Genomic DNA, 57,671 nt, shown 5'->3' with positions numbered 1-57,671 from the left:
TCTAAGACAAAATGACCAGGTCCGTTTCTGTAGTAGAGATGTGTTTCAGAAGCTGGTTAAAAATAGCCGTTCGCATGATCACCTGAAAGAGGTTCAAATGCGGCTTTCCAATACATATCGTCGTAATTTCTTTTTCATCTGCCATCCTCGTGATCGTGCCGGTCACATCATCACTTTTCACCTTAATCACCTCTGCTCCCAGTTCCGTTGCCAGTTTGAAATTATTGATCAGATGGCGTTGCAAATCTAATTTAATTCTGTCACCACTTTCCTTACTATTCTGCACATATAAAACGATCCATGGAGAACGGTAATAAGAAGCCAGTCTGGCCGTTTTCCGGATTACAATTTTAGCGGTTTTATTGTTGGTGGAGATGCAGGCCATAAACCGTTCCTGGCGCAATTTAATCTGTTTCGGGATTTCAATACTGATCTTTCTTTCCACATGATGGGCCACTTCCTTTAAAGCCATTTCCCGCAATTGCAGGATCTTTTCCGATTGAAAAAAGTTATCCAGAGCCCTGGAGATTTTGCTCTCATCATAGATCTTTCCGGCTTTTAAGCGGTCGATCAGTTCATCGGCAGTTAAATCGATGTTCACGATCTCGTCTGCCAGTTCTAATATCTTATCCGGAATCCTTTCCGTGATGGGAATTCCGGTGATCTTTTCGATCTCTTCATTCATGCTTTCCAGGTGCTGAATATTGACGGCCGAGATCACGCTGATCCCTGCTTCCAGAATATCCACTACATCCTGCCAGCGCTTTGTATTTTTACTTCCTTCTATATTGGTATGGGCCAGCTCATCCACAATCACCACTTCGGGGTGGATATTGATGATGCCCTGAACATCCATTTCTTCGAGTTCTTTTCCCTTATAAAAGATTTTTCTGCGGGGAATGACCGGAACTCCGGTTAATAAAGCATGGGTCTCTACCCTGTTGTGTGTTTCAATATAGCCGATCTGCAGGTCTATTCCATTTTTCAAAAGCGCATGAGACTCCTGCAGCATTCTATAGGTTTTTCCTACACCTGCACTCATGCCGATATACACCTTAAATTTCCCTCTTCTTGACCGTTTTACCAGATCCAGGAAATCTTTTACAGAACCTGACTTATTCTCTTCCATTTCTGTTTATCATTTTTGAATTCTGTTTACCATTTAAGAATCACATAGTCCTTACTTACCAAATACCACAATGCCATCAACAGCACTAAACCAACACTTAAAAGGGGGATAAGTTTAATTGTACGTGTATTATAGTTTCTCTTTTCCATGAGGATGATCATTACATTTTTTGATAGATACCTGTCATTCCGGGCTGTTCCTGATTGCGTTGTGATTTCATGATTCCCTGATCGCTTTCAGGTTCAGCACACCGGTCCGGAATGACAGGTAAATCCTTATTTATTCTTAGAACGATACAGCAATACTTGCAGTCATTGCCGCATTATAATTTACCGGACTTTGCTCACGAACAAAAATCTTATCCTTGCTATCGTAAACTTTACCTTCCAGTCTGACTACCGCATTCGGGAATGGGGCGTAATCCACATTGAGCGAATATCCTGTAGTTTTAAATCCGTTAAGCGTTCCTGTGGTAATAAAAACACCGTTTTTATCCTGGTAATGTTCTACCCTTCCTGCCAACGCCCAATTGCTGTTGAAACGGTACTGGGCAATCGCCACTGGTGAAAACACTTCATTTTTCGAGGAACTTCCTTTTTCTTTTTGCTGTGTTCCATAATCAATTCCAAGGGTCACACCAAAATGATCGGTCAGCTGGAAAATCCCATATACGTTATGATAAAAACGACGGACACGAACAGAATCAGCGCCTTCAGTTCCTAAGAAATTGCTATAGTTCACTGTAATTTTATCAGTAGGTTTCCAGGTTAACTGTACCCCTCCTGCTGGCTGGCTGTTGGCATTCTGGCGGTTGATGCGTTGCCATCCGTTAAGGTAAAGCGCTGTTGCCGTAAATTTACCATCATTGGTACCGTAGGTGATTTTAGCTCCGGATTCATAATACGGTGTATTTTCAGAAGAGATGTTACGGGTCAGTACCCAGCAATCTTTTGATACTGCGCTTTCAAAACCGATATGAGAAGAGAAAATCCCTGCATCAATCCAAAGATTTGCTGTTTTCGAAAGTTTAATCCCTGCATTGGCTTCCAGCACATTTTTCAAAACACCTGGTTCGGCTGCTAGATTTGCGTTGGAATACGTTCCCGCCATCAGTGCCACATTTGCCCTGATGTTCCCGTTATCGTAACTCCCTTTAATAAAACCAAGGTTTAAGTTCACTTCATTATGGCGGTTATGGGAATAGATAAATCCCGGTCTGTTGTTATCTGATGGTTTATTAAAATCGTATCCGTAATAAGTTTCCAGGTAACCTGAGACTTTAATCTTGGATTCTTCCTGTCCGTATGTGCATAGTGCAGTACCTAATACTGCGGATAATGTAAGTAGTTTCTTCATTTTAATTCTTGTTCTTTTTTATCTTTTTGAAGCGATCATCAGCCTCTCTTTTTTTTTACCGGCCAGATGATCGTTTTCTTTTCATCAGGATCTCCTGATGATGGTTTTATTTCCCGTTTAGCTGCCTTTTCCATATCCGGCAAACGCTATGGAATCGGCAGCACCATTCGGGCGGGGGAAATTATTTCTTTAATTCGTCAAGGGCAACATTGAGTTTCAGGACGTTTACTTTAGAAGGGCCAAATAAGCCAAACAAAGGACCTTCGGTGTTTTTAACTACCGCTTCAGCTACCAATCGCTCATCCAGCTTACGATATGCAGCTACTCTTTTGATCTGCATGATCGCTGCTGTTTCCGAAATGTCCGGATCCAAACCACTACCAGAGGCAGTCACCATATCCGCAGGGATATCTGATTTTTTCAGGTAAGGGTGGTATTTTAACAGCGTATCAATCCTTCCGGCCACATCTTTCAGGTAATCTGGATTTGATGGTCCTTTATTAGAGCCTCCTGAACCTGCAGCATTGTAAGCTACCGCAGAAGGTCTGCCCCAGAAATATTCCGGTTTGGTAAAGGACTGACCAATCAAAGCATAACCTACTACTTTACCATTTTTGGTTACTTTTTCACCACCTCCTTCACCCGGGCTGAATTTTCCAACATAGGCAATAGTTAATGGATAGATGACACATAACAGTACCATTAGTACTCCTGTTAATCTCAGCGATTGTATGATGTATTTTTTCATGACAATATTTTTTTCTTTTTCTATTTATTTCAATGATCTCTTTCCGTGAATCCGGCAATTAAGCCATCAGAGAAATCAGCATATCAATTAGTTTTATTCCGATAAATGGAGCAATTACCCCTCCTATCCCATAAATCAGCAGGTTTCTGCGCAACAAAGCGCTCGCACCAATTGGTTTATAAGATACCCCGCGTAAAGCAACCGGGATCAGCAATGGGATCACCAACGCATTGAAGATCACTGCCGAAAGGATGGCTGTTTCCGGGCTGTGCAGGTTCATGATGTTCAGGCTGCGCAGTGCCGGGATAGAGACGATAAACAAGGCCGGAACGATGGCAAAATATTTGGCCACATCATTGGCAATAGAGAAGGTGGTCAGTGTTCCTCTGGTGATCAGCAACTGTTTTCCGATCTCTACGATCTCAATCAGTTTAGTCGGATCATTGTCCAGATCCACCATATTACCAGCCTCTTTAGCCGCTTGTGTACCACTGTTCATCGCTACACCCACATCTGCCTGTGCAAGTGCCGGCGCATCATTCGTACCATCACCCATCATCGCTACCAGTTTGCCTTGTGCCTGCTCTTCTTTGATGTAGTTCATTTTATCCTCAGGCTTAGCCTCCGCAATAAAATCATCCACACCCGCTTTTTGAGCGATAAACTTAGCGGTCAAAGGATTATCTCCAGTTACCATCACTGTTTTCACACCCATTTTGCGCAGACGTTCGAAACGTTCGCTGATGCCTGGTTTGATGATATCCTGTAACTCAATCACGCCCAGTGCTTTTTCATTTTCAGCGACAACCAGAGGTGTACCACCATTGCTGGCAATTCTTTTCACCTGCTCTTCGATGTCCATTGGAAAAGGATTTCCTGCGGTCAGTACAATGTTGCGGATGGAATCAAAAGCACCTTTTCTGATCCTTCTGCCATCGGCAGTATCCAGACCACTGGATCTGGTTTCGGCAGTGAATTTGATAAATTTAGATCCTTCAGGAGCAGTCGTCATCAACCTGTCGTCTTGCGAAGCAGCAAGCTCGATGATCGATTTTCCTTCAGGAGTTTCATCCGCCAGGGAGCTCAATACGCAGGCATCGGTAAAGCTTTTGATGATGATTCCGGCAGTAGGGTAAAAATTCGTTGCCTTACGGTTACCAATGGTGATTGTTCCTGTTTTATCCAGCAACAATACATCAATATCTCCGGCAGTTTCCACTGCTTTACCGGATTTAGTGATCACATTTGCTCTTAAAGCCCTGTCCATTCCGGCGATACCGATGGCGGAAAGTAAACCTCCGATGGTAGTTGGGATCAGGCAAACAAATAAAGAGATGAATGCAGCGATGGTAATTGGCGTATTTGAATAATCTGCAAAAGGTTTTAAGGTGATACATACAATGATGAAAACCAAAGTAAAACCGGCAAGAAGAATCGTCAAAGCGATCTCATTTGGTGTTTTCTGACGGGAAGCACCTTCTACCAAAGCGATCATTTTGTCCAGGAAGCTTTCACCCGGTTGGGTCGTCACCTGTACTTTTATCTGATCTGAAAGCACCTTTGTACCTCCTGTTACTGAAGATTTATCACCACCGGATTCGCGGATCACAGGAGCCGATTCTCCGGTAATGGCCGATTCGTCTATGGTTGCAATTCCTTCAATGATCTCTCCGTCTGTAGGAATGGTATCTCCGGTTTCACAGATGAACACATCTCCTTTTTTCAATTGGTTGGAAGAGCGGACTTCAATTGTTCCGTTGCTCAACACTACTTTTGCAGGTGTTTCTTCCCTGGTTTTGCGCAGGCTGTCTGCCTGTGCTTTACCCCTTGCCTCGGCAATTGCTTCCGCGAAGTTAGCAAACAATACAGTCAGCAACAGTACGATAAACACAATGAGGTTATATCCGAACGAACCCTGACTGCTGTTACTTAAAGAGTAAATCGTAACGAACAGCATCACAAATGTTCCTATCTCTACGGTAAACATGACCGGATTGCGGATCATCAAACGCGGATCAAGTTTGATAAATGATTGCTTTAATGCAGTATTTACTAAAGCGGGTTCAAATAATATATTAGATTTATTTTTCATGTTTTTTGATTCTAATGATTTTGCATCTTTTGATACACGGCAACTATTGCTGCGTTGTTTCTTTTGATGCAGCGCTCCATTCCGTTATTTAATCAGGGTAAAATATTCAGCTACCGGACCCAAAGTCAATGCAGGGAAAAACGCAAGTGCAGCAATGATCACAATGACTACGAACGTCATCATTCCAAAGGTTAACGTATCTGTTTTCAGGGTTCCTGCTGATTCCGGAATGTATTTTTTCGAAGCCAGTAATCCGGCGATGGCCACAGGGCCGATGATCGGAAGGAAACGTCCAAGGATCAGTATAAAGCCTGTAACTACGTTCCAGAAGGTGTTATTATCGCCAAGACCTTCAAAACCCGAACCGTTATTCGCAGCTGCTGAAGTGTTTTCATATAACATTTCAGAGAAGCCGTGGAAACCTGGATTATTTAACCAGTTGGCTGGCTTAACTGCCCAGTTTGCATCCGGAAAATAAGTAATGGTATAAGCAGCCAATGCCGTTCCTACCAGGATGATAAAGGGATGCAGCAAGGCGATGATGGAAGCAATTTTCACTTCTCTGGCCTCCACTTTATGTCCGAGGAATTCCGGTGTCCGTCCTACCATGAGTCCGGAAATGAAAACCGCGATGATGATAAAGATAAAGTAGTTCAGAATCCCTACCCCACAACCTCCGTAGAAGCAGTTCATCATCATGGCAATCAATTGATACATTCCTGTTAATGGCATTCCACTATCGTGCATCGAGTTAACAGAACCTGTGGAAATGATCGTAGTGACCGTGCTCCAATAGGCGGTAGCAGTAGGCCCAAACCTGACCTCTTTACCTTCCATGGCCCCTGTTAACTGGGAAACACCCATTTTAGCGATTGCAGGACTGCCCCCGGTTTCGCTGATGACGGTAGGAATCAGTAAGAGCATCATTCCAAGGGTCATGATCCCAAAGATCACCCAGGCCATTTTCTTCCTGCGAATGAAATATCCGAAGGCAAAGATCATCGCCACAGGAATGATCACCTGAGAGATGGCTTCTGTCATATTGGTCAGGTAATTTGGATTTTCTATTGGATGTGAACTGTTCACGCCAAACCATCCACCACCATTGGTACCAAGGTGTTTAATCGCTACAAATCCAGCAGCAGGACCTCTGGAAACACCTACTGTATCTCCCTGAAGAGAAATGTACTGGTCTTTACCTTCGTAGCTTGTTGTTGTTCCGTTAAAGGCCAGAATAATGGCAACCACTACAGATAGTGGCAATAATAAACGGGTAATAGAACGGGTAAAGAACACCCAGAAGTTACCTAAACTGGTGGTTGTTTTATCCCTGAAAGCTTTAAACAGGACTACTGCAGCAGCGATTCCCGTAGCTGCACTTACAAACTGTAAGAACATGAATACGAAATGTTGTGTGAAGTAAGTCGCTCCGCTTTCCCCTGAATAATGTTGTAAATTACAGTTGACCACAAAGCTGATGATACTGTTAAAGGCAAGATCCGGCGACTGACCAAGGTTTCCGTCCGGGTTCAGGGGAAGTTTATCCTGATAGATCAGGGCAAAAAATCCGTATACCAACCAAACCATGTTGATGGTCAACAGCGCTTTCATATGCTGTTTCCAGTTCATCGACTCCTCCGGATTAATTCCGGATAATTTATAAATACCCTTTTCAAGGGGTTTTAGAAAGTCTGTCCAGACTTTCTCACCTGCAAACATCTTTGCCAGATAAATACCTAGTGGTATTCCAATCAGCAAGGTCAGTCCGTAGGTGGCAATAATGCCAAGTAATTCAGTGTTCATAATAAATTAATTAAAATTTTTCAGGTTTAATCAGCACGTATACCATGTAGATAAATACTGCGATTGCGATAAGAAATAATGCGATCATAATTGTTAGATTTTTTCGAACCAGTCGATTGATTTGTAGAATACCCAGCACATCAGTAGCAGGGCGAGAAGTAGTGCGATTGTTAACATAAATTGTCTATTTTAGATAGCCATAGCCAATTGGCATACCAGAGTCGGGGCCAAACTCCTAAAACACTGATTACAAGGCGAAAAATCAACATTCGGTGCAAATACCAAAAATCATAAACGAAAAAACCCTTCCAAAATGGAAGGGTTTTTTATCATAATGAACCGTTATGGGTTTTCGCGTTAGCTGATCTTATATTCTTCCATTTTTCGGTATAGAGTGGTCAGACCAATCCCCAATAGCCTGGCGGTTTCCGTTTTATTACCTCTGGTATGTTTCAATACCTTATTGATGTGTTGCTTCTCGATGACCTGCATTTTCATAGAATCTTCTTCCTGAGTATCGGCATGGAACTCATAAGGCAGGAGATTAGCAGTTACCGTATTTCCATCGGCAAGGATCACCACCCTTTCCATGACGTTTTTTAGTTCCCGGATATTTCCCTTCCAGACATGCCTCATCAGCAAATCGGAAAAGCCCTCGTCCATCACAAAATCAGGCTTATTGACTTTCAGACCAAATTCCTTGAGGTAATGTTTTGCGATCATGAGGATATCCGATTTACGCTGGGACAGGTTGGGCAGCTCAATAGAAAATACGGAGAGCCTGAAATAAAGGTCCAGTCTGAACTTACCTGCTTCGGCCTCATCTTTAAGGTTCCTGTTCGTGGCTGCAATGATCCGGACGTTCACTTTGCTCGTATGGGTATCCCCTACCTTAATAAAGGTCTGGTTTTCCAATACCCGTAAGAGCTTCGCCTGAAGGTCCAGGTTCATCTCTCCGATCTCGTCCAGGAACAATGTTCCTTCATTTGCTTCTTCCAGTAATCCTCTTTTATCTTTCATCGCTCCGGTAAAAGCACCTTGTTTGTAACCAAACAATTCACTTTCCAGAAGTTCCGGATTAAAGCCGCTACAGTTCAGGGCCACAAAAGGCTTCATTTTCCTTGGGCTTTCATAATGGATGGCCTGGGCAAAGACTTCTTTTCCTGTTCCCGTTTCTCCGAGTAACAGCACCGTAGTATCTGTTGCCGCAACTTTTTGTGCCAGGTCCAGCGCCTCTTTCATCGCTTTTGATTGCCCCAGAATGCCGCTAAAACTATGTTTTTTGATGATTTTATTCTCCAGGTCGTAGACCCTGCGCTGCAGTTTTACCTTATCCATTGCTTTGTAGACCAATGGGATAATTTTATCGTTGTCATCACCTTTGGTGATGTAATCAAAAGCACCGTTCCTCATCGCCATGACCCCATCTGAGATGGTCCCAAAAGCAGTCAGGTTGATCACTTCCACATAAGGTTTGATCTTTTTAATCTCTTTTACCAGCTCCACGCCATTGATATCCGGTAGCTTCACATCACTGATCACTACGTCTACCTCCTGCATGGTCAGGGTCTTCAGTCCTTCCTTTCCGGTATTTGCCTGAAACACCTTAAATCCCTCCAGTTCTATAATCCTCGCAAGGAGGCTACAGATTTTCTTTTCGTCGTCTATAATGAGGACCGTATCTTGCATAGCTGATAATTTAGACAATATTAATAATTATCTGAGACAAGTAAGTTCTTCTTCTTTCCATGGTTGCTAAATAATGACTCCAGCAGCCAGATATAAGTCGCAATTCCTTCCCTGATTTCGTCTACAAAGATGAACTCATCCGCCATATGTGAACGGGCAGAATCCCCAGGCCCCATTTTCATGGACGGAACATCCAGCCAGCCCTGATCTGAACTTGTAGGTGAGCAATAAGTAGTCTTTCCGATTTCTTTTCCAGCCATTACCAAAGGATGATGCCCATCAATAAAGGAAGGATTCATGATGTTTGGCCGCACATTGATTTTACAGGTGGTATGGTTATAAATGGTGGTCAATATTTCTTTTGGTGTCCAGGAATGGGTAAAACGGATGTCGACCGTAAAATTACACTCTCCGGGAACAATGTTGTGCTGGATTCCTGCATTCACTTCTGTGACCGTCATTTTTACCGGACTCTGTAAATCTCCTTCAATAGGAAAGATAAAATCTGCAAACCATTGCATATCTGCAAAGGCTTTATAGATTGCATTATCGCCTTCTTCTCTTGCCGCATGCCCAGGTTTACCATAGCTGATGCAATCCAGTACCATTGATCCTTTCTCCGCAACAGCCATTTCCATCTGTGTAGGTTCCCCAACAATGGCAAAAGCGATATTCTGAAGTTCCGGCAGAATACATTTCAGTCCTTTCTCTCCGGAAGTTTCTTCCTCGGCAGTTGCAGCGAAGCAAAGGTTGTAAGGCAGGCCTGTAAATTCGTGGAAATGAAGGAAAGCCGCCATTAAAGAAACCAGACATCCTCCGGCATCATTGCTTCCCAGCCCATGCAGCTTTCCATCTTTGATGAAGGGATGAAAAGGGTCATTCTGATACGCTTTTGATGGCCTTACGGTATCGTGATGAGAATTGAGTAACAGGGTTGGTTTTGAGGGGTCGAAATTCCGGTTGTAAGCCCAGATGTTATTGAATTTTCTAAAGGTAAACACATCGTGATGGTTCAGAAAGGATTCAATCTGATCAGCAGTGTTGACTTCTTCTCCGCTGAATGAGGGAGTAGAGATTAATTTTCTAAGCAACTGGAGAGGGTCTTCAGTTAAAGTATATAAGTCGGGCAGACTGCCAGCGCTTTTTGTGGAATTGGGATTCATATGCTTTTTGATTTGATGAATTGAGTTGATGATTTAATTGGTTTTAGAAAGATATCGCTGATAAGCTTCAACCGGCATTGCCACCTGTTGTTCTGCCTGTACTTTTTCCGGATCGAATAACATGGCCGTACATAAGCAATTGCATTTTTTCTTGCCTTCCAGGATGTCGTAATTCACACAGCTTTTGCAACCTTCCCAGAATGAAGGGTCTTTTGTGATCTCTGCAAAGGTGACAGGTTCAAAACCCAATTGTGTATTCATTTTCATAATGGCGATTCCTGAGGTAATACTAAAAACCTTTGCATTGGGATATCGTCTCCTGGACATTCTGAAGATCCTGTCCTTAATGGCCCTGGCCACTCCTGTTTTACGGAATTTCGGGGAAACAATCAATCCTGAATTGGAGATGAAGTTACCGTTCTCCCAGACTTCAAAATAAGCGAAACCTACCCATTCCCCGGCGGTAGTGACTGCGATCACCGCTTTCTCATCTCTGATTTTCTGAGCCAGAGATTCCGGGCTTCGTTTTGAAATTCCTGATCCCCTGGCAATGGCAGAGGATTCCGTTTCCTGAATTATTTCATCGACGTATTTTATATCATTTATGGTAGCAATACGCACAAAGATCATTGGATTTTCCATTTCTTAATTTATTTTACCCCAACCGCTTTCAAACGGGATGCCCAAACGTGCCAGAATTCAAAAAGGCGCTTTGAAGATTAATTAAGGCTTGAATAATAATTTCATGACGCTATTGTGGCAATAGTGAACCTTATCAAAATGGCAGGGTTAATTTCATTTTAGCTACCTTTGGCGGATTCAATAATAATAAAATTATGAAGCTGAACTTTTCCTTCCCATTACCCTTTTTATTTGCGCTCGCAATCTTTATCTCATCTTGTCAGGATAGTCAGAAATTACCCATCCTGGGGCCCAGAGAGGCAGTGTCTGTTAAAAATGAAGATGGTTCTATGGGCGTAGACACCCTTTACCAGACCATTCCTGCCTTTCGCTTCTTAAACCAGGATAGTGTTTACATTACCAATGATCAGTTCAAAGACAAAATCTATATCGCAGATTTCTTTTTCACTTCCTGTACAACGATTTGCCCGACCATGCACCGGAACATGAAAAGCATATTTGAAAAATATAAAGACAATCCTGAGGTCATGTACCTTTCTCATACCATAGATTTCAAATACGATAAGCCTTCAGTATTAAAAAAATACGCACAGAAACTAGGTGTTGATGGCAACAAATGGCAGTTTGTATACGGATCAAAAGATAGCGTGTATAAACTTGCAGAACGCAATTACCTGGTTGCAGTGATGGAAGACACCACCGCCAGAGATGGTTATATCCACCAGGGCTGGTTGGTTTTAATCGACAAGCAGAAACGCATTCGTGGTGCTTACGATGGAACAGATCCTAAACAGGTCGAACAACTGACTAAAGATATTCCTGTATTACTTGCTGAGGACAAAAAATAACCATGCGCAAATTACTGATCAGTACCATCGTTTTCTGTACCCTGCTTACCATGATTTACTCTTGTCAGAGTGCAGATCAGGTAAAACAAGACATCTATTATACCAATGGCCGCGATTATTACATCAAATATTGCCAGAACTGCCATGGTGCCAAAGGTGAAGGATTGGGTGCCTTAGCTCCCCCGCTTACCGATACCGTATTTTTGAAAGAGAACAAGCAAAAGCTGGCCTGCTATATTAAAAACGGAATGAGCGAAGCCATCACCATACACGGGCAGAAATATGAAGGTAAAATGCCGGACTTTCAAACTCTGGCTTCTATAGACATCGCCCAGATTATCGTTTACATCACCAACTCTTTTGGCAACAAACAAGGGATGTATACTTTAGAACAGACTTCTACCGACCTGAAGAACTGTAAATAACCTCTTGCCTTAGCCGGCACAACACCCGTCCAACAGGACCAAATACCCCCTTTCAGCGCTCCCAGCCTGAATTTGCATAAAAATATTACAAATGATTCCCTTAGAAAAAACAGAGTTTTTCTGAGGGAATATCGTTTTAGCATTTCCCCAATCAAGTAAACAACAATAAAAAATTCCATAGTCTTTAATTATTTCATAATAATTTAAAAGATTCTACATAATATTGTTTACACACACAAATGAAATCATTATGAGTTCCACCTCCATCAACATTGGATTAAAGACACATTGATGATTTTTTAAAAATCTATCAAATGAAAAAATCATTGTTACTATTTGTAGCGATGGTGACTGGTATGGTCGCCAATGCTCAGTACGAGAATGCCAAACAGGTATTCAGTAGTCCAAAACTGCAGGAAGCAGTAAAAACCCACAAATTGGTCGCGATTTTACCTTTCGAGGTAAAGATGACCTATAAAAAGCAACCCCGGGATTTCGATATAGAAACCAACCGGGAGAAGGAAAGAGAAAAGGCCTATTCTATTCAGTCCAGCATCTACACCTTTCTGCTTCGTAAAGCCTCAAAGTATACGGTAGAATTTCAGGACGTGGAAAAAACCAATGTGCTGTTAAAGAAAGCAGGAATGACCGATAAACTCGGGGATTTCACCAAAGATGAAATTGCTAAAGCCCTGAATGTAGATGCAGTAATTGCTGGCAAATTTGAAGCTGAACAGTCAAAATCTGAAGCAGGAGCCATTGTAACTACCGTATTATTCGGAGGAATGGGCAGCAAAACCGGATCAGGAGCATTGACGATGATGGTAAATGATGGCCCTACAGGAGATTTATTGTGGCGGTTTTTCAAAAGCATGAACGACGATGTATTCAGCTCAAGCGATGAGCTCATAGACCGCATGATGAGAAAAGTTTCCAGAAACTTCCCTTACAGCAAATAATTTTTTTAACCCCTGAATTGGCCTGGTGGTTCCGTTTCCCCCCCCCTGAACGAATCACCAGCCAATTCTCATCTTCTTATCAGATGATAAAGCAGGTCTGTTTATGATTGCTTCATCATCATTAAAATATATTCCAATGAAAAGGAGCTTTTTATTATTAGCAGCAATGACCATCGGTATGATGGCCCATGCACAATTCGGTTTTCCCGCCAGGACAAAACAGGTATACACCAGTCCTGATCTGAAAAAAGCAATGAAGGACTATAAAGTAATTGCAATTTTGCCAATAGGAACACAACTCAGCTTTAAAAGCCAGGTTCCATACCTCAACGAAAGAAATCAGGCGATTGAACATACCGGATTGGCCAATCAGTCCAGACTATATAGTTATATCTTACCCAAATCCCACCGGATGAAAGTAGAAATTCAGGACATTGAAAAAACCAATCTATTGTTGTTGAAGTCAGAAATGAGCAGCAGGCTGGATCAGTATACAAAAGAAGAAATTGCAAAAATTCTAGGTGTAGATGCCATCATATCCGGACTGTATGAAAGTAATGCTTTTCTTAAACAGGGCGAGATGAAGATCGATACTGCTTCACTCTCTGTAAAGATGCCAGGAACTTCAACCATAGTTAAGAATACACTTACACTTGTACTTTATGACGGGCAAACCGGAAAACAAATGTGGAGGTTTTACGATCACGATCAACAATACAGCTATATATCCGAATATCTGATAGAAACAGCGGTAAAAAGCATGCCTTTCATCCGATAAACGTTGTTTTTCATATCTTTAATAAATTCAGGGTAATCGCGCATTGTCCCGCTTACAAATGGCAATGGGTATGCTGATGAAACGACCATAAGCATACCCCTTACCACTGAACATCAATAAAATATATTCCTATGAAAAAATACCTTTTATTATTCATTGCAATGACCATTGGAATGATCGCCAATGCACAGCTATTCAGTAACAAACAGATATTCAACAGCCCGGACTTAAAAAAAGTAACGGAAAAACATCAGATCATCGCCATTTTACCTATCGGAACAAAACTGAGTTACCGGAGCCAGATCCCTTACCGGATTGAAGGTGATGAAAATACGGACAGAATAAATACAGGTCTCGCTACTCAATCCAGGTTCTTTAGTTATCTCCTGCCTAAATCAGGTAAGATGAAAATCGAAATCCAGGACATTGAAAAAACCAATCTTTTATTGACGAGAGCGGGAATGGACAACCGGTTGGATCAGTATACGAAAGAGGAAATTGCAAAAGCCCTGGGTGTTGATGCCATTGTTTCCGGCTTATTCGAAAAAGACACTTTTATTTCAGAAGACAGAAGTGCTACCGATTCTGCAGCTGTCATCAGGCACTTATCCAAGACCTCCATTTCTGTCAGGACCGCCGTAACCTTTACGCTTTACGACGGACAATCGGGAAAACAACTGTGGAGATACTATAATTTTATCTCGGGCACCGCTGATCAGGCAGATTATTTGATAGATGCGGCAGTAAGAAACTTCCCTTATATCAAATAAGCGCCGTTTTTTTATATCTTTGCAACACAAAAATGCAAGCCGTTCTATCGCTGCGATTTATCGGAGAGGAAAGTCCGGGCAACACAGAGCATCCCGCTTCCTAACGGGAAGAGGCTTAGGATTGAAAACCTGAGTTATGGAAAGTGCCGCAGAAAACATACCGCCGATGGCTGTAAAGCACAGGTAAGGTTGAAAACGTGAGGTAAGAGCTCACGAGTATTCCGGGCAACCGGATTGCTGGTAAACCCCGGGAGTTGAAAGACCAAATAGGCTAACGCATGTAGGGCTGCTCGTCCGATGTTAGCGGGTAGGTCGTTAGAGATAAATGGCAACATTTATAGTGGATTAATGGTAGAAATTCTGAGCAATCAGTTTACAGAACCCGGCTTACAGGCTTGCATTTTTTATTTTATCACTCCTTGTGATAAAAGTAATATATTCGTATCTAATAAAAATGATGAGCACTACCTATGGCAAAATTGTTAATAATTGATGATGAACGAGCAATAAGAAGCACTTTACGTGAAATCTTAGAGTATGAGAACTATGATGTTGAAGATATTGATAATGGTATAGATGGCTTAGAACTGATTAAGAAAAAGAAATTCGACCTGGTATTATGTGATATCAAAATGAATAAAATGGACGGAATGGAGGTGCTGGAACAGGCACTTGCTTACAGTCCGGATCTTCCCTTTATCATGATCTCCGGCCATGGAACTGTAGAAACCGCAATTGAAGCCAGCAAAAAAGGAGCCTTTGACTTCATCTCTAAACCACCTGATTTAAACAGGTTGCTGATCACGGTAAGAAATGCGCTGGACAGAGGCACATTGGTTACAGAAACCAAAGTCCTTAAAAGAAGAGCCAGCAAAACAAGAGATATATTAGGTAGTTCCGAAAGTATCGGAAAAATAAAAGAAACCATTGAGCGTGTTGCCCCTACTGATGCCCGTGTATTGATTACCGGAGCAAATGGAAGTGGTAAAGAACTGGTGGCAAGATGGCTGCATGAGAAATCAAACCGTGCAGATAGTCCTTTAATTGAGGTCAACTGTGCTGCCATCCCTTCAGAACTAATTGAAAGTGAATTATTTGGTCATGAAAAAGGATCTTTTACCTCTGCGGTAAAACAAAGGATCGGTAAGTTTGAACTGGCCAATGGAGGAACCCTTTTCCTGGATGAGATTGGCGACATGAGCCTTTCTGCACAGGCAAAAGTATTACGTGCCCTTCAGGAACATAAAATCAGCCGTGTAGGTGGTGAAAAAGAACTGGAAGTCAATGTAAGGGTCCTTGCTGCGACCAATAAAGACCTGTTAAAAGAAATTGAAGACGGTAACTTCCGTATGGATTTGTACCACCGTCTGAACGTGATCAATATCCACGTTCCTCATTTAACGGAACGTGTGGAAGACATTCCTGAAATTGCACAAAACTTTCTGGAAGAGATCTGTAAAGATTATGGCATGCCAGCTAAAAAGATCAGCGACGCAGGAATGTCCGCGCTTCAGGCCCTGCCATGGACAGGTAACGTCCGCGAGCTGCACAACATGATCGAACGTTTAATCATCTTAAGTGACAAGTCTATCACAGAACATGATGTTGCTGCATTTGCAAATCCCGGAGGAGGAACAAATATTGGCGCTGCACACAGTTCATCTGCAACTGCACAAGTGGTAAAACCTGCCACGCCAAACTATGATAACTTCAATAATTTCCAGGATTACAAAGACTATGCAGAGAAAGAGTTTATCAAATTCAAGCTGGAAAAGAACAACTGGAACGTCTCCAAAACTGCTGATGACATCGACATTCAACGCAGTCACCTTTACAGCAAGATTGAAAAGTTTGGATTAAAAAGATCCACAGAATAGTATAAAAACAAATACAAAAAAGGCCAGCTTCCAAATACAGATGCTGGCCTTTTTTGTATCATCAAAATTCTTATTCCATATAATCCGCTTGTCTGCTCAGCAGTGCGCGGTATTTATTAAAGATGGCCGTTTTAGAGACAAAACCAATATACTTGTCCTGTTCGTTTAAAACAGGCAATAACCAGGCATTTTCCTTTTCCATTTTTTGCAGGACCAGCTTCATAGGATCGTCCATCCTGAGGGTATCCGGTGCCACCACCATGAGGTCATGGGCAGTCATCTCCTGATGATCCGTATTGTTAATTGCCTTTTTCAAGACATCCTCTACATAGATCAAACCTTTAAAACAAAGGTCCTCCCCTCCGATCACCGGAAAAAGATTTCTTTTAGATTGCAGGATCTCATTTAACCTTTCAGAAATCACATCATCCTCATTCAGCACCAGATAATCTCGCTCCACCAGGTATTTCAGCTTCATCATGTTCAATACTGTAGTATCCTTATCCTCATGAGAAGACAACTCCCCTTTTTCGGCCAGTGGTTTGGTATAAATAGAGTACTTATTCGCACTGCGGTTGATCAGGTAAGAAATGGCCGAAGTGATCATCAAAGGAACCATTAACACATAACCACCTGTAATTTCCGCGATCAGAAAGATCCCGGTAAGAGGTGCATGCATGATGGCACTCAGCGAAGCTGCCATTCCGGCAACAATGAAGTTGGCTACATTCAGGTGGGCAATCCCAAGGGTATTGACGGTATAAGCCACCATGAATCCCATCAGGCCTCCCATGATTAAACTTGGCGCAAAAATCCCTCCGTTTCCACCGGCACCTAAAGTGATCAGTGTGGCTGCAGATTTAGCAAATAGCGTGATCAATGTAAACAATAACACTACCCATGGTAAGTTACTGTAAGATGAAAAGATGCTGTTATTGATTACCGCAAAGTAATTTCCTCCTAACAGGTTCTTAATCGTAATGTAACCTTCACCGTATAAAGTAGGGAATAAAAACACCAGTAAGCCCAGCATCAAACCGCCCAATACTACCTTTTTATAAGGATGATTGATCTTGTAAAAGAAGCCCTTTATAAAGCTGTTCGCTTTGGTGAAATAGATCGAAAAGAAACCGATTAAAGCAGCCAGGATCACATAATAGATCAGGGCATCCATTTTCCATCCTTCAGTTACGAGGAAGAACAATTGCTCATTATAAAACAACCTCGCCACCACTGCCGCAGTTGCGGAAGCCAGCAACAAAGGAATAAAGGCCGGAATAGTGAACTCAGGCAACAGAATTTCAATCGCGAACACAATCCCTGCAATCGGACTGTTAAATGCGCCAGCGATCCCCGCAGCAGCACCACAAGCCAATAACATCGTCGTCTCCCTGTAAGACAAGCCCAGGAAACGGCCAACCACAGAGCCAATCCCTGCGCCACTCGTTACAATAGGTGCTTCCAGACCCGTTGAACCCCCAAAACCTACGGTCATGGCAGCAGTAATGATCTGAGAGTAAATGTTATGGGGTTCTACCTTACTCGACTTCCTGGAGATGGTGTATAACAAGGGAGTTAGACCTGTTTCAAATTTTCCTTTTCTAATGAACCTGCGGACATACATGACCGACAATAAGATCCCTATGAAAGGAAAAAAGAAAAAGAGATAATACTTGTACTCCCAATGAAATCCTGTCTGCAGGAAGTCTTCAATATGATGCGTAATTGTTTTCAGCAAGGAAGCGGCAAGTCCGGCAAGGACACCTACAATCAATGCGGCAATCACCAAAAAGTTTCTGTTTGAGATTTTCGTCCTCCGGTATTGGTTAATTGCGTCTACATAATTTACCAGCCGTACATACATATCTTTTACTTAAGCGTCAAATTTATCGAGTAGTTTGATGAGCGTTGCAAAGTCTTTTGGATAAGGGGCCTCAATTACGATATCTGCTCCATCCAGCCCTTTAAACACCAGATGTCTGGCATGTAAGGCAAAACGTTTCATAATCGGCAACTCTTCGTCGTCCTTCGCGATACGGTACCCTTTCTTCATGCTGGAAAGAAAGACCGGTTTTCCACGGTACATGTCATCTCCGGCAATTGCTGCCCTTTGAGTGGCCAGGTGAATCCTGATCTGGTGCATACGGCCGGTAATCGGCTTACATTCTACCAGGGTATAATGACGGTAATTTTTTATGGAATTAAATATGGTTTCTGCGCGTTTACCCTCTTTTCTGTCGATGGTCACACTCTTATTCCCATCATTGAGGATGGGAAGGTCGATAAAAAGCTCGTTAAAAGTAAACTGCCCGTCTACCACAGCGTGGTACACTTTATTCACTTTACGTTTTTCAAATTGCATCGCTACAGAGCGATAAGCTTCAGGTGTTTTTGCTATAATAATCGCACCTGAAGTTTCTTTGTCTAAACGATGACATACCTGTGCGTCAGCAGAATACTGCTTTGCCAAACGTAATATATTGACCTCGCCTGATCCGCCACGCTCATCCAGCGAGGCGACAAATGGAGGTTTATTTACAACGATATAATCATCGTTTTCGAATAGGATAAGATCTTTAAAAGAAGGATATTTCAATACAGTAAATTTAATACTGTACAAAAATACTAAGAAAGTTCGAATTTATAGCCTACACCCTTCACTGTTGCCACATATCGTTCGCCTAATTTCTCACGAAGTTTACGGATATGGACGTCAATTGTACGGTTGGTTACCACTACTGAGTCTTCCCAGATGTTTTTCAAAATCGATTCCCTGGTGTATACTTTTCCCGGTTTAGAAGCCAGCAAGTACAATAATTCAAATTCTTTCTTGGCTAAAACCACTTTCTGTCCGCCTTGAAAAACCAGGTATGCTTCTCTGTCGATCACCAGATCACCAATTTCTACTTTATTATCAGAAACTTCATCAGCGCTGGAATTTCTTCTTAATATGGCATTAATCCTACTTACCAATGCTCTTGGTTTAATTGGCTTGGCAATGTAATCATCAGCTCCAACATTAAAACCGGCAATCTCTGAATACTCTTCACTTCTGGCGGTTAAAAATACCATAAAGGTGTTTTTAAACTCAGGAATGGCGCGCATTAACCTGCAGGCTTCTATCCCATCCATTTTAGGCATCATGATGTCGAGAATGATCAGATCGGGATGAACTTTCTTAGCAACCGTAATCCCTTCCTGGCCGTTATTGGCCAAAAAAACCTGATAACCTTCTTTTTTCAAGTTATATTCAATTAACTCTAAAATATCTGGTTCATCATCTACAATTAGTATCTTCTGTTTTACGGTGCTCATAGCTTTAATTATTTGTTACGAAAATAGGTAATCAATTATAATATAGCGTTAGCGCAAAGTTAACAAATTGTTAAGAACCTCCTGTATATTAACATGAATTTAGGGTTATCGTAAAGTTTTATTTAAGAATGCATCCAGCTCTTCGCCACGCAGGTTTTTAGCAAGGATTTTCCCGTTAGGATCTAATAGAAAGGAACTTGGGATGGCTTCGATCTGGTACAACCTTACTGTTGGCCCTTCAAAATCTTTCAATTCTCCTACGTGCGACCAGGCTAAATGATCCGCAGCAATGGCATTTTTCCAGGCACCGGGATCTTTATCTAAAGAGATTCCGAGCACGGTAAAGTTCTTATCTTTATAAGTATTGTAAGCTTTTACCAGGTTTGGATTCTCCTGGCGACAAGGCATACACCAGGAAGCCCAGAAGTCCAGCAACACATATTTACCCTTAAAATCAGTCAGCTTTACCGGTTTTCCGTCTAAGCCATTGATCGTAAAATCAGGTGCCTGCTGTCCGATCTGCAAAGCTTTCAATTTGGCCATCTTCACCAAAAACTCCGTTACCGCAGCATTGTCATTGAAACTGCTTTTGATTTTATCAGAATAGTCCACCATCTCTTTCTCATATTCAGACGGGTTCAGTAAGTTAATCGCATAGAAACCCGCCAATGAACTGGAATTGTCCTGCGCAAACTTCAATACCGCTTTATTCAAACCTTCAATTTCCTCAGTATACTTAGGCCTCATCTGCTCCATGATCATGTCCCGGTTATGAGGTTGTGCAGCAACAGTTTCATCAAACTGAGCCTGAATGGCTGCAATTTTGGTCATGTACTGATGTTTGGTTACGTTCAGTTCTTCCAGTTTATCTGCTTCCGCAGCTCCAGATAATTTGTAGGCTAAATTCTTGTCAGATAAATCCGCAGAGATCTTAATGTCGTCCCCGTTTTTTGCAATGATCATGTATTCACTGTTTCCGGCAGAGATCCTGAAAAAATCTACACCAGGCGTGCTGTGCGAAAATTTAAACTCTCCTTTTTCAGAGAACACAGTAGAATCCAGAGGCAGGACATTGTCTTTTTGTAAACCGAATAAATAGACTTTACTTTTTGGAGTGGCATTTTTAAATTCCCCACTGATCATAAATTTACTCTTGTCTTTACATGCAGCAAATGCTACACATACCAATAATAGATAAGCGACTCTTTTCATCTGTTTACTTTAATTTATCCTGTAACAATTCATTTATTTTCTGAGCATCTGCTTTTCCTTTGGCAAGTTTCATCACTTCCCCAACAAAAAGCCCCAATACTCCCTTTTTACCTTTTTTATAGGCTTCCACCTGAGGCTGGTATTTCGACAATACCTCATCCACAAAACCTGCCAGTTCATCCCCGTTGTCGGCGATCAGCAGGTTCAGTTCAGCGGCCAGCGTTGCAGGTACTGCATCTGGTTTGCTGATCAATTCAGGAAGCAGTTGTTGTAATGCGATCTGCTGTGTGATTTTTTTATCATCTACCAGGTTGATCAGGCCTGCGAGTTGTGCTGGTGCCAGTTTAAAATCAGCAATGCTGATGCCTTGTTCATTCAACAAAGCCCTGATGGCACCTGTCAGCCAGTTGACCAGGCTTTTCTTATGGTTTACATCCGGTAAAGCCAGATTAAAGTAGCTGAGCAACTCCTGGTCTTCAGAAAGCATCGCTGCTTCGGAGGCATTGACCCCAAACTCTGCGACCAGACGTTTAGAAATCTCAGCCGGTAATGCCGGCATATCGGCTTTGATCTGTGCCAGCCATTCATCTGAAATGTGTATGGGCGGAAGATCCGGATCCGGGAAATAACGGTAATCATTGGCCTCTTCTTTGGTCCGCATCGGAGAAGTAGTCCCCTGATCTGCATCAAAGTTCAATGTGCTTTGAATGATTTTCCCTCCTTCAGTAATCACTTGCTTCTGACGGTTAAATTCAAATTCCATCGCCCTGCGTACATTACGGATAGAGTTCAGGTTTTTCACTTCACAACGGGTGCCAAATTCAGTGGTTCCGGCTTCTCGGATAGAAATGTTTGCATCGCAACGCAAACTGCCTTCCTCCATATTGCCATCACTCACATTCAGGTGGCGCACCAGCTTCCTCATTTCTGTTAATAAAGCCGAAGCTTCTTCTGCAGAGCGGATATCCGGTTCTGTAACGATTTCAATCAATGGAACCCCTGCCCTGTTCAGGTCAACAAAAGAATACTGATCGTCCTGGTCATGCATACTTTTCCCGGCATCTTCTTCCAGGTGAATGCGGTTGATCCCAATTCTCTTTTCTTCTCCGTTGGCTAAGGTGACCATCAGGAATCCATTCTGACAAATAGGTCTGTTGTCCTGAGTGATCTGATATCCTTTAGGCAAATCGGCATAGAAATAGTTCTTCCGGTCGAAATAATTCAACTGGTTGATCGTACAGTTGAGGGCAAGGCCCATTCTTACCGCTTTGGCCACCACTTCTCTGTTGAGTTTTGGTAAAGCACCCGGCAAGGCAAGGGAAACTGCGGAAATGTGTTCATTGGCTTTAGCACCAAAAGAAGCACTATCTGAAGAGAAGATCTTTGTTTGTGTATTCAGCTGTACGTGGATTTCCAAACCAGACACCAATTCAAATTCTGATGAAGAAACTAGGGTATTCGTACTCATGTATCGGCAATAAATTAACTTAAATTTCTACGTGTTAGATAGACAAATATAGTAAACTTACCGATACTAAATCCGATCAGGAGTCCTGCCCGAGATGAACCTCGCTGGGCAAAATTCCAAAATACCGTTTGAAGGCATCTGTGAGATGACTCTGATGGTTGAAACCTACTGCCGCAGCCACCTGCCCAATGCTCATTTTATCCTCCAGGATGAGGCTTTTAGCCTGCTCCATCCTCAACCTTGTTACGTATCCATAAATCGTGGTGCCATAGTATTCTTTAAAGCCACGTTTCAGTTTAAACTCATTTAAAGCCACTAATTTTGACAGCTCTATGATCGTTGGCGGGTAGCGGTAACCTTCATCCAGCAGCTCCCTGGCATGTTCAATCTTCTTCAGGTCATCCTGCTTGATCAGGTATTTTTCTACTTCTGCGCCCGACTGCATCTGCTCCAGCTGTAACATCAACAGCTCCAGTATTTTTGATTCCGTATGCAAACGTTTCAGCTCCCCGCTCCGTTTACATTCGCAAATGTCATTGATGACACGTCTCATTTCGCTGGTTACCGAAAGGTCTTTGGCAGCAAAGGAGGTATATTTTCCCTTTAAAATTTCCCTAACAAAATCAGTATGCAGCAAAGAATGCTGATCGATCAAATGAAAATAATAGGACTTGGAAAGTACCAGTAGAAAGTACTTATATTCTATATCCGGCAGCATCGGATATTTACCTTTCAGAGAAGGAATATAACGGATGTTATGTCTGCTACCTGTCCTCCTGCTATTTTTTGTGGCCGTTTTATCACCTGCAGCATTTGATCCATAAAAGATAAACTGAGAAGTAATCGTTTCCCCTTCCACTTCCGAAAGCACTTTCACCGGCTCATTAAACTGCATGGTGGAATGCACCAGGAAAAGTCCGCCGGCACTTAACTGATAATTGACCAGCTTTTGTACAGAAGGAATCCTGATGTTGATGTTCTTTTCAGAAAGCGGTGTATTGGGCGCATACAACTCAGGAATTTCTTCGATAAAAAACCAGTCTTCCGTCCCCTCTATTTTCGATTTAATCTTCATGGTTTGGTTTATTTACTCATCAGCACATACACTTCATTCATATATATGGCCTCATCTATAGCCTGCTTAAAGGTTTCAAATTCATCATAACAAAAGGCAAAGCAGATGTCATCATTTGGTGTATGTAAAATGATCCGCTCCACATCATCCGGAAAAGGGAGACTGTTCTTATGAAAAGGCAGACTGTTGACCACCTCCCTGAACGATTCAAAAGCTTCTTTTGTGAAATTCAGCAACATGTTGTTGTGCCATAAATAATACATTTTACATCCCTGGCAGCTACTCACTACCGTATCTCCTTTTGTACTTAATACTCTTGTTTTACACATCTCTCCTCTGTTTTAATTTTCAATATATTTTAGTTTTAGTCGCTCTTCTATCATTCCCGGGATTCCTTTCCCCGCCGAAATGTGTTTTACCTGGCCGGGTAAGGAAACTACAGGAGCTGATTCCCTTACCGACATTGTTTTACCCTGCCCCTTACCCACATTCACATTTAGGCGTTTAAATACGGCATTCAGCGCCGCTTCGTTTTCATCACCAAAGTCATGGGTAACATCATCTTCTACAGCAATATCTACTGGCATCCCATCAAAATAATCCCCGATTCCTGCTGAATTCCGGATCAGAAAACTGGACAAATACAGCTGGAAACGGTCTATTTTTATTCCAAAGAAACCCACCGGCTTGCCATAGGTCGGTTGCCCGATCAGGCTTACCTTAAAATAAGGTTTCAGACTGTTGATGAGCATTTCACTGGCAGAAGCAGTCTGATTGCCTACTATAAAATAGAGATTTTTAACCGTCTCCAGTCCGCCGGCTTTTTCAAAATTATAGGTGTTCCCCTTTACCGTAAAATCGACATCAGCATAGGTCGCCCTTCGTCCATTCAGGTAAACAGGCTGGTTATTCTCATCAAAATAAAGCTGGTTCTTTAAGATACCCGCTTTTCCTTCCTGCATCTGTGCATTAAAATGCTCGGTAAACATCACCTTCCCGTTTAAATTTCGGGGAGCGATTAAATTCGCGAGGTATTTCGCGGTCCCAACATATCCTCCCCCATTGTAGCGGAGATCAACCACCAGATCGGTAATCCCTGAACTGGCAAATTGCGCAAATACCTGGTCCAATACAGTTTTTGAATTGTTCAGGTGACTGAACTGAGCAATGGCCAGATAACCGAGTTTTGTCCCGCCCGAAAGGTATTCGGCAGTCTTTAATACAGCACTGCTTTGATAGGTCGATTTGTTCAGCGAAACCTCCTGAGGTGTTCCATCTTTTTTCAGCAGGGTCAGGTTCAGGTTTTGCCCTTGCAAAGCAGATAAAATCATTCCCGCTGTCGCATGCTGTCCGTTTACCTGCATCACTTTATCACCTCTCAGCAATCCTGAACGGGCGGCAGCCGAGCCGGGGTAAACCATTCTCAGGTATAAATCACTACCGGAGCTGCTCACTTCTATTCCAAAATCATCCCCTACACCTTCTGCATTAACTGCTGCCAGTGTACCTGAAGCTCCGTTTAACAACTGTATATAAGAATACTTAGGATGTCCCGGAGCACCTGTTTGCTCGAAAGGCTTAGACGTAACCGGGTTTATTTTAGCCTGGCTGATGGCAAAGACAATTTGCTTAAAATTTAACAGATCTGAACCCGAAGCGGTATAACTCCTTGGGTTAAAGTGCTGGTAATCGGGCAATGCCTCATTCCAGAGATAGGTCTGCCGGGCATATAAAAAGATAGAGTCAGCGGTAAACTGGCTCCTTGTGCCTGTAGTAGGAGAAACATCAGACTCCTCCTTTGGGAGCTCCGTTTTCTTACACGCAACAAAGCTGCTGACCAGCAAAGCCAGCAGCAGCAATAAACAGGGATGATTGCTTACCTTTTCAATAGGATTCAAAATTGGGGTATGTTTTTAGGTCCTGATTCTCTTTAGTTTAATTGGTTTTCAAATCCTTGCTACCTGCTTTTCCGATGAAATAACGGAAGCTCAAATAACCCGGTACCGACTTGATGTTGTTTTCCTCCGGTGCATTATTATAGACATTGATCAGCTCGAATTTCACCACACGTCCATCGTCCAGTTTCCAGAGAAAGGTTTTTCCCTTCCAGACACCAAAATGGGAGAAACCACCATCTACGTCAAGAGTGGTATATCCCCAGTAAATAGGATTTGTCCTGGCAATTTCAGTATTCGACTCCGCTGTACTTAAATTGGTCTTTCCTGTAGGAAAAACAAAATTGTCAGGCAGGGCAGTTACTTCATCAAATGGCTTTACAATTCCACTGAAGATCACTTTAGCAGCGTTTCCAAACCAGGGAAAATCTTCTTCTGTATTTCCATTATTAGGAAAGACGGTGCCTGCATACAAACCTTCGAAAACGATATCCCATTCCTTTGTTTTCAATTTTCCTGCATCAACAAAGGCCATTTTATCAAAATTGAAGTATCCTCTGGTGCTGATGTCTTTGAGGTCCGGCATTGGGAGCCTGTTCACTACAACAGTTCCGTTTTTATATTTCTTGACATGAGCGGATACTTCCACAAACTCTGGTTCCGGAACCGGATCAGGTGTCTTATCCTTCTTACAGGCCACTAAACAGCCCATAGAAAGGGTCAGCATAAACAATATGCTTTTTATTTTATTCATCTTCATCCCTGTATTTTTAGAAATTATTATTGTTTTAGGTATTATTATTGGTCAAAGCAATGCATGAGGGCCGCTCATACATTGCTGGCATTGATAATTGTTATGGTAATTTTTTGTACTCCAGTTTTAACCATGAGTAGTTTGTAGGAGGAGTCCCTACCGGGGTAGCATTTTCATAAGTACTGAAGATGTGCACTGCGTAAACGCTTCCTGCAGCATCCTTAACCAAAAGGGTCAGATCAGTAGTACCAAACAAAGTATGGGTTCCGAAATAGTAGTTGTACCATCCTTTGATCACATGCCCAGGTGCAGCAGCCAGGTAATCCGCAGGATTGGCTGCAGCAACAGTCCTGTTATGTCCGAAAGGTACAGATGGAGGAGTTGTTCCGGCGGTCCATGCAGTAGCAGCAGAACCAGCAGCAGTGTAAGTACCAATTACTGTTGCAAAAGATTGGTTGATGTACCTGATCTGAGCAGCCACAGTTGGAGTAGTATTTACTCTGATGTCAGCATTACCAGTTCCTGAGAAAGAAAGATCCCAGATTTTAGAGCTAGGCTCTGTAGTACTCGAAGCACCTTTTTTATTATCATTCTGACTGAAGTCAAAGTAATAATTCCCATTTGGTCTGTGGTTCGCTGTTCCGGAATAAATTCCCTGATCTACAAAATAGTTTTTCACTGTGTACACACCGTCTGTACCCAGTTCTACGGTACCGGTAGCATCAGTCAGGTTCAGGGCTGGTCCACCCGCAACCGGAGCCAGTGCTTGTTCCGTATTTAACTTTAATGAAGGAGATCCGGGCTCATTGCCCTCTTTTTTACATGAAGTTAACACAGATGCAGCTGCGATTCCGGCCATTAGTCCGAACATGGTTATTTTTTTGCTTAAATTGCGGACTGTTAGCAGACCGGTGTTTTGGCTTTGTACGCCTGATTGGTAATTTTTCATTTTAAAAGAATGATTTTAGGATTAAAAAATTATGAGTTAAAGCGATATCAAAAGCCGTTCTGATATCACAGGCCCGGAGGTTAGGGTATGGTCAATTCCACGAAAACTGACTGTCCCTCCTGCCTGGCATTCCGGCTTATTCAAAGCCTCTTCTAAACCTTCCATCTGTAAATACAGGTATAGAGCCGAATATTCCTTTCCATCAGAGGGAAAGCATTGCGCAATGAGCTGTCTACGTTGTACCATGGGGTTTGGGTTTAAAATATTTTACTTATCTCGTTTTTAAATTTCTATCGTTTGGTGTCTGCTGGATATGGTATCGGAAATTATAAAAGGGGGCCTGAAACTCGTACTTGTCGCTCACCACTTTAGGATTGGTCCGGTAGAGGTTCACCAGCTGGTATTTTACGTAACGTCCATCCTTCAACTGGAAAATAATCGTCCGGTCTTTGTATGGCCTGAGGATATGGTCGCTTAAGCGATAAGTTCCCCATCCGTCTGTAGTTACAAAATCGTCCATTTCTATCTCCACCGTATTTCTGATCATTGGTGTTGCCAATGCTTCATCCAGTTCATCGAAAGGGGTACGGACCACGCGGATCTTACCTAAACCAGGTTGTCCGGCAGGAGTAACCGCATCTGTAAACATGTAGGCATTATAGATGTCATAATGTTTCACATGCCATGGTTTGGTTCCCGCGATGGCATCCGCTACTGCTACGGTATCCCTGGTGTCAAAGTTGAAATAGAATGGCCTGTGTCCTCCCTGAGAGGCCGTTGTAGCCTGATCACCTGGCCAGTCTACCACATACACCACTTTATATTTTTCATCATAATAGATGTATCCTTTTCCGTTCCTTTTCTCTGATTTGGCTTTATCGTAGATCAGTTTTCCATCAGCACCTTTGTAAGGGATCACCTGATCATAGGTATAACTCGTTTCTTTCACCTTTAAGGCCCTTGCAGGCACCCAATTGGTTCCGATCATTTTCATGGTATCCGGTTGTACAACCGGTTGTTCGGGTTCGGAATTGTTTTTACTGCAGGCGAACAGCATGATGCTACAACCTATAGTGAGTATTCCCAATTTCATTAATCTCATATTCTTATTTGCTTGTTTTAGTAAAATCCTTCGAACCATCTTTCAGGATGGTGTATTTAAAATTGAGGTACGGTGCTTCCGAAGCCAGTGTAGGACTCAGCGGACTTCCTTTATAAAAGCTGTAAAGGATCACTTTCGCATAATTTCCTTTGGCTGTTTTTACGATGATTGCGCGCGGCAGGTTATAGACAATGTGTGCCCTGCTTTTATCTCCCGGAAACATCGCTCCATAGAAATCGTAAAAGGCATAACCCGATCCGCTGCCCAGAAAGTAATCCAGCGTCAGAAATCCTCTGGAAAGAAACTGATCATCAGCAACCGGAACGGTCTTTACGTTTTGATAAGCCTCGTCCAGCAGTGCTTTATCAATAGGAACCTGGCGGGGTTGATGTTTGGCCTCATCATAATACTTCGCATCAACAGCTTTATCCACTACAAGATATATTCCCCCACGTGCAGGGCTGCCATAACCTGGTCCGGTGTTTCCATTTTCAAATTTTACCGTTCCATCATTTGCCCAGATGCTGCTGTTATAGATACCGGTAAAAGCAATGTCCCATTTATCTGTATTTGCATATTCGGCCGGGATTACCCTGCCATCTTCCAGACTATAATAAACTGGCTTAAAATTCCCGTTTCCTTCCATCCCCTGACCTTCCATTTTGGCGGTAAGGTCGCCGGGAAGATTGGTTACCGTATATTCACCGCTAGCCGTAACGGTAACCGGGCTTAAAGGTGGCAGCACTTTTTCCGGTTCAGGTGTTTCATTTTTTGAGCAGGAAAGCAATGCGAATGAGCAACCAAAAATCAGGGCCCATATTTTCAATCGAGAGTTCATCATTTCTGTATCTTTAATTGGTATTTAAGTTTCGGCTTCCATCTTCCTGAATAAAGTAGCGGAAGGTGAAATAAGGGGCAGGCCAATGCAGGTCGCTCACTGTTACCGGATTTCCTTTATAAATGCTTTTCATTTCCAGCTTGGCGAACTTGCCATCTGCGGTAAGCAACACAAATGTTCTCCCTTTAACCGCCACAGAGATGTGGGTTTTCATATCATAGAAGTACCATCCCCTGTTGTCTGGTTGCGGGTAGGCGTCCCAACCCACAAACGACAGGTTTTTAGTTTTCATCTCTTCCAGGCTGGGCGCTTCAATCACTTCAGCATAGTTTTTTTCCAGCGCAATGATCAATCCTTTCCCTTGTCCGCCATAACCCGGGCTTTTAGGATTTGCTCCGTTGTTCACCACAATCATTGAATTGTAGATTCCTGTAAATCCGATATCCCAGTTCATCGTTTTTGCATGTTTCAGGGTGTCTTTCAGTTGTTCTTTGGTCCTGAGGTTAAAGTACCAGTCCTCAAAAGGACGTTTTACCTTTCCATCAATTCCATCCGCCATAGAAGCGCCCAGATCACCGGCAAGGTCCTGAATGATGGTACTCTTCCCATCTTCCAACTGTGGTTTTACCTGCTCCTTTGTACAGGAGCTAAAGCATAATATGGTCAGGCTAAACAACAATGCTGATTTCAGTTTCTTATTCATTTTTCTTCAATTAATCTTTAAAAAATCTCCAGCTCAATCCCACCAGGATGGCACGTCCCTGCTGGGCAGGCATGAGCTGATCCCGGTAATTCATGAGGTTATCTCCGGTCAGTTGTAATTGTAAATGTTTGCGGTAAAAAGTCTTTTGAAGTGCTACATTGAAAAGGTAGTAGCCGGATACAAAAGTGTCATAATGATCCAGGAAATTATTCGCTCTGTTGTCTTCCATAAACCCATACTTACTCCTATAGCTTACCCGGACAGAACCGGAGATCCCTGTCTTTTCTTCCGCATAGCTCAGCTTCAGGTTGAGCATGTGCCTGGAACGGTTGCTCATTCCGAAATAATCTTTTCTTTCCGAGTTCCTCAGCTGATTGATGCGGGTATCGTACACTTTAGCGAACAAACCGGTCCCGTTTTTTATGGAATCAATCACTCCTTTGTCAACTGCATATAATAACTGATAACCGACAGCAACCGTTAATGATTTTGTAGCAGACCAGTTCAGTCCGATTTCCGTTCCCGCAGTATAGGCTTTGGCGATATTCATATAGGAGAATACCTGCTGATCATTATTTTTAACCGCGACCTGTTCAGAGTTGATGAAATTTTTCAGATCGTTATAAAACACGTTTACATCTAGTTTAACTGTAGTCAGCGGCTGGTAAGTAAAGCCGGTACTATAGGAAACCGAGCGTTCAGGTTTCAACGTCCCAACCTGTTTTGCGATAGGAAATACACTCTTAATCTGTCCGGCATCTTTTAAGATTTGCAATTCTTTCCAGAACTCTTCCGCGCCCAATGCCGTATATCCGGTCTGAGGATTGGTAAATACCATGTACAACTGTTGGAAATTGGGTGTCTTAAATCCTGTTCCTACTGCTGCCCTAAAGGTAAGGTTGGGCAATACCTGGTACTGCAGGCCCAGACTGGGATTCAGTTTTGAGCCGTATTTATCATGATAATCATACCTTGCTCCTGCGGTAAAATTCAGGTCCTGATTTAACTTCCAGTTGGCCTGTCCATAAGCAAAATAGTTGCTCATGCTTTTATTCCCCTTATAGGAAGAATGGTCCAGCAATTCATAAGCCCCACCGGCTCCTGCGGTCAGTTCAACTGCGGTAAATAACTGCTGTGCAGCTTGTACTTCCGCGCGGTGCAGGTATTGCTTAAACTGACTGCCAGGTGTGATCAGACTGGTATTCAGATCCGTAAAATCCTGTTTGGTCTGGTAACGGGTCAGGTAATATTGAGTTTTTAACCTCGTCCCGTTTTTAAAATTATGGTTCAGGGATACGGAGCCATTGAGGTCATATTCGTCCATCACATCTTTGGTTGGCTTCACCCCATAGGATACTTCATTTACCGAATGCCGGTTTACATACCTTCCATTAAAATTCAGGGTACTGTTTTCGCCCAAAAGGTAACGTCCCCTACCCTGGAAAGTATAACTATCAAAAGGAGGCGCTGTTTTTCCTTCTTTGATATAGGGGTTAGAGTTAAATCCGTCGGTACGGTAATAATTGCCGGATAAATACACAGAACCTTTTTTACCTGCAAAAGGAGTTTCCCCCTCCAGTGTCGCATCCAGCATATTAAAGCTTCCGTAGCGTATCGCTGCCATGCCTTGCGGTTCAGTTATATTTTTACGGGTAACGATATTAACTACCCCGGCAAGTGCCTCACTACCAAACAAACAGGAAGAAGCACCTTTTATAATTTCAATTCTTTCAATATTGGAAACCGTGATCCTGGACAGGTCAAAATTCCCGTTGTTGCGGCCAACCATTGGCTGCCCGTCGATCATGATCATGGTATAACCGCTGTCAAAACCCTGCATCTGCAAACCTACAGCCCTGTTGCCAGAACCAATATCATTGACAATCGACAGGCCTGTTTGCTCTTTTAACACTTCGTCCAGTCTTCTGCTCCCCATCTGTTCAATCTCTTTTCTTGTAATGACGGTGCTTGGCATTGCTGTTCTGGTCATGTCGATGAAATTGTCCGGATTTCCGTGAACCCCGGTCACACTCACTTCTTTTAGAGATTCGTTTTTCCGTGTCAACCGGATCGTTACTGTATTTTTTCCCTGTGCATCTACTTCCACTTCCTGGATATGTGTCCCAAATCCAATGGCAGAAATTTTTAAAGTATAAGTTCCGGCATATAAACGGTCGAACTCGAATGCCCCTTTTTTATCTGTTATCGCACGGCGCATATCCGGTTCCAGAGAAACCGTAATCCCCGAAAGGGGCTTATTGGCATCATCATATACCACTCCGGTCAATTTCCCCTTAGTTTCCTTTGCTGTCACGGCATTGGTCAGGAAAAACAGCAGCGCTAATAAGTAATTCTTTTTAGTGATGTAGTGGTACATTCAAATATCTATATTATTTTTAATGAGTCTAAATAAAGTGTACAAATATGCTTAGATTTACTAATATCTGCACAACGTAAAAGGGATTATTTTTAACCTTTTCGGGATAACATTTACGGATTCGGGATATATTATAGGAAGAATTAAAAGAAAAGCCGTTATTACGACACGGACAAAAACCGACTCAACAGACTAAAAAACAAATAGATAAGCTCAAAAAACCACCACAACAAACCACCTTTACTGTGCTAAAACAGAAAACATACCAATACCGACAAATAAAAAATAATTATTTGGAATGAGTATAATTAAAGGTTTCTTTGTGTCGTTATAAATACGAATACTCAAACGAAAAAATGATCAAAGCGCTTCCTACCTTTCTACTGGTACTCCTGTCTTATTTAACCTCCTCGGCGATTGCGCCTAAACGGATCATCACTTTAGGTGCTGCGCTCACAGAAACCGTAGACGCCTTAGGTTTTGGAAATCAGATCGTAGCCGTAGATGTGACCAGTATTTACCCTGCTTATGTGGCGAAGTTACCAAAGGTGAGCCAGAACCGGGTCTTATCAGCTGAAGGCATCATCTCCTTCTCCCCTGATCTTGTGATCGCCCCTGAGGGAGATGTATCTAAAGCCATTGCCTATCAGTTGAAATCTGCAGGCATCAAACTCATCAGTATCAAACAGGAATATACCGTAAAAGGCGCTTCCGCATTTATCAGATCTGTAGCCGCTGCACTTGAAGCTGTTCAGAAGGGAGAAGCACTGGTGAAACAAATGGAATCCAACATTGGACAATCATTGGATCTCGTAAAGAAAAACCCAAAGCACCCCAGCGTGTTGTTCATCTATGCCCGTGGAACCGGAGTAATGATGGTGGCTGGTAAAAGCACCAATATGGACGCCATGATTACCCTTTCCGGAGGAAAAAATGCAGCTCAGGGCTTTTCAAATTTCAAACCTTATACTACAGAAGCATTGGTCAATGCCAACCCGGACATCATCCTGATGTTTGATTTCGGATTTAAGAGCCTGGGAGGCATCAACAGCATTTTAAAAATGCCTGGTGTCAACTTAACCAACGCAGGAAAGAATAAAAGAATCATCCAGATGGATGCAGAATTAATGGTGAATTTCTCCGTAAGGCTTCCTCAAGCCATCAAAGAATTGAACAGCAAATGGTAATACAGAAAACAACCCTTTATGTTTTGCTGACCGCAGCGCTGTTTATGGCCGCCTCATTTTCTCTGGGATTAGGCGCTGTGAAGATTCCTGTGACTGATGTACTGCTGATCCTTGCAAAAAAACTTGGCATGTTTACGAACTCCGTGGTCAGTATGCAACATGAAGGTGTCTTAAACATCGTCCGCCTTCCAAGAGTGGCACTTGGTATTCTCGTCGGTGCAGCATTGGGTATTTCCGGAGCAGCTGTGCAAGGGATTTTCAGAAACCCACTGGCAGAACCGGGATTAATCGGAATCTCTGCCGGAGCTTCCTTAATGGCGGTCATTGTAATTGTGTTGGAAATGGCACTTTTCGCCAGCCTGAGCAACCTGCTGGGTTATTACCTCCTTGCTTTTGGTGCTTTTGCAGGTGCAGGAATTGCCGCTGTTCTGGTGTATCAGATCTCCCGGACGGATGGGAAATCAAATGTGGCCACGATGCTCCTTGCCGGAATTGCAATCAATGCTTTGGCGGGTGCACTCACCGGCTTGATCACCTATATGGCAGACGACCAGCAACTGAGGAATATTACCTTCTGGATGCTTGGAAGTTTGGGCGGTGCTACCTGGGAAACCGTTCTCGCCATTGCTCCTTTTGTGCTCATACCAGTATTTGTCCTCCCTTATATGGGCAAGGCACTAAATGCTTTTGCACTGGGGGAAACACAGGCAAATCAACTCGGGCTCCGCATCAACCGCATTAAAAGAAACGTAGTGATTCTTTCCACGATGGCTGTTGGTGCAGCAGTGGCCGTATCCGGAATCATTGGTTTTGTAGGTCTGCTTGTTCCGCATACGGTAAGATTACTGATCGGAGTAGACAATAAATACGTATTACCAGCGTCTGCTTTAATGGGTGCCTTAATGCTCACTCTGGCGGATATGCTTTGCAGAACGATCATTGCCCCGATTGAACTTCCTATCGGAGTAATTACCGCTTTATTAGGCACGCCGCTCTTTTTATATATTTTAATCAAGGACAAGAAAAAGCTGACTTTATAACCTCAAAAACATGTTAATCGCAGAAAACATAAGTTATGAAACAGGGAATCGCATGCTGGTCAGGGATGTTTCCTTCAGCATCCGCCCGGGCGAGATGCTGGTTGTTCTTGGAGCTAACGGTGCGGGAAAATCAACTTTGTTGAGGATGTTAAGCGGAGAGCGGAAACCTTCCAAAGGAAGCCTTACCCTGCACCATAAGGAAGTCAGTCATTATTCTGCTCCGGAACTGGCTTTAAAAAGAGCAGTCCTCAACCAGCAGAATGTTGTAAACATGGCTTTTCTGACACATGAAATTGTAATGATGGGCCGTTATCCTCATTATCAGAATGATCCTTCTCTAAAAGACAGGGAAATCTGTGAGGAAGTGATGAAGCTAACCGGCACCACACACCTGTCTGAACGTTCTTACCTGAGCTTATCAGGTGGAGAACAACAAAGGGTACAATTGTCCAGAATTCTCGTGCAGATCTGGGATGTTCCCAATGCCTTGCTCCTGATGGATGAGCCTGTAGCCGGATTAGACCTCCAATACCAGCAACAAACATTGGCCATTGCCAAAGCCTTATCTAAAAAAGGTTTTATGGTGATCAGCATTTTACACGACATCAACCTCGCTGCTCAGTATGCAGACCGGATCCTGATGCTTAAAAACGGCAGGAAATGGTATGATGGAACGGCTTCAGAGGTATTAAGTACCAAAAACATTTATGAAGTATTTGAGATTGATTCTGATGTATTTACCAACCCAAAGACCCTCAAACCCTTCTTTATTCCTAAAAACTCAACAGTTAATTTAAGTTCAATATCATAAAAACCCAACACCATGATTACAGAAACAAACAGCCTGAAACAAAAATATGAAGCCTATAAAATTGCTAACCCTAAAAAACGCATCAGAGAAGCTGCACAGGAACTAGAGGTAACTGAAGCCGAATTACTGATGACCGGATTAGGACAACAGGTCATTTTCTTAGCACCTGATTTCGAGAAAATCCTGGAATCGGTAACCTCATTGGGTTATGTAATGGCCCTTACCCGCAATGAGTATTGCGTAAATGAAAGAAAAGGGGTTTATGAAGACATCTCTTTTACACCTCATGCCGGATTGGTGCTTGGTGAAGATATTGACTTACGTTTATTCCTCCGCCAGTGGAAACACGGCTTTGCAGTAGAAGAAAACGGACGTAAAAGCCTTCAGTTTTTTGATGCCAATGGTACGGCCCTTCACAAGATATATTTAACAGACCGCAGCAATGAGGAAGCTTATCAGCAGCTGATCCAAAATTTCCGCAAAGCAGATCAGGAATCGGTATTGATCGAGAAAGCTCCGGAAGCAGCTCCTCAACCGGAACTGGCAGATGCAGAGATCGATGTAACCGGATTCCATGAAGCCTGGAACAACATGAAAGACAGCCATGAGTTCTTCATGATCCTTAGAAAATTCAAAGTGACCAGAACACAAGCCTTACGTCTGGCTCCTGCCGGAAGGGCAAAAGAAACTTCTGTTGAAGGTTTCAGAAAAGCCATGACTTCCTGTTCAGAAAAACAGGTTCCGGTAATGGTTTTCACCGGGAACGCTGGTTGTATACAGATCCACAGTGGAAATATTACAAAACTAGTAGATATGGGACCATGGTTTAATGTTTTAGATCCAGAATTTAATTTGCACCTTCGTGAAGATGAAGTTCGCAGCGTATGGCAGGTGGTAAAACCTTCAACAGATGGTGATGTAAACTCTATCGAATTGTTTGACAAAAACGGAGAAATGATTGTTCAATTTTTTGGTAAACGCAAGCCTGGAATCCCTGAATTAGAGAGCTGGCGCGAAGTCCTGAAAGAATCGCTTTAATTATGACAAATACACCCACATCAGAAAGAAAAGCCAACATCTTAAAATGGTTGAAGAAAGTTGGGATCTGGGGATTCCTCTTTTTTCTAGTCAAAGGGCTGATATGGCTAGCCCTTGGTTACTGGGTTCTTAAATAAAACAGGCCGGTTTATGACCTGCTGTAGCCGGAAGAAAAATCTTCCGGTTTTTTTGTTTAAAATATTTTATTTTCACCGCATCATCAGAACTCCCGAATCCCTTTTTCTTACCGTTACTCCTTATTTCTCTGAATTATATTTCCATTCTTCCAAAGCATGTTCATACTGGAATAATTGCCCGAAAGGTCTTTCACAAATTCAACCTGAACGTTTTCATCAAGTACAAAAACATGGTCGGTAACAGGTTTCAATTTAAAAACGTCATTTCCACCACGTTCCGGATTTTTACAACGCAGCCCGCCACCCTCTACAAAGAAATTAATTCCTCCTGCATACGTGCCAGCATAATTGTTCAAAACTCCCGGCTCTGGATTAGGAAGATCAGCACTTGCCTTTAGATCATTGATTGCCCATTGAATAGCCTTCTTTTCTTTATCAGTAGCGGCTTTTTGCATTAAATCTCTATAAACAATTTCCTGAGCTCCCACTAACCCTTTTTCCTCAGTGATCACCACATCCGGAATCACGCCAGTCCCTTCCCAATCCTTAAACACTGAGGTAGAAACAGGTCTGGCAAAAGGAATTTTAGCTAAAAATCCATTTCCTAATGGAAAAAAACCAGTCTGATGCGAAACACCTAATGTCGTATCGCCCACAATTGTAGCGCGTTTCAAAGCCTGCATTGAAGCTGAAAAAGCCTCGGCAGCCGATGCGGTATTTTTACTTGTAATGATATAAACGGGCATCGTTAACACCAGACCAGTTGTACTGGATGGATCAGTATAAAATGACAAGGTATCTTTACTAAAAGTGTTTACGTTGTCAAATAAATGTGTTTTATCCTTGAAGAAGTAACTTGACAAGGGAGCAGTAGCACTTCCTCCGCCATTAAACCTCAAATCGATCATTAAAACTTTTGTATTAGACAAAAAGGTTAATGCAGCGTTCAATGTTGCTTGTGCTGCTGCAGTTTGCGAAGTAAATCCATTGAAACGGAAATAGCCAATGTTTCCCGGAAGGACTTCTACTTTTTGAAGATTGAAATTATTTTCTTTTTCAGCTGATAACTCCTCTTTTCGTGCCCGAGCCAATTGCTCCGGACTTAATGCTTTTGGAGCTTGCATTTGAGGTTCATAAGCAATATGGAGGTGAGCATCATAATGAATACCCCTGATGTCATTATGAATCTGTTGAGCCAGTTGCTGAGGATTAACCAGTTTTTTGTATACGCCCTTTTGCAATTGGGCCTTCATATATTTAACCATAGCATCCGCTTTGTCCGGAAAAATATAATGCTTCTTTAATGAAGCGCTTACGGAGTCCACCAGATCAGAGATCTGTTGATTGGTTAAAAGCCTGCCTGGTTTTACCTGACCATATCCTTGAAATGTTAACGAAAAACCCAGCAAACAAAGTAACACGACAACGAATATTTTCATACGAAATTGATTTTAGCAAAGCACTAATGATATCGAAGATAAATAATAAAACAAGAAAAAAAGCAGTCATGTTCAGAAAAAAACTCCTGAGCACGACTGCTTTATAACCGGTCCTTTTTTTATCAAAGACCTTAAAATTATCCTGTTACTTTTATACCTTATGCAGGGATTAAATCTGCTGCTTTAGCAAGAACAGCAGATAAACCATCCTTGTTCTTACCGCCTGCAGTAGCATAAAACGGCTGACCACCGCCACCACCCTGGATGTCTTTAGCCAGTTCCCTCACAATATTCGAAGCATTTAAGCCTTTATCCTTGATCAGGTTTTCTGAAAGCATCACCGTAATACCAGGTTTATCATCAATTAAAGTAGTAAATACCAGTAAAAGATCATCTACCAGGTCTTTCACTGCGAAAGCCAGGTTCTTAACCGCATCAGCATTTGGCAAATCCACATGAGTTGCAATCAGGTTCACCCCATTGATCGTTTTAAGGTGATGAACGATTTCATGTTTCAGGTTCGCAGACTGCTCCCCTACTGCTTTCTCTGCCTCTTTCTTCAGCTTTGAATTTTCTTCCAGCAATGCAGACACTGCTGATTTCAAATCTTTATTTCCTTTAAGCAATGCTCTTAACTCATTCAGTTCCCTGTTTTGGTCTAAGATGAAAGCTTCCGCTTTATCAGCGGTAATGGCTTCAATACGTCTTACCCCAGCTGCAACAGCACTCTCAGAAATGATCTTGAAATAACCAATCTGTCCGGTTGCCTGCACATGGGTACCTCCGCAAAGCTCTTTTGAATAATGGTCATCAAAAGTAATGACACGTACAAAATCACCATATTTCTCTCCAAACAAGGCCGTCACCCCACTTGAAATCGCCTGGTCATAAGGAATGTCTCGTTGTTCTTTCAAAGGAATATTCTCTCTGATCTTTTGATTCACCAAATGTTCAACTTTAGCCAAATCCTCATCACTGATCTTTGCAAAATGCGAGAAATCGAAACGCAGGTAATCCGGGTTTACCAATGAACCTTTTTGGTTCACATGGCTACCCAACACTTTTTTAAGTGCTGCATGAAGTAAATGCGTAGCGGTATGGTTGTCTTGGGATAACAAGCGCTTATCTTCATCAATCACTGCCCAGAACAAACCATCTAAATCTTCAGGCAAAGTATCTGTATAATGAACGATTACGCCATTTTCTTTCTTGGTATCAGTAATCTCGACAAAGAACAGACGGCTATGGTCTTCCAGGCGGCCTGTGTCTCCTACCTGACCACCACTCTCTGCGTAAAATGGTGTTTTGCTCAGCACAATCTGATATTGTTCCTTGCCTTTTGCACTCACCTTACGGTATTTTATAATTTGTGTTTCTATTTCAAAATCATCATAACCTACGAAATCAGTTTCCAGATTGGCATTCACCATAATCCAGTCGCCGGTATCTACAGCAGTTGCCGCTCTTGATCTTTCTTTCTGCTTTAACAAGGCTTTATCATATTCAGCCATGTCAACGGTCCAGCGTTGTTCCCTGGCCATCAACTCTGTTAAATCTATCGGGAAACCATAAGTATCGTTCAGTTCAAAAGCAAATTCTCCTGAAATCACCATCTGGTCTTTCAAAATGCTGTACACCCAGTTGTCTTCAAAAGATTTCTCCAGTTCAATGGCATTTTCCGACATCAGCAATTCGCCTTGTTTTTTAGTATAATTTTCAAAGCGCTGAATTCCTGTGGCCAAAGTTCTCAGGAAGGAAACTTCTTCTTCCAGCACTACTTTTTGCACGAAATCCTGTTGTAAAACCAGCTCTTCAAATACGCCTTTAAACTGCTCAGCCAATACCGGTACCAATTGGTTTAAGAAAGGCTCCTTCAGGTTCAGGAAAGTATAAGCATACCTTACCGCGCGGCGAAGAATCCTGCGAATTACATAACCTGCTTTATTATTTGAAGGCAATTGTCCGTCTGCAATTACAAAAGAGATGGCGCGGATATGATCAGCCATTACACGCATAGCGATATCCGTCTTTTCATCGGCACCATAAACCACTCCTGCATGTGTTGCAATAAACTGGATCATTGGCTGGAACACATCCGTATCATAGTTAGAAGATTTTTCCTGTAACACACGTACCAGACGTTCAAACCCCATTCCTGTATCCACATGTTGTGCAGGTAATGGCTGCAGTGAGCCATCTTTAAGACGGTTGAACTGCATGAATACATTGTTCCAGATCTCAATTACCTGAGGATGATCCGCGTTCACCAAATCTTTTCCATTCACTGCTTTGCGTTCTTCTTCGCTTCTGCAATCTACATGGATCTCTGAGCAGGGACCGCAGGGACCAGTATCACCCATTTCCCAGAAGTTATCCTTTTTATTACCAAGAATGATCCGGTCTTCCGGTACATATTGTTTCCAAAGGTCGTAAGCTTCAGTATCTCTTGGCAGTCCTTCTTTTTCATCTCCTTCGAAGATGGACACATATAATTTATCCTTAGGGATTTTGTATACTTCAGTTAATAATTCCCAGCTCCAGGCGATGGCTTCTTTTTTAAAGTAATCTCCAAAGCTCCAGTTGCCCAGCATTTCAAACATCGTATGGTGGTAGGTATCAATACCTACTTCTTCCAGGTCATTGTGTTTCCCGGAAACGCGCAAACAACGTTGTGTATCTGTAACACGAGGATATTTAATAGGCGCTTCTCCCAGGAACAAATCTTTAAACTGGTTCATTCCCGCATTGGTGAACATCAGTGTTGGATCGTTCTTTACTACAATTGGTGCAGAGGGAACAATATGATGTTGTTTCGATTCAAAAAATTTTAAGTAAGCCTGTCTGATTTCCTTAGCTGTCATCCTTCTCTATATTAATGGAGAACAAAATTAAAATTTTATTGCGGTATTCTACTAAAATCCCTTTACATTTGAACACTTTATATAAAAGCCGTAAACCACTAATAATCAAGATCAAACTATGCCTTACAAAGAACGGGAAATTAATAAAATGTATTATACGATGGGTGAGGTGACCGAAATGTTTGGCGTAAATGCATCACAGATCCGCTTTTACGAGAAGGAATTTGATGTGTTGCAACCTAAAAAAAACAAAAAGGGAAACCGTTTATTTACCCCTGAGGACATTGAAAACCTAAAGATCATTTTCCACCTTGTAGACGATAAGGGTTTCACCCTTAAAGGAGCTAAAGAACACTTAAAAAACAATACCTCTGAAGTAAAAGAAAACCAAAAGATCATCGCTTCGCTGGAGAAACTGAAAGACTTCTTATTGAAGCTTAACGAGGAAATATAAATTATTAGTTAAATAATTTTTTATTACAATAAATAATACGGTGATTAGGCATCATGGTGCCAGCTTCACTCCGACTCTTCTTCTTCCTTATTCTGATTTTCCCAGGATCCCTCCTCTTCGCACAGGAAGAGGAGCAGGTAAAAGACCTTAAAGAAAGACTTGCTGAAAATGGGAATGAGGAAGAAGAGCTTGCTGAACTGACAGATCAGCTGGATTTCTTCAGGAAACATCCCATAGACCTGAACCATACCCGCCCGGAAGAGTTAAAAAAACTCATTTTCCTGTCGCCCCTGCAAATCAGCAATTTCTTTCAGCACCTCTCCGTTAACGGCAAACTACTGGACCTTCTGGAATTACAATCTATTCCTGATTTCGATCCGGAAACCATAGACAAATTATTGCCTTTTGTTACCTTAAATCCAGTTAATCCTTATGCCAATTTAAGCTGGAACAACCTTTACCGGAAGGGCAATCATCAGGTGATGCTTCGATATGGAAGGCTCTTACAACAGCAGAAAGGGTTCACCAGCCTACCTGGAAGCAGATATCTGGGGAGTCCCGACAAACTCCTTTTCCGCTATAAATACCAGTATGCAGACCTGCTTTCCGCATCTCTGGTCATGAAGAAGGATGCCGGGGAAACCCTGTTTAGCGGAAAACCAGCAATAGATTTTCTATCCGGAAACCTGGCAATTTATAAGTTCCACCGGCTTAGCAAGCTGATCATCGGAGACTATAGCCTTCAATTTGGACAAGGCTTAACGCTATGGTCTGGCTTCTCTCTAGGGAAAGGCCCGGATGTAACCAGTGTGGCCAGCAAAGATGTAGGATTAAAGTCCTATACCTCTACCAGTGAAGGCGCTTTTTTCCGGGGTATTGCTGCTACCGTTCATTTATCCGGACATTTTTACCTCAGTCCCTTTTTCTCTTTCAGGAAAAGAGATGCCAGTTTGAAAATTTGGCCTGATGGTTCGCTAACCCTGAGCACCATTAATGAAAGCGGTTTACACAGGACCCAGACAGAACTCAGAAACAGGAAGACATTGAATCAACAGCTCTATGGCTTTGCATTTCAATATCTGGCAGCGCATTTCAGTGCTGGCCTTGTTGCTTATCAATCCAGGTATGGCTATTCTTTTAGCAATAGTAGTCCGCCTTATAAGAAATACAACTTTGCAGGCGATCAGTTGAGCAATGTTGGTCTGCATTACAATTACACCTTTCAGAATGTTTATTTTTATGGGGAAGCAGCCCGGAGCTTTGATGGTGGCTGGGCAATTTTACAGGGAGCGATGGCCAGTATCTCTGCGCGCTTATCGGCAGTATTTGTATATCGAAGTTATGATAAAGACTACCATAATTTCTTTAGTCAGTCTATCGGAGAAGCTTCCGGCACCGCCAATGAAAAAGGGGCTTATTTAGGCATAAATTACAGCCTTCATAAACACTGGAAATTCGCCCTTTACTTCGATTATTTTAAGTTCCCATGGCTGAGATACCGGGTAGATGCCCCTTCTTCAGGATACGAAATACTTTCCCGCTTACAATATCAGCCTACCAAAAAGCTACAACTCAGCGCCTGGTTTAAAACAGAACAAAAACAGCAAAATCCAGATACGGGAAACCCTGATCGCACCCTGGAGGACCTGATTAAAACAAATTACAGACTGGAATGCAACTGGCAGTTTAACAAAAAATTCAAGTCCCAGCAACGTCTGGAGGTCATCAGTTACCAAAAGGGAGCAAAAACTACGGAGTTGGGTTATCTGATCTATCAGGACCTTCACTATTCCCCATTGTCTTCCAGATTATCAGGCAATGTCCGGCTTGCTTATTTCCATACCGACTCCTATAACTCCCGGATTTATGCTTACGAGGATGATGTTTTATCTGGGACAGGTTCAGGTGGCTATCATGGCAAAGGCATCAGAACCTATCTGAATTTAAGGTATCGTTTGTTGAAGCCGTTGGACCTTTGGGCGAGGTATGCGATCTACATTTATCAGGATAAACCCAAGATTGGCACCGGGCTAGATGAAATTGCAGGGAATAAAAAATCAGACCTGAAGCTACAGGTACGCTATCAGTTTTAGGCCATGCATGTTCCTCATCAGAATGGCCTCAGCTTTCTGCGCATCCTAATCCCATACGCTTTAGGAATCAGTTTCTTTTACGGCTTCAAACCAGTGCCTGGGATTCTTCTTTTAACTTCGCTTAATCTCCTCTTATTTATTGGATTAGCATTCATAAACTTCAGGTATAAAGAAATCAAAGCTTACCGTTTCAAAGTCTTTACCGGATCCATACTTCAATTGCTCCTGTTCTTTTTTGGCGGATTGTCCTGCATCAGCTATACCCAATCATTAAAATCAGATCACTTTAGCAAAACAAGCTCCAGCTACTTAAAAATCCGCATCATAGAAGAACCTCAATATAAAAACGGGATATGCAGGTTTAAAGCACAAGTAATGCTCAGTTACCAAATCAGCGCAGACAGCGGCCAGCAAGGAGTTTACCTCCTTCCCAAACCTGCTTCAGGAGCCATCATGGTTGCCATAAAAACACCTGTTAAGACTATCTTAACTCTTTATTATGGAGAAGTGCTGATCATTCCTTCTTTGTTTTCGGAGGTCAGTCCTCCACACCTGAGTTCCGAATTTGATTACAAAGCCTGGCTTGCCACTCAGAACATAAACCACCAAACCTTCCTGTATCCTCAGCAATACTTAAAAATAAAGGGAAACAAAGGCAACCCGATTCTGACATTCGCTTTAAGACTGAGACAACAGCAGCTGAAGCGCTATGCAAAGCTGATCAAAAATAAAGAAGCGATAGCCCTGGCTTCGACCCTTATTCTTGGCTACCGCACAGACCTCAGCAAAGACACCCTGGATGTGTATGCAAAAACAGGAACGATCCATGCTTTGTCCGTTTCGGGCATGCATGTGGGACTGATTTACATGGTCCTGAATCATTTGCTAAGTTTTCTGAACTCCGGAAAACGGGGTAAATTGATTAAACTGATCCTGATCCTTCCAGCCATTTGGTTTTATGCCTTGCTTACAGGGTTCTCTCCTTCTGTGCTCCGCTCTGTTCTGATGCTTTCCGTTTTCCTGATTGCAAAATCATGGTCCAGACCTGCCAATAGTTATAATATCGTTGCGTTTAGTGCATTCTGCATACTGGTTTACCAGCCTTTTCTTCTTTGGGATGTGGGATTTCAGCTTTCTTTTTTAGCCGTTAGCGGTCTGGTGTACCTGCAACCAAAAATTCAGCAGTCCTGGCCTATTGAAAACAAATGGCTGTACAAATTATGGGGAGTGATTGCAATGTCTTTAGCCGCACAGGTATTTACATTTCCCTCTTCAGTCTATTATTTTCATCAGTTCCCTCTCTATTTCCTCCTTAGCAATGTGTTTATCCTGATTCCCATCGCCTTACTGATGTATCTTGGGATTATAATTCTCTTTCCTGGATTTGATTTTCTTGCATCTCTTTTTGAATGGCTGATCCATTTCACAAACCAGGGCCTCCGATGGATTTCCCAACTTCCTTTTTCCAGCTTGTCTGGCATCTGGATCAGTAAAATTGAGTTCATATTGCTATGCCTGGCCTTAATTTTCCTGGTCATCGCAATCGTACATCATCAGAAAAAAGCATTTTTCATTTCTTTGACCGTGCTTATCCTCTTACAAGGCTTTCTTAGCCATGATCAGATCCGTACTTACCATCAGCGTAAAATCATTACCTTCAAAATCCCTAAACAGCAGGCAATAGCCTATATTTTTTCCAATCGGGCCACCGTATACACCACATTAACAAAACAAGACAAAGCCTTCATTTATTTTATCCGGCCTGCTTTAGACCAATATCAGGTAAAATCAATAAAACTGGTTCCTCCATAATGAGCAACTATAATGCTAACCAGGCTTCCCCGGAAGGTGTTCCAGTTTATTCTTCAATACCTGATACTCCTTTTCCAATGTTCGGAAAGCCTTGCTATCGACGGGATTCCCCCTGTTGCCCTTCATTTGTTGTAAATAATCAGCTTCTACGATATCAAACCGCTTTTTTACTTCAGCATATTTCTTTTTCTGGCTGATCCGCTCCTCAGTTTCTGCTTCTCCGTTCAGGTTTCCTAAATACGCACTGTCTGAAATTTCCTTGCCATCTGCAGATCTGAAACAGATATATGCCTCTATCGGCTCATCCAGAAATCCATCGTGATGCAATTCAATAAAACAGGTTCCTGCATCTCTACGGCTGGCATTAATAAGGGATGTAGCTTTTCTTCTTAAAGGATGACAAAGCAAAATCATCACCATATCATCATAACGTCCTTCGGTATTCCAACTGACCTGTACGCCTTTGTCTGTCTTTTCTAGTTTAAGGTCTGTTGCTCCTTCTAAAGTGCCATGACTGAGCTCTACCTTACTGTAATCCACTGAAAGATTAGGATACTGGCCCTTTAAGGCCTTCTTTTTAATATAAGAAGTAGCCAGGTTATGTGCGTTTTTAACTGTTCCCTGAGCTTCGAGGTCAAAACTGACACTGATAAATTCTCTGATGGATTTCACCAAACGCATCGTGACTGACATCTCCTGTCGGTTGGCCAGCTGATTGATACTTGGTTTACCCGGATCGCCTATCGTACGACAAACATGTTGTCCGTTTAGCACATAAAATACCAGGTTGTGTAATTTTCCGTTTAAGGTCCCCAATGGACCATTTGCCGCTTTTGCCATATTTAATAGATTAATGTTTAATAATAAAAGTTAACAACTCTATAGTCAATAGCACTAATATAAGTAATAAATTTTATTAAAGTCAATACATTCGCCGTACACTGCCTTTATTTACTTCTGATTTAGAATTAATTTTCATCCTACAACAATAGGGCTTGACAGGGCTCCAGGCCCTATAAGGCCCTATCAACCTCCTTGCAAAAAAGAAGCAAATAAGCAGCAAGTAAAGACTTGGTACAGACTAAACCCAGATGATAATGCCCATTACTGTATGGTAAGTCCAATCCAGCTTCAAAGCCATCTTCCTGCAGATAATCAGTAATCAAAACGGATATCAGGAGGTCACCATCGATTTACATTACCTGATTGTTTATTTAGAATAATTCCAATTAAAAACCTACATTTGATTTTAACAGTGCTATTGTGTGAAAAATAAGAATGGATCTTTTCAGGACGAAAACAAAATAGTTCAGCTTAATGAAGAGCAATTTACGTTGTTATTTAATCAACACTGGAAAAAGCTATTTGCATTCTGCCGCTTTCATACCGAAGATACCGAACGCGCAAGAGGGATGGTGCAGGATATTTTCTGTAGTCTTTGGGACCGTCGACATCAGCAGGACATGGTGACAAACATGAGGTCTTATTTGTTTGGGGCAGCTAAGCTAAAAATTGCCAATTATTTCAGGGATAAATACCTCCATGAACAACATTTAAAGTCCATCTCTAAACTTCATTGCGAAACTGTACATAATACAGAAGAAACCATTCTTTTTGAAGATCTGAATGATTTTGTAAATTCTTTGGTGAGTAAACTGCCATCTAAGTGCAGAGAGGTCTATCAGCTGAGCAGAAACAGTCAACTCAGTATTCCGGAAATAGCCATCCGGTTAAATATTGCAGAGAAAACAGTGGAAGCACATTTAAATAAAGCGCTAAAATCGCTTAGAACGAGTTTAAAGGTAGTCAACAACTAAAATTATCGCACTGAAAATCAATTGATTAATATTTAATTGATTGATTTTTCGCTATGCACTAAGGGGAAAAGGAAAGTTGCGTAACTCCTATTACAAAACATCCCTTATCATGCAAATAAATCCTCAACTTCTGAAACGCTATTGGTCTGAAGAATGTACTGAAGAAGAAAAGTTCCTCGTCAGGAAATGGCTTGCAAGTGCTGAACCTCAGGAGGATTATTTTATTGACGATTTAAATGAATCCGAAGAAAAAGAGCTGATGATGAAGTCAATAAACAACCGCATCGGAAGAACAATCCTTTCATCTGAAAACACGGAAAGTTTAAAGCCTGGACATTTACCTCTCAGACACTCAAAAAAATGGATCTTCGCTGTTGCAGCATCAGTTTTACTTGCCGTATTTTTTTTACAGCAACACTATGTTTCCCAGGAGGCTGCTCCATTGTCTATTACCTCTTATCATGAAGTTGCAGTGCCTTATGGAGAAAAAAGAATCATCACCCTTACCGATGGCACTATAGTTCACCTCAATTCAGGTAGCCGCCTTAAATATCCACCGCAGTTTTCAAATTCGCAAAGACATGTTATCCTAAGTGGTGAGGCCTATTTTATTGTCGCTAAAAACCCAGATAAACCCTTTACGGTGGAAACAAAACATACCACAACACGTGTATTGGGGACCAGGTTTAACCTGAAGGAGTTTGCCAATGATCAGCACAGCATTATTGTTATCGATGAGGGGCGGGTACAGTTTTCGGCTCCTGGTTGTACCGATACACTGATCCTTACCGCTAACAGCAGGGCAGTTTTCAGAAATTACTCAATGGAAAAAAGTGTTGTACAAGCTTCTTCTTATTTAAGCTGGAAAGACAATATTCTCCATTTTAATGACATTCCACTCTCAGAAGCTATTCCAATTATTGAAAGATGGTATAACGTAAAAATCCGGATAAAAGATCAGGCTTTATCTCCATTAAAAATCAAGGGGGACTTTAAAAACCCATCCTTATCATCCCTGCTACAAGACCTTTCTTATTTAATGAATTTAAAATACAAAATCAAGCAAAATGAAGTTTCACTTTACCAATAAAACCCCATATGCATAAAAAACGACCTCCTTAAGCGCAGGTAAACGCTACATTAATAAACCCGGTGCCATGTCGGCAAAACTTAACACCGGGCTCTGCAATCGAAATTCAATTCAAAACTCAAATTACATTACTCAAAAATATGAAATTTTTAGCGCTTAGAGCCTATTCAACATCAACATTACTTTTTAAACCCGCTCTATTTTTTCTGCTCATCTTTACGCTGGCGAAACCTGTGCTGGCTCAGCAGAGCATCCTGCAAAAGCCGGTCAGCCTGTCACTTGGCACACTGACATTGGGCGAAGCGCTTTCAGCAATAGAAAAACAAACAAACTGTGAATTCATATACAGCTCCAGTTTGCTGGATCTCCGGAAGAAGGTTACCTTAAATTATCAAAACATTCCTTTGTATAAAGTCCTGGAGGAAATTCTGGATCGCAACGCGCGTGGAATTACGGTAACGGGTAACCAGATTAAGATTCAACCCGGAAAAGGAAAAGGTGCAGTAAATGGATCGGTCAAAACGAGCGATGGCAAACCTGCAGGCTTTGTAACCATTGGAATAAAAGGGCAACGCCGGACCCAGACAGATGAAAATGGAAATTTCAGACTCGAAAACATTGAGGTTGGAAAACACCTTATTACCGCCAATTATGTTGGTTTACAAACTCAACAAGAGACCATAACCGTTATTGCAGGCCAGACTATCATTCAGCATTTCATCTTAAGGGAGGACCGAAGTACGCTGGATGAAGTAGCCATCAGGTCCAGAAAAATGTCTAAAATTACTGATAAGGAGACTGAACAGGTTGCAAAAATGGTACTGAAGAATCTTGAAAACCCGCAGGTTTACTCAGTAATCCCCAAAGAATTATTTAAGGAACAGATGGCCGCTGATTATAAAACTGCTTTGCGAAGTGCACCAGGAGTTAATTCTTTGACTCAAGCAGGCAATGGGCGTGTATTTTCATTAATGAGGGGCTTTTATACAGATAATTACATTAGAAACGGAATCCCTGCCTATCAGGCCACCTCAGTTGACCCCATTAATATTGAGAGAATTGAGGTAGTGAAAGGTCCTTCAGGAACCCTGTTTGGAAGTGGGTATTCTTCTTACGGTGGTTTAGTGAACCGGGTAACTAAAAAGCCACTGGATCACTTTTACACAGAAGCATCATACACAACCGGAAGCTTTGGTTTGAGCAGACTAACGGTGGATCTGAGTTCTCCGCTAGATAAAACGGGTGATTTACGCTTCAGAGTTACCAGCGCCATCCATAAAGAGAATTCCTATCAGGATTTTGCATTTCAAAATAACTTCTTTCTGAATCCGAGCCTCTCTTACAAGGTCAACGACAAGCTAAATTTGTTACTTGAAGTAGAATATGCAAAAATATATCAAAACCCTGTCCAGACCATAGATTTTGATTCAGGATATCAATGGAATCCAAAAGTTTTAAACAGTTCCTTATATGATTTTTCAAGAACCTATAATTCCAGAGAAATTGATCAGAAGTTCGATAATTTAAATATCTTTTTGCAGGGAGATTATAAAATCAATAACAATTGGAAGTCCCAGACTTTATTCTCGTATACTCAGGTCATTGCTCCCGAACAATACCGTACCACAAACACCATGATGAACCCGGAGACGCTAAAACGGGAAGTCGGGCAATTGAGTGATCAGTATTCCAATATTCAGCTGCAGCAAAATTTCACAGGAACCCACTATATTGCCGGAATAAAAAACAGGTTTTTGATTGGAGGTAATTTAAGTACACTCCGTCAAAGCTCTTTTTATTTTATCACCCAAATGTATGATATCGTTGATTTGAATCAGGCAAAGGTAGATTACATTTCCAAGCGGAAATTACAGGAAACACTTTCAAAATCGGCGGTTAACCCTACTTCGAACGCTACCCTGAATTACGGTTTTTATGTGTCCGATGTTATAAGTTTCACCGACCGCCTCCAAGCGCTTCTCTCTTTAAGATATGATTTCTTTAAAGATAATGGTGCTGTGGACTTGAATTCAGGAATCGCACCCGAGGCATACAGTCAGAAAAAATTAGCACCAAAGATTGGTCTTACCTATCAGATTGTTAAAGATCAGGTCGCACTATTTGGCAATTATCAAAATGGTTTTACTTATAGTCCGGCAAAAAACAGGGACAATAAGTTATTTAGACCTGAACAAGCCAATCAATTTGAAGGTGGTGTAAAAGTAGAACTATTTGATAAAAAATTCTCAGGAACGCTGAGCTATTACGACATTCTGGTGAAAGATAAGGTTCGCCCTGATCCGGATAACAGAGATTTTTCCGTACAGGACGCCACACAAAAAAGTAAAGGGATAGAGGTCGACTTATCAGCTACTCCGGTAGAGAATTTCAATATCCTGCTTGGTTATGGGTTCAATGATAACCTCTATACTAAAGCCGATGCCGGAATCCAGGGCAAACGTCCAATGGCCACTCCCAAACATATTTTCACCAGTTGGGCCAGCTATAAATTTAAGGAAAGCATATTTAAAAATTTTGGCGCAGGAGTTGGACTGATCAGTAACTCGTCGGCTTATCTGAATGATGCGAATACACTTAATCTACCTGCTTTTACCATCTTAAATTCAACCCTGTTTTATGACAATTCGAAAGTCAGGCTTGGATTTCGGATAGATAACCTGACAGATAAAGATTATTATGCCGGCTATTACTTTGTTGCTAAACAAAACCCAAGAAGCTTTGCATTCAATCTCAGCTGGAAAATATAATATCAGACAAATATCAGCCCTGCAATCCAATGACTGACAGGGCTGATTTGGTTTTGTTTCTTTACTTTTGAAGCAAACAAGAATTTATCTCAGAAAGATCATGACAGCGCCTTTAGTTTTATATTCAGTGGAGCAACGGATTGCCACCATTTCCATCAACCGTCCGGAAAAGCGCAATGCTTTAAACCCCGAACTCGTGAGCCTCCTCACCGACACCTTAATTACCGCTTCTGAAGATGAAGCCGTTAAAGTCATCATCTTAAAAGCTAACGGAACCACATTCAGTGCGGGCGCCGACCTGGCTTACCTTCAGCAGTTGCAACAAAACAGCTATGAAGAAAACCTGGCGGATTCAGAAAACCTGAAACGTCTGTTTACCACTATTTATTACCTGCCAAAAGTAGTGATCGCACAAGTCGAAGGTCATGCCATTGCCGGAGGATGCGGACTGGCTACCGTATGCGACATTACCTTTTCTGTTCCCGAAGCCAGTTTTGGTTATACAGAAGTAAAACTTGGTTTTGTACCGGCGATTGTATCTTGTTTTCTGCTCAGAAAAACCTCTGAAACGATTGCCAAGCGGATCTTATTCAGCGGAGAACTGTTCTCTGCACAGCAGGCTCTGGACTATGGCCTGATCACTTTTGTAACAAACAAGGAGGATATTGGTCTTAAAGTGAAAGAATTTGCATTAAGTTTGTGTACTGAAGCCTCCGCAAATTCGTTAATGGTAACCAAGCAATTGATTGGGCAAACCACGAACCCGGAACTGGAAAACAGCCTTTCACTGGCGGTACAGATCAATGCAAGGGTAAGGGAAAGTGAAGATTTCAAAAAAGGTGTTGCTGCCTTTATCAGCAAAGAGAAAATTAATTGGTAAATTTAAAAAGCATAAACAAAAAAACTATTATATGTTCACATCTATCAAAACCGGAGTTTTAGCAGCAGTTCTTGTAAGTGCAGCACTCTTCGCACAAGCTCAAAAGAAAATTACTGAAGGAACAATTACCCTGGGAATCAGTTATGCATTAACTCCTGAACAGGAACCTATGGCTGCCATGCTGCCTACAGAAACTAAAGTTAAATTCAATGGCAATATGTCCAGATTTGAATTACAACAGGGACCTGCTACAATTACGGTAATCTCTGACAATATCGAATTGAACTCACTGGTACTTATCGATGTTCCGGTAGCGCAAATGCAAATTGCTGTAAAAGGAACAAAAGCAGATTATGAGAAAGAAAAAGCGACTGATCCTAAATTCAGTGACTTTAAAGCAACAGGAGAAAAACAAACCATTTTAACCTATAATGCTGAAAAATACACTTATAAAGACGACAAAGGTGGTACTTATGAATTATGGGCAACCAACGATATCGAACTTCCTGCAGGTTTAATGGGTCAGGAATTTAAAGACGTAAAAGGAACTCCGATTAAATTCACCAGGTTTAACCGTGGCGTAAAATCAACTGCAACGATTAAAGCATTTTCTGAAGAGAAAGCAGGTCCATTTACCTTAGAGGTTCCTAAAGGATATGAACTTAAAACAATGGAAGAAGTAATGCAGATGCAAGGTGGAGGTCAATAACATCCGCTAAAATGTTCAAAAGCCTTATTTTCCTCCTTAGATTCTACATTTTCTGGTTGTTATTTTTCTTTCTGGACCGGTTGATGTTTCTTCTTATTTATCATAAAAAGCTTGCCATGGTGCCTCTTTCGGAGACCATGGCAACTTTCTATCATGCCATTACACTTGACCTTTCCATGACGGCATATCTTGCCCTCGTTCCACTTTTAGGCTATATCTATTGGTTTCTAAGCGGCAGAAAAGTCGTTGAGCTCAAATGGCTCTCTATCTATAACATCGTGCTGATCGTCCTGTTCAGCATCATTTCGGTCATCAATTTCAACATCTACAGGGAATGGGGAAGTAAGGTAAATGCCAAAGCCATTGGGTTTGCCATCTCTACGCCCAATGAAGCCCTGGCCTCCAGCGCATCTTCACCTATAGGTTTGTCATTGGCTTTATTAATTTTGCTCATCGCCCTGAGTTTATTTATGCAGCGATGGGTAGTTTCCCGGAAGATCACGTTCGGCACAAATCCTGTCTGGTTACGGGCTGCTGTTGCGCTCCTGCTGATCGCCCTCAGCTTCCTGCTGATTCGTGGTGGCCTCAGAGGCTCTCCCATTACCCAGAGCATGGCTTATTTCTCTAAAGAGCAATTACTCAACCAGGCTGCCGTAAATACGGAATGGAACCTAATGAGAAGCGCCCTTTCGGAAAGAATGTCCAGCACAAATCCTTACATTTATTTCGATCCTAAAAAGGCCGAGCAACTGGTTAAGGAATTGTACGTCACAGAAAAAGACAGTACCACTCATATTTTAAAGACCAACAGACCCAATGTTGTTCTGGTGATCATCGAAAGCTTTACTGCCGACCTGACCAAAACGCTGGGTAATGAAACGGGAATTACGCCCCACTTTGATTCTCTGATGAACAAAGGCGTACTGTTCGACCGGATCTATGCTTCCGGAAACCGGACAGACAAAGGCCTCATCGCCTCCCTTGCTGGCTTCCCTACACTGGGCGCCGGAAGTATCGTAAAATGGCCGGAGAAACTACAGAAGTTACCTGCCATATCCAGCTCATTATTCAGAATGGGCTATAACACCTCTTTCTATTATGGAGGAGAATCAGAATTCGACAATTACAAAGCCTTTATTCTCAGTCATGATTATCAAAGGCTAATTGATAGAAACAATTTCAAAGGGAGCGAACTACAGTCTACCTGGGGGAAATATGATGAGGTGGTATTCGACCGTCAGCGGAAAGACCTGAACTCAGAAAAACAGCCCTTCTTCTCGACCTTGCTCACCCTCAGTAACCACGAACCTTATACCCTTCCCGGAAAAGGGAAATTCGGAAATGGGGATAATGTGGCAAAATTTAAAAGCACTGCCTATTATACAGATTCCTGTATCAATGCTTATTTAAATAATGCAAAGAAAGAAAACTGGTATAAAAACACCTTATTCATCTTTGTGGCAGATCATGGACATCCACTTCCAAAACAGGACCATGAAATCTATAGCCCGCAACGTTACCATATTCCACTCCTGTTTTATGGGGATGTGATCAAGGAGGAGTTTATTGGCAAAAAGTTCAGCAATGTGGGTTCTCAGATTGATATTGCCGCAACGTTACTCGCTCAATTACAAATTCCTTCGCCCGAATTTGTATGGAGTAAAAACCTGCTAAACCCCTATACAAAACCCTTTGCTTATTTTAGCTGGGACAATGGAACAGCCTTTATGGATAACACACAATATGTTACCTTTGATAATGTAGGTAAGATGATCTTAGAGAACAGCAATCCTAAAGACAAGGCCAAAACCGACCAGCAACTGGACCATGCCAAATCATACCTTCAAAAAGTATATCAGCAATTTATAGAATTATAAAAATGAACTTTAAAAACCTCTTTTTTAAACTGACCGTCATTATCTTTATTGGATATTGCGGACAAAGCCATGCACAAAAACAGTCTGATTTAAAATGGGCTAAAGATGGTAACTCTTACTACCAGGTGAAAGACGGAGATATCGTTTCCATCACCTTGCCAAAAAATGAACAAAAGACCATCCTCGACAGAGGCTTTCTTTACTCCAATGCCGGTAGTGGTCTTGGAGAGATTAAAGATTTTCAAATCTCTGAGGATGGAACCAAGATATTGATTTATACGAACAGCAAAAAGGTCTGGAGATATGAAACACGTGGTGATTACTTCGTGGCCGACCTGAAAACCAAAGAACTGATCAAGGTTGGAAAAGACAAACCTGCTTCTTCCCTGATGTTCGCAAAGTTCTCCCCTGACGGAAGTAAGGTAGCTTATGTAAGTAAACATAATTTATATGTGGATGACCTGGCTTCCCGCAGCACGAAAACCCTGACTACCGATGGAACAGACCGTTTGATCAATGGTACGTTTGACTGGGTATATGAAGAAGAATTTGATTGCAGGGATGGTTTCAGATGGAGCCCTGATGGAAAAACAATTGCTTACTGGCAATTGAATGCCAACAAAATCAAGAACTTCCTGATGATCAACAATACCGATTCTATTTATTCTTATACCATCCCTGTAGAATATCCAAAAGTTGGACAGGATCCCTCTTCTTGTAAAGTAGGTGTGGTAGACATCAATACCGCAACCACCAAATGGCTGGATGTTCCCGGAGATCATATCCAGAACTACATTCCAAGAATGGACTGGATTCCAAATACCAATGAAGTGATCCTTCAGCAATTGAACAGGGAACAGAATGTGAGCAAAATATTTGTAGCCAATGCCGAATCCGGAGCAGTGAAAAACATCTACTCAGAAACGGATAAAGCCTGGATTGACGTTACCCAGGGATGGAAATGGATCAATGAAGGCAAAGAGTTCATCTGGGCGAGTGAAAAAGATGGATGGAGACACCATTACCGCATCAGCAAGGATGGCAAAAAAGAAACACTGATCACCAAAGGTGATTATGATGTGATCGAAAGCGCATTGATTGATGAGAAAAACAACCTGTTTTATTTTATGGCTTCTCCGGAGAATGCCACTCAGAAATACCTGTTTAAAACAAAACTAAGTGGTGGAGCTAAACCAGAAATGGTAACCCCTTCTATCCTTCCGGGTACACATAATTATGAAATTTCTCCAAATGGTATTTTTGCACGTCATGAATATACCAATGCAACTGTCCGCCCGATCACGGAATGGATGAAGCTGACCACCTTAAATCCTTTAACGATGGAAGGTAGCGTGACCAGCCAGCTGGGTAAGGTAAAACCACCAAAAAACCAGGTAGAATTCTTCAAAGTAACTACTGAAGATGGAGTAACCCTTGACGGATGGATGAAAAAACCGGATAACTTTGACCGCACTAAAAAATACCCGGTGGTGTTTTATGTTTATGGAGAACCAGCCTCACAAACCGTAACCGATACTTATGGTGCAGGACGTAACTTCCTGTATGCAGGAGATATGGCCAAAGATGGTTACATCTATATTTCAATAGAAAACCGTGGCACACCTGCTCCGAAAGGCAGAGAATGGCGCAAAAGTATTTATAAAAACATTGGTACCCTGAACATCCGTGACCAGGCAATGGCCGCCAAAAAAATCCTGGAATGGAACTTTGTAGATAAAGACAGAGTTGCCGTTTGGGGATGGAGCGGAGGAGGTTCTTCTACGCTGAACCTGTTGTTCCAATATCCTGAAATTTATAAAACCGGAATTGCAATTGCCGCAGTAGCCAATCAGCTGACTTACGACAATGTATATCAGGAACGTTATATGGGTTCTCCTTTGAAAACTACAGAGGCTTATGTTAAAGGATCACCAATCAGCTACGCAAAAAACTTAAAGGGACACTTATTGTACATTCATGGTACAGGTGATGACAATGTTCATTATCAAAATGCAGAAATGCTGATCAATGAACTGATCAGACATGGAAAAGTATTCCAGATGATGTCTTACCCTAACCGCACGCACAGCATCAGTGAAGGTGAAGGAACCTTCCAGCATCTGGCCCTGACTTACACTGAGTTTCTGCAAAGAAATTGTCCTCCGGGAGGAAAATAAATCTGCAAAGTAAAACGATGGTCTGTAATTTACAGGCCATTTTTTTATTTAAAAAACACCAAAATCGGGAATATATCGTTAATATGGCGCAAATTTTGATAAGTGTTGATGATTCTCTGTTACAACACATAATATAAAGGAGTTTTTTAATATAATCTGAACATACCTACACTAATTAATGGATAAAACAGCTGAAACTCCAGCCCATATAAGAAAAGAAGTCAAAGCTCCCGGAAAGATCTCCAGGATGTTTTTGTCATTCTATGATGTATGTCAATTCGTCACGCGTTTTTTTAAGGAAGGTTTCCTTCCACCTTACGAGGGAAAAGAACTCATGAGGCAATGCTATGACATTGGCTACCGCTCACTGGCCTTAATCTCTTTAACGGGATTCATTACCGGAATCGTATTTACCAAGCAATCCAGACCTTCACTGGCGGAGTTCGGAGCCACTTCCTGGCTGCCTTCACTGGTAGGTATCGCCTTACTCAGAACCCTTGCCCCCCTCCTCACCTCGCTGATTGCAGCGGGAAAGGTAGGCTCCAGTATCGGGGCTGAATTAGGTTCTATGCGGGTAACAGAACAAATTGATGCCATGGAAGTTTCGGCAACGAACCCTTTCAAATTCCTGGTTACGACCAGGGTGCTGGCAGCAACGATCACCATCCCCATCCTGACCTTCTATACGGCTATGGTAGGGATGTTGGGTGCTTTATTAAACGTATCTTTATTTGAAGATACCAGTGCCAGGGCGTTCTTTCAGATGTCATTGGAATCTATTACCTTTTTAGACATTACCGCTTCTACGGTCAAAGCCATCCTCTTTGGTTTTACCATTGGTATCGTAGGTTGTTATCAGGGTTATAATTCTTCTAAAGGAACAGAGGGTGTAGGAAAAGCGGCCAATTCCGCAGTAGTGATCGGGATGTTCCTCATCTTTGTGGAAGAAATCATTTCCGTCCAGTTTTTTAGTCTATTCAGAACCTGATCTTTTAAATAATGGAACAAAAGAAAACAACCAGTATCGATCAGGAAAAAGTAATTGAAGTAAAAGGGCTCTATAAATCCTTTGGCAGCTATGATGTGCTTAAAGGGGTCGACCTGGATCTTTATAAAGGCGAAAACCTCGTTGTACTTGGAAAATCAGGAACAGGAAAGTCGGTCTTAATTAAAATACTCGTTGGACTGCTCAGTCCTGATGAAGGAGAAGTAAAAGTATTGGGGCAGCATGTAGATCAGATCAGCTATAAAGAACTTTTGGCCTTACGCCTGAAAGTGGGCTTTTCTTTTCAGAACTCGGCACTCTATGATAGTATGACGGTAAGGCAAAACCTGGAATTCCCATTGGTAAGAAATCAGCGCAGGCTGACCAAAGGAGAAGTAAACCAGGCGGTAGAAAGAGTGCTTGATGCGGTGGGGCTATTACAAACGATCAATCAGATGCCTTCGGAACTTTCCGGCGGACAAAGAAAAAGGGTGGGCATTGCCAGAACCCTGATCCTCCAGCCGGAAGT

The 57,671-nt window shown here is 42.0% G+C and carries 49 protein-coding genes and 1 other RNA gene (1 of these 50 running past the window's edge); 23 read left to right on the top strand and 27 right to left on the bottom strand.

All coding sequences use genetic code 11. The annotated features are described in order from the left end of the window. Window position 1 precedes the first annotated feature (1 nt). The 9 genes from BUC20_RS25145 to BUC20_RS25105 form a co-directional block, all read right to left on the bottom strand. Window positions 2-1,129, bottom strand: coding sequence for a sensor protein KdpD (locus BUC20_RS25145; RefSeq protein ID WP_073234638.1), 1,128 nt, complete (start codon window positions 1,127-1,129; stop codon window positions 2-4). A gap of 285 nt (window positions 1,130-1,414) precedes the next feature. Next, entirely contained in the window at window positions 1,415-2,485 is a 1,071-nt protein-coding gene (locus BUC20_RS25140) for a porin (RefSeq protein ID WP_073234635.1), read from the bottom strand. A gap of 181 nt (window positions 2,486-2,666) precedes the next feature. Then, the gene (locus tag BUC20_RS25135; protein ID WP_073234632.1) at window positions 2,667-3,233 is read right to left on the bottom strand and encodes a K(+)-transporting ATPase subunit C; all 567 of its coding nucleotides are present in this window, start codon (window positions 3,231-3,233) and stop codon (window positions 2,667-2,669) included. Window positions 3,234-3,291: 58 nt separating this feature from the next. Next, the gene (gene kdpB, locus BUC20_RS25130) at window positions 3,292-5,325 is read right to left on the bottom strand and encodes a potassium-transporting ATPase subunit KdpB (RefSeq protein ID WP_073234629.1); all 2,034 of its coding nucleotides are present in this window, start codon (window positions 5,323-5,325) and stop codon (window positions 3,292-3,294) included. A gap of 84 nt (window positions 5,326-5,409) precedes the next feature. Further along, window positions 5,410-7,128, bottom strand: coding sequence for a potassium-transporting ATPase subunit KdpA (kdpA, locus tag BUC20_RS25125; RefSeq protein WP_073234625.1), 1,719 nt, complete (start codon window positions 7,126-7,128; stop codon window positions 5,410-5,412). 10 nt (window positions 7,129-7,138) lie between these two features. Continuing rightward, window positions 7,139-7,216 (bottom strand): potassium-transporting ATPase subunit F, encoded by a 78-nt coding sequence (locus BUC20_RS33785; RefSeq protein WP_073235656.1) that lies wholly within the window; start codon window positions 7,214-7,216, stop codon window positions 7,139-7,141. A gap of 269 nt (window positions 7,217-7,485) precedes the next feature. Continuing rightward, complete coding sequence (locus tag BUC20_RS25115) at window positions 7,486-8,817, bottom strand: sigma-54-dependent transcriptional regulator (protein WP_073234622.1); 1,332 nt, start codon at window positions 8,815-8,817, stop codon at window positions 7,486-7,488. A 20-nt stretch (window positions 8,818-8,837) separates the two neighbouring features. Further along, on the bottom strand, window positions 8,838-9,980 hold the full coding sequence (locus BUC20_RS25110) for a M20/M25/M40 family metallo-hydrolase (protein ID WP_073234620.1): 1,143 nt from the start codon (window positions 9,978-9,980) through the stop codon (window positions 8,838-8,840). 33 nt (window positions 9,981-10,013) lie between these two features. After that, window positions 10,014-10,622, bottom strand: coding sequence for a GNAT family N-acetyltransferase (locus BUC20_RS25105; RefSeq protein ID WP_073234618.1), 609 nt, complete (start codon window positions 10,620-10,622; stop codon window positions 10,014-10,016). A gap of 194 nt (window positions 10,623-10,816) precedes the next feature. Here BUC20_RS25105 and BUC20_RS25100 point away from each other — a divergent pair, with 194 nt between their 5' ends. From BUC20_RS25100 to BUC20_RS25070, 7 genes are all read left to right on the top strand, one after another. Further along, window positions 10,817-11,470, top strand: coding sequence for an SCO family protein (locus BUC20_RS25100; RefSeq protein ID WP_073234616.1), 654 nt, complete (start codon window positions 10,817-10,819; stop codon window positions 11,468-11,470). Window positions 11,471-11,472: 2 nt separating this feature from the next. Then, window positions 11,473-11,895: a c-type cytochrome gene (locus BUC20_RS25095; RefSeq protein ID WP_073234614.1), complete on the top strand. Its 423-nt coding sequence runs from the start codon at window positions 11,473-11,475 to the stop codon at window positions 11,893-11,895. A gap of 314 nt (window positions 11,896-12,209) precedes the next feature. Next, the gene (locus BUC20_RS25090) at window positions 12,210-12,854 is read left to right on the top strand and encodes a hypothetical protein (protein ID WP_073234612.1); all 645 of its coding nucleotides are present in this window, start codon (window positions 12,210-12,212) and stop codon (window positions 12,852-12,854) included. Window positions 12,855-12,990: 136 nt separating this feature from the next. Continuing rightward, the gene (locus tag BUC20_RS25085) at window positions 12,991-13,632 is read left to right on the top strand and encodes a hypothetical protein (RefSeq protein WP_073234610.1); all 642 of its coding nucleotides are present in this window, start codon (window positions 12,991-12,993) and stop codon (window positions 13,630-13,632) included. A gap of 131 nt (window positions 13,633-13,763) precedes the next feature. Continuing rightward, window positions 13,764-14,402 carry a hypothetical protein gene (locus BUC20_RS25080; protein WP_073234609.1) on the top strand — a complete coding sequence of 213 codons (639 nt, stop codon included), beginning with the start codon at window positions 13,764-13,766 and terminating at the stop codon, window positions 14,400-14,402. 31 nt (window positions 14,403-14,433) lie between these two features. Further along, window positions 14,434-14,808: RNase P RNA component class A (gene rnpB / locus BUC20_RS25075), an RNA gene on the top strand. 64 nt (window positions 14,809-14,872) lie between these two features. Continuing rightward, entirely contained in the window at window positions 14,873-16,279 is a 1,407-nt protein-coding gene (locus tag BUC20_RS25070) for a sigma-54-dependent transcriptional regulator (RefSeq protein ID WP_073234606.1), read from the top strand. 70 nt (window positions 16,280-16,349) lie between these two features. On the opposite strand, the gene BUC20_RS25065 is transcribed toward BUC20_RS25070, so the two are convergent. From BUC20_RS25065 to BUC20_RS24995, 15 genes are all read right to left on the bottom strand, one after another. Next, complete coding sequence (locus BUC20_RS25065) at window positions 16,350-18,143, bottom strand: chloride channel protein (protein ID WP_073234604.1); 1,794 nt, start codon at window positions 18,141-18,143, stop codon at window positions 16,350-16,352. Window positions 18,144-18,152: 9 nt separating this feature from the next. Further along, window positions 18,153-18,875, bottom strand: a complete 723-nt coding sequence (locus BUC20_RS25060) for an RluA family pseudouridine synthase (protein ID WP_073234601.1) — start codon at window positions 18,873-18,875, stop codon at window positions 18,153-18,155. A gap of 29 nt (window positions 18,876-18,904) precedes the next feature. Then, a complete protein-coding gene (locus BUC20_RS25055) occupies window positions 18,905-19,594 on the bottom strand; it encodes a response regulator transcription factor (protein WP_073234598.1) in 690 nt (229 codons plus the stop codon). Window positions 19,595-19,699: 105 nt separating this feature from the next. Next, entirely contained in the window at window positions 19,700-20,806 is a 1,107-nt protein-coding gene (locus tag BUC20_RS25050) for a TlpA disulfide reductase family protein (protein ID WP_073234595.1), read from the bottom strand. Window positions 20,807-20,810: 4 nt separating this feature from the next. Further along, window positions 20,811-22,274, bottom strand: a complete 1,464-nt coding sequence (gatB, locus tag BUC20_RS25045) for an Asp-tRNA(Asn)/Glu-tRNA(Gln) amidotransferase subunit GatB (protein ID WP_073234592.1) — start codon at window positions 22,272-22,274, stop codon at window positions 20,811-20,813. A gap of 76 nt (window positions 22,275-22,350) precedes the next feature. Then, entirely contained in the window at window positions 22,351-23,349 is a 999-nt protein-coding gene (locus tag BUC20_RS25040; RefSeq protein WP_073234589.1) for a helix-turn-helix transcriptional regulator, read from the bottom strand. Window positions 23,350-23,357: 8 nt separating this feature from the next. Continuing rightward, entirely contained in the window at window positions 23,358-23,678 is a 321-nt protein-coding gene (locus BUC20_RS25035) for a DUF6686 family protein (RefSeq protein ID WP_234994598.1), read from the bottom strand. Window positions 23,679-23,690: 12 nt separating this feature from the next. Continuing rightward, on the bottom strand, window positions 23,691-25,247 hold the full coding sequence (locus BUC20_RS25030; protein WP_143166914.1) for a S41 family peptidase: 1,557 nt from the start codon (window positions 25,245-25,247) through the stop codon (window positions 23,691-23,693). 37 nt (window positions 25,248-25,284) lie between these two features. Beyond that, a complete protein-coding gene (locus tag BUC20_RS25025; RefSeq protein WP_143166913.1) occupies window positions 25,285-25,998 on the bottom strand; it encodes an HmuY family protein in 714 nt (237 codons plus the stop codon). A gap of 100 nt (window positions 25,999-26,098) precedes the next feature. Then, a complete protein-coding gene (locus tag BUC20_RS25020) occupies window positions 26,099-26,947 on the bottom strand; it encodes a hypothetical protein (protein ID WP_073234581.1) in 849 nt (282 codons plus the stop codon). 36 nt (window positions 26,948-26,983) lie between these two features. Then, a complete protein-coding gene (locus tag BUC20_RS25015; protein ID WP_073234578.1) occupies window positions 26,984-27,193 on the bottom strand; it encodes a hypothetical protein in 210 nt (69 codons plus the stop codon). Window positions 27,194-27,218: 25 nt separating this feature from the next. Continuing rightward, window positions 27,219-28,049, bottom strand: a complete 831-nt coding sequence (locus tag BUC20_RS25010) for an HmuY family protein (RefSeq protein WP_143166912.1) — start codon at window positions 28,047-28,049, stop codon at window positions 27,219-27,221. A gap of 4 nt (window positions 28,050-28,053) precedes the next feature. After that, entirely contained in the window at window positions 28,054-28,890 is an 837-nt protein-coding gene (locus tag BUC20_RS25005; RefSeq protein ID WP_143166911.1) for an HmuY family protein, read from the bottom strand. 10 nt (window positions 28,891-28,900) lie between these two features. Continuing rightward, window positions 28,901-29,590, bottom strand: a complete 690-nt coding sequence (locus BUC20_RS25000) for an HmuY family protein (protein WP_073234570.1) — start codon at window positions 29,588-29,590, stop codon at window positions 28,901-28,903. Window positions 29,591-29,600: 10 nt separating this feature from the next. Further along, a complete protein-coding gene (locus tag BUC20_RS24995; RefSeq protein ID WP_084529266.1) occupies window positions 29,601-31,967 on the bottom strand; it encodes a TonB-dependent receptor in 2,367 nt (788 codons plus the stop codon). Window positions 31,968-32,323: 356 nt separating this feature from the next. Between BUC20_RS24995 and BUC20_RS24990 the strand changes: the two genes are divergently transcribed. The 4 genes from BUC20_RS24990 to BUC20_RS33605 are packed head-to-tail and all read left to right on the top strand — an operon-like array spanning window position 32,324 to window position 36,043. After that, on the top strand, window positions 32,324-33,154 hold the full coding sequence (locus BUC20_RS24990; RefSeq protein WP_073234567.1) for a heme/hemin ABC transporter substrate-binding protein: 831 nt from the start codon (window positions 32,324-32,326) through the stop codon (window positions 33,152-33,154). Further along, a complete protein-coding gene (locus BUC20_RS24985; protein WP_073234565.1) occupies window positions 33,148-34,194 on the top strand; it encodes a FecCD family ABC transporter permease in 1,047 nt (348 codons plus the stop codon). Before BUC20_RS24990 ends, BUC20_RS24985 begins: the two co-directional genes overlap by 7 nt. A 10-nt stretch (window positions 34,195-34,204) precedes the next feature. Beyond that, entirely contained in the window at window positions 34,205-35,005 is an 801-nt protein-coding gene (locus tag BUC20_RS33610) for a heme ABC transporter ATP-binding protein (RefSeq protein ID WP_084529264.1), read from the top strand. Window positions 35,006-35,017: 12 nt separating this feature from the next. Next, a complete protein-coding gene (locus BUC20_RS33605) occupies window positions 35,018-36,043 on the top strand; it encodes a hemin-degrading factor (RefSeq protein ID WP_084529262.1) in 1,026 nt (341 codons plus the stop codon). Between the two features lie 250 nt (window positions 36,044-36,293). Here BUC20_RS33605 and BUC20_RS24970 read toward each other — a convergent pair whose 3' ends face one another. Beyond that, entirely contained in the window at window positions 36,294-37,619 is a 1,326-nt protein-coding gene (locus BUC20_RS24970) for a S41 family peptidase (protein ID WP_073234559.1), read from the bottom strand. A gap of 158 nt (window positions 37,620-37,777) precedes the next feature. After that, the gene (gene alaS, locus BUC20_RS24965) at window positions 37,778-40,480 is read right to left on the bottom strand and encodes an alanine--tRNA ligase (protein ID WP_073234556.1); all 2,703 of its coding nucleotides are present in this window, start codon (window positions 40,478-40,480) and stop codon (window positions 37,778-37,780) included. 118 nt (window positions 40,481-40,598) lie between these two features. Between alaS and BUC20_RS24960 the strand changes: the two genes are divergently transcribed. From BUC20_RS24960 to BUC20_RS24950, 3 genes are read left to right on the top strand one after another with little or no spacing between them, the layout of a single operon-like run. Then, a complete protein-coding gene (locus tag BUC20_RS24960; RefSeq protein WP_069380672.1) occupies window positions 40,599-40,934 on the top strand; it encodes a MerR family transcriptional regulator in 336 nt (111 codons plus the stop codon). Between the two features lie 53 nt (window positions 40,935-40,987). Further along, a complete protein-coding gene (locus BUC20_RS24955) occupies window positions 40,988-43,027 on the top strand; it encodes a helix-hairpin-helix domain-containing protein (protein WP_073234553.1) in 2,040 nt (679 codons plus the stop codon). A 3-nt stretch (window positions 43,028-43,030) separates the two neighbouring features. Beyond that, on the top strand, window positions 43,031-44,839 hold the full coding sequence (locus BUC20_RS24950) for a ComEC/Rec2 family competence protein (RefSeq protein WP_073234550.1): 1,809 nt from the start codon (window positions 43,031-43,033) through the stop codon (window positions 44,837-44,839). 15 nt (window positions 44,840-44,854) lie between these two features. Here BUC20_RS24950 and BUC20_RS24945 read toward each other — a convergent pair whose 3' ends face one another. Next, on the bottom strand, window positions 44,855-45,679 hold the full coding sequence (locus tag BUC20_RS24945) for a DUF6266 family protein (protein ID WP_073234547.1): 825 nt from the start codon (window positions 45,677-45,679) through the stop codon (window positions 44,855-44,857). Between the two features lie 425 nt (window positions 45,680-46,104). Here BUC20_RS24945 and BUC20_RS24940 point away from each other — a divergent pair, with 425 nt between their 5' ends. The 9 genes from BUC20_RS24940 to BUC20_RS24900 all read left to right on the top strand — a co-directional run. Next, the gene (locus BUC20_RS24940) at window positions 46,105-46,656 is read left to right on the top strand and encodes an RNA polymerase sigma-70 factor (RefSeq protein WP_073234545.1); all 552 of its coding nucleotides are present in this window, start codon (window positions 46,105-46,107) and stop codon (window positions 46,654-46,656) included. 109 nt (window positions 46,657-46,765) lie between these two features. Continuing rightward, complete coding sequence (locus BUC20_RS24935; RefSeq protein ID WP_073234542.1) at window positions 46,766-47,746, top strand: FecR family protein; 981 nt, start codon at window positions 46,766-46,768, stop codon at window positions 47,744-47,746. A gap of 140 nt (window positions 47,747-47,886) precedes the next feature. Beyond that, window positions 47,887-50,514 (top strand): TonB-dependent receptor, encoded by a 2,628-nt coding sequence (locus BUC20_RS24930; protein WP_073234539.1) that lies wholly within the window; start codon window positions 47,887-47,889, stop codon window positions 50,512-50,514. A 100-nt stretch (window positions 50,515-50,614) separates the two neighbouring features. Continuing rightward, window positions 50,615-51,394 (top strand): enoyl-CoA hydratase/isomerase family protein, encoded by a 780-nt coding sequence (locus BUC20_RS24925; RefSeq protein WP_073234536.1) that lies wholly within the window; start codon window positions 50,615-50,617, stop codon window positions 51,392-51,394. Window positions 51,395-51,425: 31 nt separating this feature from the next. Then, complete coding sequence (locus BUC20_RS24920; RefSeq protein ID WP_073235648.1) at window positions 51,426-52,103, top strand: DUF4412 domain-containing protein; 678 nt, start codon at window positions 51,426-51,428, stop codon at window positions 52,101-52,103. Between the two features lie 116 nt (window positions 52,104-52,219). After that, the gene (locus BUC20_RS24915) at window positions 52,220-53,980 is read left to right on the top strand and encodes an LTA synthase family protein (RefSeq protein WP_234994597.1); all 1,761 of its coding nucleotides are present in this window, start codon (window positions 52,220-52,222) and stop codon (window positions 53,978-53,980) included. 2 nt (window positions 53,981-53,982) lie between these two features. Next, on the top strand, window positions 53,983-56,157 hold the full coding sequence (locus BUC20_RS24910) for a S9 family peptidase (protein ID WP_073234530.1): 2,175 nt from the start codon (window positions 53,983-53,985) through the stop codon (window positions 56,155-56,157). Between the two features lie 178 nt (window positions 56,158-56,335). Beyond that, the gene (locus BUC20_RS24905; protein ID WP_073234528.1) at window positions 56,336-57,145 is read left to right on the top strand and encodes an MlaE family ABC transporter permease; all 810 of its coding nucleotides are present in this window, start codon (window positions 56,336-56,338) and stop codon (window positions 57,143-57,145) included. 11 nt (window positions 57,146-57,156) lie between these two features. Continuing rightward, window positions 57,157-57,671: the 5' portion of an ABC transporter ATP-binding protein gene (locus BUC20_RS24900; protein WP_073234525.1), read on the top strand. 259 nt of this gene lie beyond the right edge of the window; the window shows 515 of its 774 coding nt (coding positions 1-515); its start codon is at window positions 57,157-57,159; the stop codon falls past the right edge of the window.

The sequence above is a fragment of the Pedobacter caeni genome (assembly GCF_900129215.1).
Taxonomy (GTDB): Bacteria; Bacteroidota; Bacteroidia; order Sphingobacteriales; family Sphingobacteriaceae; genus Pedobacter; species Pedobacter caeni.
The sequence above is the reverse complement of the archived record's forward strand: the minus strand, read 5'-3'. Positions and strand labels throughout refer to the sequence as shown.

What these genes read in the sequence shown, in the direction of transcription:
- BUC20_RS25145 (WP_073234638.1), bottom strand. Translation starts at nt 1,129, where the DNA reads ATGGAAGAGAATAAGTCAGGTTCTGTAAAAGATTTCCTGGATCTGGTA.
- BUC20_RS25140 (WP_073234635.1), bottom strand. Translation starts at nt 2,485, where the DNA reads ATGAAGAAACTACTTACATTATCCGCAGTATTAGGTACTGCACTATGC.
- BUC20_RS25135 (WP_073234632.1), bottom strand. Translation starts at nt 3,233, where the DNA reads ATGAAAAAATACATCATACAATCGCTGAGATTAACAGGAGTACTAATG.
- kdpB (WP_073234629.1), bottom strand. Translation starts at nt 5,325, where the DNA reads ATGAAAAATAAATCTAATATATTATTTGAACCCGCTTTAGTAAATACT.
- kdpA (WP_073234625.1), bottom strand. Translation starts at nt 7,128, where the DNA reads ATGAACACTGAATTACTTGGCATTATTGCCACCTACGGACTGACCTTG.
- BUC20_RS33785 (WP_073235656.1), bottom strand. Translation starts at nt 7,216, where the DNA reads ATGATCGCATTATTTCTTATCGCAATCGCAGTATTTATCTACATGGTA.
- BUC20_RS25115 (WP_073234622.1), bottom strand. Translation starts at nt 8,817, where the DNA reads ATGCAAGATACGGTCCTCATTATAGACGACGAAAAGAAAATCTGTAGC.
- BUC20_RS25110 (WP_073234620.1), bottom strand. Translation starts at nt 9,980, where the DNA reads ATGAATCCCAATTCCACAAAAAGCGCTGGCAGTCTGCCCGACTTATAT.
- BUC20_RS25105 (WP_073234618.1), bottom strand. Translation starts at nt 10,622, where the DNA reads ATGGAAAATCCAATGATCTTTGTGCGTATTGCTACCATAAATGATATA.
- BUC20_RS25100 (WP_073234616.1), top strand. Translation starts at nt 10,817, where the DNA reads ATGAAGCTGAACTTTTCCTTCCCATTACCCTTTTTATTTGCGCTCGCA.
- BUC20_RS25095 (WP_073234614.1), top strand. Translation starts at nt 11,473, where the DNA reads ATGCGCAAATTACTGATCAGTACCATCGTTTTCTGTACCCTGCTTACC.
- BUC20_RS25090 (WP_073234612.1), top strand. Translation starts at nt 12,210, where the DNA reads ATGAAAAAATCATTGTTACTATTTGTAGCGATGGTGACTGGTATGGTC.
- BUC20_RS25085 (WP_073234610.1), top strand. Translation starts at nt 12,991, where the DNA reads ATGAAAAGGAGCTTTTTATTATTAGCAGCAATGACCATCGGTATGATG.
- BUC20_RS25080 (WP_073234609.1), top strand. Translation starts at nt 13,764, where the DNA reads ATGAAAAAATACCTTTTATTATTCATTGCAATGACCATTGGAATGATC.
- BUC20_RS25070 (WP_073234606.1), top strand. Translation starts at nt 14,873, where the DNA reads ATGGCAAAATTGTTAATAATTGATGATGAACGAGCAATAAGAAGCACT.
- BUC20_RS25065 (WP_073234604.1), bottom strand. Translation starts at nt 18,143, where the DNA reads ATGTATGTACGGCTGGTAAATTATGTAGACGCAATTAACCAATACCGG.
- BUC20_RS25055 (WP_073234598.1), bottom strand. Translation starts at nt 19,594, where the DNA reads ATGAGCACCGTAAAACAGAAGATACTAATTGTAGATGATGAACCAGAT.
- BUC20_RS25050 (WP_073234595.1), bottom strand. Translation starts at nt 20,806, where the DNA reads ATGAAAAGAGTCGCTTATCTATTATTGGTATGTGTAGCATTTGCTGCA.
- gatB (WP_073234592.1), bottom strand. Translation starts at nt 22,274, where the DNA reads ATGAGTACGAATACCCTAGTTTCTTCATCAGAATTTGAATTGGTGTCT.
- BUC20_RS25040 (WP_073234589.1), bottom strand. Translation starts at nt 23,349, where the DNA reads ATGAAGATTAAATCGAAAATAGAGGGGACGGAAGACTGGTTTTTTATC.
- BUC20_RS25035 (WP_234994598.1), bottom strand. Translation starts at nt 23,678, where the DNA reads ATGTGTAAAACAAGAGTATTAAGTACAAAAGGAGATACGGTAGTGAGT.
- BUC20_RS25025 (WP_143166913.1), bottom strand. Translation starts at nt 25,998, where the DNA reads ATGAATAAAATAAAAAGCATATTGTTTATGCTGACCCTTTCTATGGGC.
- BUC20_RS25020 (WP_073234581.1), bottom strand. Translation starts at nt 26,947, where the DNA reads ATGAAAAATTACCAATCAGGCGTACAAAGCCAAAACACCGGTCTGCTA.
- BUC20_RS25015 (WP_073234578.1), bottom strand. Translation starts at nt 27,193, where the DNA reads ATGGTACAACGTAGACAGCTCATTGCGCAATGCTTTCCCTCTGATGGA.
- BUC20_RS25010 (WP_143166912.1), bottom strand. Translation starts at nt 28,049, where the DNA reads ATGAGATTAATGAAATTGGGAATACTCACTATAGGTTGTAGCATCATG.
- BUC20_RS25005 (WP_143166911.1), bottom strand. Translation starts at nt 28,890, where the DNA reads ATGATGAACTCTCGATTGAAAATATGGGCCCTGATTTTTGGTTGCTCA.
- BUC20_RS25000 (WP_073234570.1), bottom strand. Translation starts at nt 29,590, where the DNA reads ATGAATAAGAAACTGAAATCAGCATTGTTGTTTAGCCTGACCATATTA.
- BUC20_RS24995 (WP_084529266.1), bottom strand. Translation starts at nt 31,967, where the DNA reads ATGTACCACTACATCACTAAAAAGAATTACTTATTAGCGCTGCTGTTT.
- BUC20_RS24990 (WP_073234567.1), top strand. Translation starts at nt 32,324, where the DNA reads ATGATCAAAGCGCTTCCTACCTTTCTACTGGTACTCCTGTCTTATTTA.
- BUC20_RS24985 (WP_073234565.1), top strand. Translation starts at nt 33,148, where the DNA reads ATGGTAATACAGAAAACAACCCTTTATGTTTTGCTGACCGCAGCGCTG.
- BUC20_RS33610 (WP_084529264.1), top strand. Translation starts at nt 34,205, where the DNA reads ATGTTAATCGCAGAAAACATAAGTTATGAAACAGGGAATCGCATGCTG.
- BUC20_RS33605 (WP_084529262.1), top strand. Translation starts at nt 35,018, where the DNA reads ATGATTACAGAAACAAACAGCCTGAAACAAAAATATGAAGCCTATAAA.
- BUC20_RS24970 (WP_073234559.1), bottom strand. Translation starts at nt 37,619, where the DNA reads ATGAAAATATTCGTTGTCGTGTTACTTTGTTTGCTGGGTTTTTCGTTA.
- alaS (WP_073234556.1), bottom strand. Translation starts at nt 40,480, where the DNA reads ATGACAGCTAAGGAAATCAGACAGGCTTACTTAAAATTTTTTGAATCG.
- BUC20_RS24960 (WP_069380672.1), top strand. Translation starts at nt 40,599, where the DNA reads ATGCCTTACAAAGAACGGGAAATTAATAAAATGTATTATACGATGGGT.
- BUC20_RS24955 (WP_073234553.1), top strand. Translation starts at nt 40,988, where the DNA reads ATGGTGCCAGCTTCACTCCGACTCTTCTTCTTCCTTATTCTGATTTTC.
- BUC20_RS24950 (WP_073234550.1), top strand. Translation starts at nt 43,031, where the DNA reads ATGCATGTTCCTCATCAGAATGGCCTCAGCTTTCTGCGCATCCTAATC.
- BUC20_RS24945 (WP_073234547.1), bottom strand. Translation starts at nt 45,679, where the DNA reads ATGGCAAAAGCGGCAAATGGTCCATTGGGGACCTTAAACGGAAAATTA.
- BUC20_RS24935 (WP_073234542.1), top strand. Translation starts at nt 46,766, where the DNA reads ATGCAAATAAATCCTCAACTTCTGAAACGCTATTGGTCTGAAGAATGT.
- BUC20_RS24930 (WP_073234539.1), top strand. Translation starts at nt 47,887, where the DNA reads ATGAAATTTTTAGCGCTTAGAGCCTATTCAACATCAACATTACTTTTT.
- BUC20_RS24925 (WP_073234536.1), top strand. Translation starts at nt 50,615, where the DNA reads ATGACAGCGCCTTTAGTTTTATATTCAGTGGAGCAACGGATTGCCACC.
- BUC20_RS24920 (WP_073235648.1), top strand. Translation starts at nt 51,426, where the DNA reads ATGTTCACATCTATCAAAACCGGAGTTTTAGCAGCAGTTCTTGTAAGT.
- BUC20_RS24915 (WP_234994597.1), top strand. Translation starts at nt 52,220, where the DNA reads ATGGTGCCTCTTTCGGAGACCATGGCAACTTTCTATCATGCCATTACA.
- BUC20_RS24910 (WP_073234530.1), top strand. Translation starts at nt 53,983, where the DNA reads ATGAACTTTAAAAACCTCTTTTTTAAACTGACCGTCATTATCTTTATT.
- BUC20_RS24905 (WP_073234528.1), top strand. Translation starts at nt 56,336, where the DNA reads ATGGATAAAACAGCTGAAACTCCAGCCCATATAAGAAAAGAAGTCAAA.